We start from the raw sequence: 57,671 nt of genomic DNA on the forward strand, positions 1-57,671 counted from the left end.
GGCGCTCGGCGCTCGGCGCTCGGCGCTCGGCGCTCGGCGCTCGGCGCTCGGCGCTCGGCGCTCGGCGCTCGGCGCTCGGCGCTCGGCGCTCGGCGCTCGGCGCTCGGCGCTCGGCGCTCGGCGCTCGGCGCTCGGCGCTCGGCGAGTATTTACCAAAGTGCGCGGAGGCATGTTCACCACCGGCGGACCGCACCCGTCCACAGCGCACCGGCGGCGTTCCCCACCCTCGCAGGTTGGCGAACGCCGCCGGTTCTACAGCATCGAGGCGGAGGCCGTCAGTTGGCTCTACCTGACGGCGGACGGGTCAGCGGCGGCAGCCCACGATCTCCACGCCAGACTCTCCGATACGGCTGAGTTCCGCAGCCCTCGCGACCGGCGGCACCGGACCGCTTTCCCACAACACCGCGTCCACATCGCCGCACTATTGCGATAGGCGAGGATGGTCAGCGGCGGGGGCGACCCTGCTCGGGGTCGTCGTCGGGAGTGCTCCATCCCTCGCCGCGCTGTGCGGGATCAGCCAAGAATCGGCGGGCCTGTTCAGCCCCCGGTCCGGGGGTCGATACCTTGCGCCGGGCAGCACGCCGACCGCCGACGACAAACGCCGCGATGAGGACGGCGACAACAGCGACACCCGCCGCCGTTAGCCAAAGAGCACCGGCGGAGGAAACGGCCAACATGGTTTGCGCTTCGTCGATCATGTGTGCCGGGTACCCCAAATTGACACAAACCACCCTATCGACCGCACTTCAATGCCCCTACGCTCAGGAGCCGACCAGGGCCTTGTCGACGGCGCCGAGGAAATCATCGAGATCCTTCGGCGTCCGGGACGTGACCAGGGTGCAGCCGTTCGCGGTGTCGCTCACGACAGCTTCGTCGACCCAGGCCTTGGCACCTGCGTTGCGGGCATCGGTACGCACTGAGGGATAGGAGGTCAGCGTCTTGCCGCTCAAGACGTCGGCTTCCACCAGGGCCCAGGGTCCATGGCAGATCGCAGCGATCGGGCGACCCGACGCCGCAAACGCCCTGATCGTCTCGAGGACCTTGGGCCGCAGGCGGAGTTGGTCGGCGTTGATGGTGCCGCCAGGGATCAGCAGCAGCTGGTGTGCGCCAGGATCGAGTGTCTCGAGCGTGGTGGTGGGCTCCACCGTCTCGCCGGGGTCCCGGTCGCCCACCAGCGTCTGAATAGGGTCGGGGTTCACGGCTGCGATGGTGACGTCCGCACCGTCCTCCCGTAGTCGGCGGACCGGTACCAGCAACTCGTCCTGCTCAACTCCGTAGTTGGTAACGAGTACCAACACCCGGTGACCATGGAGCGGCTTGTCAGACATGATCATGCGCCTTTCCCTCGTCCCGAAGTCCGCGTGGCGTGGCTCAGTTGTCACGCGCCGCATCACTCATGGCGACCTGGCGCTCCTGGAACGCGGCCCGCGCCTGTATGGGTGCCCGCAAAGCGCAATCGCGTGCGGGGGCGCTTTGCGTGAGGGCTGTGACGAGCCGATCTGGTCGCCACCATCCACACCGCCCCGCCGATGTCACTGGTCGATGGCCTGCCCGGCGGCTTGCGTCTCGGTGGTGGCGCCGGCCGTAACAAGGGCGCCGCCCGCGGTCTCCAAGTGCGCCCGTACGAACCACTGGAACTGCTCCAGGTCACGCAGTTGCTCGATCAGGAGGTCTTCGGTGGCCGGGTCGATGTCCCCCACTGTCTTGATCGCGGCGCGCAGATCCTCGATCACTCCGGTGTACACGAGGTCGAGCGCACCAAGGTGAGCGATGGCGTCGGCACGGCCCACGCTGTAGTCCTTCCAGGAGCGCTCTTCGACCAACGCGCCCGGAGTGCCTTGGGCGACGCCCCCCAGGGCCGCGAGACGCTCAGCGACGTCATCGGCCATGTCACGAACACGGTCGACCTGCGGGTCGAGCATTTCGTGCACGGAGATGAAGTGCGGGCCCACCACATTCCAATGCACATGCTTGAGCGTCAGGTGGAGATCATTGAGGGCGTGCAGGCGCTGCTGAAGCACCTCGATGAGCGAGCCGGCGTCCTGCACCGTGAGGCCGGGGACGGTGTAGCGGGGGGTGGCTTCGGGAGCCATAGCCATCTCTCCTGATCTCGTCCGGTTTGCCCCCTCCTGGTACCCGTGATGACAGGACACAACCACCGCAGTACCTCCGGACCAGTGGAACGTACGTGAGCCTGCTGCTTCTCCGCGCGGCTCTGCCGCCGGAGACGGTGTCGCCTCACCAGTCCGCCTCGGAAGGACACGCCGGCCGCGCCCAGCCTCACCGAACTGCGCGTCTCCTGTACCCGGACCCGGCGCTAAGCCAGTTTCACGAGGTCCAGTGGTGTGGGGCTCCTGTGGCGGGAGGCTTCCGTGCCGCAGCGGGCGAGGAGGTCCGCGAGGCCACCGGGGGCTCGCCCGCGCAGGCGGGCGGCGGTCTGCACGGGGTGCTGGTCGGTACGGGCGATGCGATGGCCCGCCGCGGACAGCCGGACTGCGAGGTCACGGTCTTCGCCGGTGGGCAGGGGGGCGAAGCCGCCCACCTTCAGGTAGGCCGCAGCGGACACGCCCAGGTTCGCACCGTGAACGTGCGGGTGCTCCCACTCGCTCTGTGCGCCGCTGAGCCGACGGGTGCGGAAGTAGTCGGCGTCGTGCCGGGCCACGAGGACGGCGTTGGCCGCGGTGGGCGCGAGGCGGATGGTGCCCAGGACGGCGTCGTAGTTGCGCCGCGCCCAGGTGGTCTGGTGGGTGAGCCAGACTTCGGGCACGGTGGCGTCGGCATCCGTCATGGCAAGCCACACGTCCGGGCCGGCATCCGCCAGCAGTTCCAGCGCGTGCTCGATGCCGGCAGCCCGTGCAGCTCCGACGTTACGGCTGCGGGTCGTCACGACGTGGGCTCCCGCGCGGGTGGCCAGAATCGCAGTGGCGTCCGTGCAAGCGTCCGCCGCCACCACGACCACGACGGGCATCGGCGCCGCTTGTGCGGCGGCCTCGTGCAGACTGCGCAGACAGGCAGCGATGCAGTCTTCTTCGTTGTGCGCGGGGACGACGACGGCCAAGGCTGAGGGCGTCACGCGAGACCCTCCGCGCGGGCGGGAGAGAGCACCGGGCCCGGACGTGTGCTGAGTTCGTGGACGGTGAGGGTGAAGTCTGGATCGTCGTAGCGGGCCAGTCGGCTCAGGCCCGCCACGGTGTCGAGGTGGTCGGCGACGTCGCGGCCCGTACAGGTGTGCTCGGCCACCGGGTGGTTCCAGTGCACCGTGACCAGATGGCCGGCCTCCCTCAAACTCTCCACGCTCTGGTGGAGCAGCCGTGTACGGGTGCTGGTGTCGAAGTAGTAGAGGAGTTCCGACAGCACGACCAGGTCGAACGAGTCCTCGGGCCACTGGTCGGGCACCCTCATCCGTCGCACCGCGACATGGTCCGAGCCGGTGGTGCGCCGGGCCGTGGCTTCGACGGCCGACGCGACACGGTCGGTGGAGAGCAGGTGGTCGCATCGGGCGGCAAGAAGTTCGGTCAGCACGCCTATCGAGCAGCCGGGCTCGAAGGCCTGCAGGTAGCGGGGTCGAGGCAGAGCCGCGACGGTCAAGGTGTACTTGCGGTGTTCGTACCACCGCTCTCCGAGGTGCCAGGGGTCGGAGGCTTGGGCGTACTGGCTGTCGAAGTAGCTTGCGGGGGTGTTCACCGGATCACCGTCTCGAAGGTGCGGGTGTGGTGGGTGATCTCCTGCGCGGGCAGCACCGGCGCGGTGCCGGAGCCGCGTGGCTCCAGTTGGCTGGTGAACCGTGCCAGGGCGGCCTTCTTGCGGTCGATCACCGCTGCAGACAGAGGGAGGACAGAGGCCCGGTGCCACGGCACGCGAGGGTCGTTCGGTCGGGCCCAGTGCCACATCCACACCGGGTAGGACCACACCGGCGTGGAGCGGTCGCGGCCGGCGCGCTGAGCGGCTCGACCGGCGGCCTCGTGGTCGCTGTGCAGGTCGCCTTCCCACGGTGCCACGCACAAGGCGGCCCCGACGGTATCCAGAAGTTCGCCGATCACGGCTTGCGCGTGGTGCTCGTGCTCGTCGAGGGCCGTATCGGGCAGACCGGCATGCACGGGGGCAGGCAGATCGCCGAGCTCGCCCAGCGCTGCGGCCAGTTCACCGCGGCGCCGGGCAGCCAGCTGCGCCCGGGCCGACGTCGTCGCGGGACCGTGGGAGGCTTCCCCGTCGCTCAAGCACACCGTGTGGACCGCCGTACCGGCATGGAGAAGGGCGGCGACGGTACCGCCGAATCCCAAGACCTCGTCGTCGGGGTGGGCAGCCACCACGACGACGGGACCTGTCGGGAGGACCAGGTGTGGCAGGTGGTCCGGCAGTCGCGCCTGCTGCCACTCGGCCTCGTCGGTGCCCTGCGCATCAATCGCTGCGGCGGCGGCCTGCCTCGCAGCGCCAGTCTCTGGCGTGCTCATCGTGCCGCCTCTGCCGGGCCCGGGGTCGCCAGGCGGCCGAGTTCGGCGAGATTCGCCTCGGCATGGTGCTGGCGCACGTAGACCGTCAAATCTGCGACGGCGCGGGCGTGCCGTTCGTCGTGACACAAGGGCCCGGCACCCGTGGCACGCCCGATGTGGTCCACGACCTCGGTGCACACCTTTTCGGCCAGGGCCCGCACCCGCAGACTACGCACCCGTGCTTCCTCGCGTTTGTCGAGGGGGTCGGCGTCGATGTCCTGGCCCGCTCGGTGCATCACGATGTCGGCCGTGTGCAACAGCGTGTCGACCGCTCCGAGGTGAGCGGCCGCATGCTCGTTCAACCGCCCCGCCGCAGCTCTCTCGTACAGCGGGGCGGCAACGGCGTGGGCGCCGCCGAGCCAGCATGCCGCCACGCCGATTCCCCCGTGCTGGAAACCGGGCCGCGTCAGATAGCCCTCCACCCCACCGACGGCTCGCGCGGGCACCTCCGCGAACGACACGTCCAGGCTGTCGCTGCCGGCCATACCGATCGCCGGCCACGTCCCTTCCACAGGCTCCGCGCCCGGACGCCCGAGCGCGACGGCGAACATACGGTAGCCGTCGTCGGCGTCCGCGGTGACCAGCGCATGGGTGCAGGTGCGGGCACCGGAGCAGTAGGGCTTGACGCCGCTGACCCTCCACCCCTGTCCCGAGCGTGTCGCGTGCACGCCAGGGCCCGGTGGGCGCGCGGCCCAGACTCCCCAGCGCTCCCCTGCGGCGGGCGAGGGGTGGTCCAGTTCGTTCAGGATGGCCGCGGCGTCCAGGTGCCCCTCGGCGAGCCGTGCCAGGGACAGGTCCCGCCGTCCCAGAGCTGTGAGGACGGCAAAACGGCGCGCCGTCGACCGGCCCGGCAGCGGCACGCCAGGGGCCTCGCGCTCGACGAAGTCGGCGAACAGGTCCGCAGTACGTCGCTCCGGGGGACGGAAGTCGTCAGTCACGCGGACCTCCTGCATACATCGTCGCGTCGTCGTGGGCGCCCGCAGGCGTCTGAGTATCCGTAGGCTCATGCCCAAAACCCACAACACGGCCGGTCCTGCAGCTGGCGGCGCACGGCTCGGACCTGGTTGCGCAGGCCCTTTCACCCGGCGCTTGGTGCCACATCCCTTGGCCACGGCGGTGACGCTCACGTCACCAGTGATGGTGCGTTCGCCTCTGACGCGCCGGATTCGACGCTATTGGCGAACCCTTCAAGAGTGCCCCGGTGATCCGTTACCTGCGACCGCGCGGCTGCCGCGCCGGTCGGTCCTGGGTACCAACCGAACATCTCGCGGTCCGCGGTCGAACACGCGACGCCGCCCCGTCCTGTCCGTTCCCGCAACGGTTGTCACGGCCCGCTGGAACGCCGGCGGCGCCTGTTCTCGCGCGTCTCGGGGGCGTGGTGGCCGATGTCGGCGACGCCGTCCGCGAGGTCGGGATGAGCTGGGCGCAGGTAAGGGCCTGCATCGGAGAGGGGGCCAGGGAGCTGGCCCGGTCGCTGTGTCCGGGTGCGGCATGGAGAGCCGTGAGTGCGTTCGTCGCGGTGGCGGGAAGATCCGGCAGAGCGGTGATGGTCCCGGCAGCCAACAAGCCGCCGGGATCAAGGGTGGTGCGCCTACTTGGGCTTGATGGCGTCCTTGGCCTTCTCCTTGGCGGCGCGCAGGTCGCCCTTGGACTCCTCGGCCTGCCCCTTGGCCTTCAAAGACTCGTTGCCGACCGCACCGCCGACGACCTTCTTGACCTTGCCCTCGACCTGCTCGCCCTTGGCCTGACCCTTCTCGTCCGCAGCCACAACACTCACACCCTGTCTCACTCGAAATAGGTTCGCCCCCCGTGTCACCCCAGATTCCACTGTCAAACCGCAAGGCTGCCGCACAGACTTCGTAGCCACGGACACTCCAAAAGCTAAATAGGATCCGCAGGAGTGGAGATCGATCTGCAGGGCACACGACGGCTCGGAGGTTGATAACTATGGTTCCCATTCTTCTTGTTCTTCTGCTCGCCCTGATTCTCTTCGGTGCCGGTTTCGCACTGAAGGCCCTGTGGTGGATCGCCGTCATCGTGCTGGTGGTGTGGGTCCTCGGCTTCGTGATCCGACCCGCGGCAAGCGGCGGCAAGCGTGGCCGCTGGTACCGCTGGTGAGCGGGCCGGAACAGCGCGCCGACACGGGTGGGGCCCGACGCTACGGCGTCGGGCCCCACCCGTGTTCCGTCTCCTTGTCACCGCAGGGATGAAAGTGGTGATTCTTCCGCTACGGGGTACCGGGAGGTCATGACCGGAGGCGGCCGTGACGCCAGGAACCACGGCCTCCAGCACGGCACCTCCGGTCATCCATATCTCTTCTCAGCGTTAATGTCTGAGGTCTGGGAGGCAACGCACCCGGCTTTCTGAAGAATCGTCACGAATTCGATGACGTCTGTACGACTCCGCAGTAACAAAGAAAACGGTGGCCTGGCGCTCGCCGACCTCAACCTTCACCCCTCGCGTGGCTCCGCCTCCGCCCCCGCCGGGGGACGCGTTCGCGCACGGCGCCGAAGGCGCGGGCCGTCCCCGCTCCCAGGCCGTGGATGCCCGGTACCTCACGGGCGGCCGTGCCCGCGATCTTGGCCACCACGCTGTCCGCGATGGTGGTCTTCCCTTTGTCTCGGCCGGAGCTCCGGGCCCGGTGCGGCCCTTGAGTGTGCTGACGCCTGTGTCGGCCCGGCTGCCTCCGCCTCCGAATTGCTCGGAGGTGCGTGGAGCGGCTTCGGCCGCAAGACTGGAGCCAACAGTGGGCGCGTGCGCCCAGGATCGGCGGTGCCCGGATGACAACGTGGGACGGCCCGGTACGTCGAATGCTGGTCGATCTGCTGGAGACCAGCCACCTCGTGTCCCTGGAGTCGCTGCCCGAGTCCCTGGACCGCTGCGCCGCTCCTGCCGGATTCCCGACTGTGCTCGTGTACCTGTCGGACCTGGAGCTGCCGCCTGCGGCTGCTCACCGGCAAAGGACCGGATGCCGGCCAGGATCCCGGGGACGACCCGGCGGAGTTGCGGATCGATGGCACCTTGGCGGGACGTACCCATCAGACTGGGGAGATCCTCCCTGCGGGACCTGTAGATGACGACGGTGTCCGCGCCTGGTGGGTTCCGATGCTGAACGGCATGGAACGCCTCGGGGTGATGAAGGTCTGCACCTCTCGTGAGGACGATATGGTGCGCGAGGACGCCGATGCCTTGGCCGCACTCACCGCCCTGGTCGTCGCGAGCAAGCGGGACCACAACGACTCCTACGCCCGGCTCGCGCGTACCGCGCCCATGTCCGTCGGCGCGGAGATGCAGTGGAATCTCATGCCGCCGCGCACCTACGCCGACGGCCGGGTTGTCATCGCGGCGGCGCTGGAGCCCGCTTATGAAGTCAGTGGCGACGCCTACGACTACGCGACGTCCGGAACCCACGTCCACCTGTCGATCTTCGACGCCATGGGCCACGACACCGCGGCAGGGCTTACCGCGAACCTGGCCATGGCCACCTGCCGCAACTCCCGACGCCAGGGATGCGATCCGGTCGAGACCAGCCAACGGATCGAGGCCGACCTGATCGAGCAGTTCCACCACCAGCGCTACGCCACCGGCATCCTCGCAGAGTTGAACGCCGCCAGCGGTCTGCTCACTTTCGTCAACCGCGGCCACCACCTGCCCCTGATCGTCCGGGCCGGCCGCTGGAACAGTCCGCTACGGTGCGAGCCGGCCCTCCCCATGGGCATCGACCTCGGCCTGCCTGTGCATCTGTGCCGCGAACAGCTGGAACCCGGCGACCGGGTCGTGCTGTACACCGATGGCATCACCGAAGCACGACGAGCGGGAGGTCCGGAATTCGGCCTCGCCCGGTTCGTGGAACTCCTCATCCGGTACCACGCCGACGGGCTACCCGTTCCCGAGACCCTTCGTCGCGTCGTCCACGCCGTCTTCGACCACCACCACGGACAGCTCCAGGACGATGCCACCATCCTGCTCTGCGAGTGGCTGGGAACAGACACCCAGCCCTCCGCCCAGGCCGCGCACCTGGAGAACGTATCGAGTCCGTGATCGATCAGCGCCCCGGCTGAGGGCAGCTTTCGACGGCGCCGGACGCGTCGTCGTCCTCCCGCTCGGGGTCGGCATCGGCGTCCTGCTCTTCGCTGCTGCCCCCCTTGGACTGGCCTTCTCCTCCTCGGCGGCAGCCTTCTCGGACAGAAGGCGCTGAACAGGTCGTTCACGTAGTCGGGGTGCACTCCACGGTCGCTGCGGACAGCACCTCCGGGCTCGCTCCGTGCTTCGAGGACGTCGACGCTCCTCCCCGCATCGGCCAGGAGGTTCGCGGCCACCATGCCGTTCGGGGCCGCTCCGATGACCACGGCGTCCAGCATGCTCAGCTCCTCACGCCCGGCGGGTGAGCGTCCTTCGGCGCCTCTGCGTCGGCGGGGACGACCTGGGGAGTCACGCGCCGGCGCTGCGCACCGCGCGGGCCGCCGAGAACGCGGCAGGACAGTCGGCGCGGTCGGCGCCGGCCTGGTATCCCGCCACCCACGGCCTGCTGCTCGCCACGGCCATGAGCGGCTTCGGACTGGCGCCGGTGTGGCCCCGGTGGCAGGGCTGGGTCCTCGCGGCCGCACTGCTCTGCGCGGGCGCCTTCCTCCTGGTGACCTGGAGGGTGCAGCACGCCTCCGGAGTCGCACCGTGGTTCGCCCGGCGCGAGCGCGGGACCGCGTGGCGCGCGTGGGTCCTGCCCCTGACCCCCTTCGCCGCGGGCCTGGTGGGGGCCCTCCTCTTCGGCACGGCCGGAGCGTTCGCCGGATTCGGCGTGGTGGCCGGCGCGGTGTCCTGGCTGCGGACCGGCCGCGGGCGCGCCGGTGCCCAGGAGGCGTCGTGACCGACGCGGGCCCGCCCGGCCTGGACAAGGAGATCCACCACCCCACCCGGCTGACGGTGGCCGCGTTCCTCTCCGGTTGCGCCGAGGCCGAGTTCAGCGCGGTGCGGGACTACTGCGGGGTCACCGATTCCGTACTGAGCAAGACGGTCGCCGCACTGGAGAAGGCCGACTACGTGAGCGTCCGCAAGGGCTACTTCGGCAAGCGGCCCCGCACCTGGCTCGCTCTCACCCCGACCGGCCGCAAGGCGCTCGCCGCGCACCTGGCCGCCCTGGAGGCGCTGGCCGGAGCCGCCCACCGGGCCGGAGCCGAGACGCCGGGCACCGGTGGTGCCGACGGGCGGCGGACATAGAAATGCCGCCGGGAGAGCAGTACGGCGTCCTCCGCGCGCGGGCACACACCCTTCCCGGTCAATTCAAGATCGACACATGGAATTTTCCTGTGCCCGCCGCCCGAAGGGAAAGTGCGCCCCGATCCGGACATGCCGCACCAGAGAAAGTTTCTCATTCACCTATTGGCGTTTCGATGATGTGTGAGGGGAGTGAACGGGACGCCACCATCAACGAATTGCTCCGAACCCGGCACCTCTTCCGGCGTCCACGGTTGACCGAATCAATGCGCCCGCAGACCGTCCCACTGGTTCAACATTGACCAGTCAGTAACAACAGGGCTACCTTTCAACGCGTTTCGAGCAGGCTTGATAAATCGGTGTTCCCGGGTCGCCGCAGGTCCCGCTGGAATCCGACGCGCCGCCATCGTTGTCGTACCGCATCCCCCACCATGCAGTCTCAGCTTGATTCGGAGAATCATGACGTCTGCTGTGCGTTCCGAGAACATGATCATCGGCATCACTCCGTTCGGCGAACCCGACGCACGGCTCGCCGCGGCGGTGTGCCGGGCCGGCGGGCTCGGCGTTCTCGACCTGGGCGACGGGGACCGAAGATCCCGTGACGCGCTGGAACGCCTGCACCACCTGGCACCGGGCCCGTTCGGGGTGCGGATCGGCGCCCGCTGCCGGCTGGACCCCACCGACCTCGCGCCGGGGACCGGTGACGCCGGCCGGCCGGACACGGTGGTCCTCGCGGTCGACGCGCCGTGGCAGGCCGGCGACCTGACCGCCGACCACCGTGTGCTGGTGGAGGTCACGGACCTCGACGAGGCGCGGGCCGCGGTGCTCGCCGGGGCGTACGGGCTGATCGCCCGCGGCAGCGAATGCGGCGGCCGGGTCGGGAAGTTGAGCACCTTCGTCCTGCTCCAGCGGCTGCTCGCCGCGCCCGACGTGCCGCTCCCGGTCTGGGCCTGTGGCGGAATCGGCCCCCGGACGGCGGCCGCCGCGATGGCCGGCGGGGCGGCCGGGGTGGTGCTGGACAGCCAGCTCGCGCTGCTGGCCGAGTCCTCCCTGCCGGAGGCGGCCGCGGCGCAACTGCGGCCCCTGGACGGTTCGGAGACGACGGTGCTGGCGGGTCACCGGGTGCTGCTCCGGCGGGGCCCGGACGCGCCGCGCATCACCGGGACCGACCCGGAGACGGTGGCGGCGGCACTGGGCGCACAGGATCCGCGTACCCAGTTGCTGCCGGTGGGTCAGGACGGCTTCCTCGCCGCCCGGTTCGCGCGGCGCTGGGGGGACGTGCGTCGGACGGTGCGTGCTCTGACGGACGCGGTGCGCGAGGTCGTACGTGACGACACGGCCGCCGGAGCACTGGGCGCGGGCTCCCCGATGAGCCGGGCGCTCGGCACCCGGCTGCCCGTCGCGCAGGGACCGATGACCCGGGTCAGCGACCGCGCCGAGTTCGCGGTGGCGGTCGCCGAGGACGGCGCGCTGCCGTTTCTCGCGCTGGCGCTGGCGGACGGCGCGCGCACCCGGGCGATGCTGACCGAGACCCGGGCCGCCATGGCCGGGCGGCCCTGGGGAGTCGGCGTGCTCGGCTTCGCGCCGGAGGAGGTGCGTGCCGCCCAGTTGGAGGCGGTACGGGAGCTGCGGCCGACGCACGCCGTCATCGCGGGCGGGCGGCCTTCCCAGGCGCAGGCGCTGGAGCGGGACGGGATCCGCACCTTCCTGCACGTCCCCTCGCCGGGGCTGCTGCGGCAGTTCCTGGAAGCCGGGGCCCGCCGGTTCGTGTTCGAGGGGTCCGAGTGCGGCGGGCACGTCGGTCCGCGCGGCAGTTTCCCGCTCTGGGAGGCGCAACTCGCGGTCCTGGAGGACTTCCTGGACGACGCGGCCGACAAGAGCGGAAGGAACGACAGGGGCGGCAAGGGCGGCAAGGGCGGCAGGAACGACGCGGGCGGCAAGGGGGGCGGCGAGGATGCGGGCGACCCGTACGGCGGGAACACCGCGGAGGCGCTGGAGGTGTTCTTCGCCGGCGGTGTCCACGACGAGCGCTCGGCGGCGATGGTCGCCGCGCTCGCGGCCCCGCTGACCTCGCGCGGGGCCGCCGTCGGGGTCCTCATGGGCACCGCGTACCTGTTCACCGAGGAGGCGGTCGAGCGCGGCGCGATCCAGCCGCTCTTCCAGCGCCAGGTGCGGGCCGCCGAGCGGACCACGCTCCTGGAGACCGCCCCCGGCCACGCCACCCGCTGCGTGCCGAGCTCGTTCACCGAGGGGTACCGCGAGCACGAAGTCCGGCTGCGGTCCGCGGGCGTGGCCGACCGGCGGATCTGGGAGGAACTGGAGCAGCTCAACATCGGGCGGCTGCGCCTCGCGAGCAAGGGCGTGGAACGGGACGGCGGCGGGGCGCTCAGGCCGGTCGGCGAGGCGCGCCAGCTCACCGACGGCATGTTCATGGCCGGGGAGGTGGCCGTGCTGCGCTCGGCCACCACCACCGTCGCGGCGCTGCACGAGTCGGTGACCTCCGGGGCCGCCGGCTTCCTCACGCGGCGGGCGGCGGGGCTGCGCGACCGGCTGGGCGAGCGGCCGGGCGGGTCCGCGACCCGGGAGCCGGTGGTGCCCCCTCCGTTGGACATCGCGGTCGTCGGGATGGCCTGTATGTTCCCGCAGGCGCCCGACCTCCCCACCTTCTGGGCGAACGTCGTCGGCGGCCGGGACGCGGTCGGCGAGGTCCCGCCCGAGCGCTGGGACCCGGCCGTGCACTACGGGCAGGGCGCCGACGGGGCCGCCCCCTCCAGCGGCGGCTCCCCCTCCGGTGCTGCCACCACCACCGGGGCCGTCTCCACCACCGGGGCCGTCCCCTCCAGCAGGGCCGTCCCCTCCAAGTGGGGCGGCTTCCTGCCCCGTATCCCCTTCGACCCGCTGCGCTACGGCATCCCGCCGACGTCGCTCGGCAGCATCGAGCCGGTCCAGTTACTGTCCCTGGAGGCCGCCCGGCGCGCCCTGGAGGACGCCGGATACGGCGACGGGGGAAGGGAGTTCGACCGTTCCCGTACCTCGGTGGTGTTCGGCGCGGAGGCGGGCAGCGACCTGTCCAACGCGGCCACGCTGCGCGCCGTGCTCCCGTCGTACCACGGGCGCGTCCCCGAGGGCCTCGACGGCCAGTTGCCCCGGCTGACCGAGGACTCCTTCCCCGGCATGCTCGCCAACGTGATCTCCGGCCGGATCGCCAACCGGCTGGACCTCGGCGGCGCCAACTTCACCGTCGACGCCGCCTGCGCCTCCTCGTTGGCCGCGGTGGACGTCGCCTGCAAGGAACTCGTCGGCGGCACCAGCGATGTGGTGCTGTGCGGCGGCGCCGACCTGCACAACGGCATCAACGACTACGTCCTGTTCTCCTCGGTGCACGCGCTCTCCCCCACCGGGCGCTCCCGCTCCTTCGACGGCTCGGCGGACGGCATCGCGCTCGGCGAGGGCGTCGCCTGCGTCGTCCTGAAGCGGCTCGCGGACGCCGAGCGGGACGGCGACCGGATCTACGGCGTGATCAAGGGCCTCGGCAGTTCCAGCGACGGCCGCTCACTGGGCCTGACCGCGCCCCGGCCCGAGGGGCAGCGCTCGGCGCTGGAGCGGGCCTACCGCAACGCGGGGGTCTCACCGGCCGACGTCGGTCTCGTCGAGGCGCACGGCACCGGGACCGTGGTCGGGGACCGCACCGAACTGACCGTCCTGGGTGAGGTGTTCGGCAAAGCCGGGGCCAAGCCGGGGAGTTGTGTACTCGGTTCGGTCAAGTCGCAGATCGGGCACACCAAGTGCGCCGCGGGGCTGGCCGGGTTGATCAAGGCGACCCTGGCGCTGTACACCGGCGTCCGGCCGCCCACCTTGCATCTGGAGCACCCCAACGCCGCCTGGGACGAGGAGAGCAGCCCGTTCGTCTTCCACACCCGGGCCCGGCCCTGGCCGGCTCCGGCCCCGCAACGGCTCGCCGGTGTCAGCGCGTTCGGCTTCGGCGGCACCAACTTCCATGTGGTGCTCGGCGCCTACGCGGACGGTGCGGCACCGGCGCAGGCGCTGGACGAATGGCCCGCCGAACTGTTCGTGTTCCGGGGCCGGGACACGGAGGCGGCACTCCGGGCCGTCGAGGAACTGCTCGGGGCCGCCGAGGCCGACGGCCGGCCGTGGCGGCTGCGCGACCTGGCCCTGAGCGCGGCCCGGCGGGCCGATGTCTGTCCGGATCCGGCGCGGGTGGCGGTCGTGGCCGCGGACGTGGTCGAGCTGGCCGGGCGGCTACGGCGGGCGCTGGCCGGGGAGCACGATCCCGCGCACGGCGTCCATCTCGCCCAGGGCCCGGCCGAGGGCAAGGTCGCCTTCCTCTTTCCCGGTCAGGGCAGCCAGCGCCCCGGAATGCTCGCCGACCTGTTCGTCGCCTTCCCCGAGCTGCGCCACTACCTCGAACTCGGCGCCGACCACGCCGGCCTGCTGTACCCGCCCGCCGCCTTCGACGACGGCGCACGCGAGCGGCAGCGGGCGGCGCTCACCGACACCCGGGCCGCACAGCCCGCGCTCGGCATCACCGGACTCGCCGCCCACGCCCTGCTCACCACGGCCGGGGTGCGGCCCGACATGGCCGCCGGGCACAGTTACGGCGAACTGGTCGCCCTGAGCGCGGCGGGCGCCCTGAGCCCCGAGACGCTGCTCGCGCTCAGCTCCGAACGGGCGGCGGCCATCCTCGCGGCCGCCGGGGCGGACCGCGGAGCGGACCCGGGGACCATGGCCGCGGTCACGGCCGGCGCCGCGGAGGTCGCCGGGGCCCTTCGGGCTGTGGAGGCCCCGGCCGCCGTGGTCGTCGCCAACCGCAACGCGCCCCGTCAGACGGTGATATCCGGCCCGTCCGACGACGTCACGGACGCCGTGCGTCTGCTGCGCGAGGCCGGGTACGAGGCCCGGCGCATCCCCGTGGCCTGCGCCTTCCACAGCCCGCTGGTCGCCGGTGCGGGCGCCCGGTTCGCCGAGGCGCTCACGGCCCGTCCGGTGCGCGCGCCGGAGTTCCCGGTATGGGCCAACCGCACCGCGAGGCCGTACGCCGCCGACCCGGACGCGGTACGGGCCGGACTCGCCGCGCAGATCGGCGCCCCGGTCGGGTTCGTCGAGCAGATCGAGGCCATGTACGAGGCGGGCGCGCGGATCTTCGTCGAGGCCGGCCCCGGATCCGTGCTGACCGGGCTGGTCGGACAGATCCTCGGCGACCGGCCGCACCGGACGGTCGCCTGCGAGCCGCGCCCGGACAGCGGCCTGCGCGGCTGGCTGGACGCCCTGGCCCGACTGGCCGTCGCCGGGCTGCCGGTGCGCACCGGCTGGCTGCTGCGGGGCCGCGACGCCGTCGACGCGGTGCGCACGCCGGTGCCGAAGCGGCCCGGCTGGACGGTCGACGGACAGTTGGTACGCACCGTCGCCGGAGACCTCCTTCCCGGTGCGCTCGCACCGGCCCGACGAGTCGTGGAGACGAGTGTGCCGACGAACCCCCCGCACGCGGTCCCGTCCGACCGGGACGGCAGCAACGGCATGCACGGCACGCACGGCGGCAACGGCACGCACGACCAGGACCGCCAGGACGCCCAGGACGCGGTGATCACCGAATTCCTGCGCACCAGCCGCGAGATGGTCGCCGCCCAGCGTGACGTGCTGATGACCTACCTCGGCGCGGGGGGCGGGGAACGGACCGCCGCGCCACCCGCGCCCGTCGCCCCGCCGGCACCGCGGGACGTGACGGCCGCCGCGCCCCAGGCGGAGCCGCCGATGTCACCACCGTTCCGGGGCACGGAGTCGTCGGCCGACCAGGCACCCGCCACCGGGTCGGCACCGGTTCAGGACGTCGACGTCCAGCGGGTGGTCCTGGAGATCATCAGCGAGCGGACCGGCTATCCCCTCGACATGATCGAGCCCGATCTCGACCTGGAGGCCGACCTCAGCATCGACTCCATCAAGCGGGCCGAGATAGCCGGCGAACTGGCCCGGCGCCTCGGCGCCGGGGACGGCGCCGACCTCACCGGTCTCGACGACGCCGAGTTGGAGGATCTCGCGAAGGCACGGACGGCCGCCGCGGTGACCGACTGGCTGACCGCGCGGCTCTCCGGCCCCGCCGAGACGACCACACTTCCCGCCGAGAACGCCGAGGACGCCGAGACGCCCCCGGCGGCCGACACCGCCGAGGCCTCTGCGGCTGCCGAGTCGGCTGAGGCCTTCGAGGTGTTCGAGGCATCGGAGGCGTCCGGGACGGTCGAGACCGTGCGCGCGGCGAACAGCGAAGCTGTGAACGGCCAAGCGGTGAACGGCGATGCGCTGAACGCCGATGCGGTGAACGGCGCGACGGTGAACGGCGAGGCGCCCAAGCGGTACCTGCTGCGGTCGGTGCCCCTCGGGCAGGAGGGTGGCGCCGCGGATCCGGCGGTCGTACTGTCCGGGACGCGGTGGGCCGTCCTCGGCGACGCCCCCGAGATCGGCGCCCGGCTCGCCTCGTACGGCGCCGACGTCGTCGTACGCGACCGGGAGCATCTGCTCACCCCGGAAGACGGCCAGGTGGACGGGGTCCTTTACCTCGTCACGGGTGGCGCGCCGGTGCTTCCGGACGCGTTCCCCGTCCTGAAGGCCGCCCTCGCCCTGGGACCGCACCGGCTGCTGGCCCTGCGGGCCGTGGGCGGGGACGCGCCGGACACGGCGGCCGCGGGGCTGCGCGGCTTCTTCCGCACCGTGGCGCGCGAGTACCCGTCGACGGTCGCGCGGACGGTCGAGGTGGTGACCACGCCGGCCGTCGCGGACACGCCGGTCGTCGCGGACACGCTGACCGCCGCGGACGCGCTGCTGCTCGCGGACGCGCTGGTCGACGAGCTGTGCGCGTCCGACCTCACCCCGGTCGTCCTGCGCCGGCCGGAGGGCCGGTTCGGCCTGGAGCTCGTCGAGTCACCGCTGGGGATCCTCGGCGGCACCGGCGCTGGCCCGGCCGGTGCCGGTGCGGCCGAAGCCGCCGCGCTCGGCCTGGACCGGGACGCGGTGGTCCTGCTGGCCGGCGGCGCACGCGGCATCACCGCGCAGTGCGCCGCGGCCATCGCCGCCGCCGGCCGGTGCCGGCTCGAACTGCTCGGCAGGACGCCCGCCCCGGACGGCCCGGAGGACCCGGACACGGCCGCCGCCCGTACCCCGGCCGAACTGCGCGCGGCGCTCGCCGCCCGCGGCGGGACGAGACCGGCGACGATCAACCAGGCCGCCGAACTCCTCCTCGCCCAGCGGGAGATCACCACGACGCTGGCGGAGCTCGGGGCGCTCGGAAGCGAAGTCCGCTACCACTGCGTCGACTTCCGGGAGCCGGAGGCGGTGCTCCAGGCGGTGAAGGACATCCACGCCGAACACGGCCGTCTCGACGGTGTCGTCTACGCGGCCGGGGTGATCGAGGACCGGATCATCGCCGAGAAGACCCCCGAGTCCTTCGGGCGGGTCTACGGCACCAAGGCGACCGGCGCCGACGCCCTGCTCACCGCGCTGGAGGAACTGCCCGAAGGACCGGCGTTCAGTGTGCTGTTCGGCAGCATCTCCGGCGTCCTCGGCAACCGGGGCCAGGCGGACTACGCGGCGGCCAACGACGCGCTCCAGACCCTCGGCTCGGCCTGGGCCGCCCGCACCGGGCACCGGGCACTGACCGTGCACTGGGGGCCCTGGGCGCCCGCCGCCCGGCACGGCGGCATGGTCGGACCGGAGCTGGCCCGCGCCTACGGGCGCCGGGGCATCGGCCTGATCGACCCCGAGGAAGGCACCGCGGCCCTGCTGCGTGAACTCGCCTGGGGCGACCCGTCGACCACCGCCGTCGTCTACACCGCCTCGGGCTGGTGAGGGGTCCGGTGACGGATCCCGCGGCGGGTCCGGTGACGCACCGGGCGAAGGTTTCCGTGACGGACCAGGAGCGGGAGGAGGATCGGGCGGCGGGTGCGGCGGGAGAGCCGGTGACGCGGCGGCAGGTTCCGGTCGCCATCGTCGGCATGGCGGTGCTGATGCCGGGGGCCCGGGATCTGGAGGCGTACTGGCAGAACCTGCGGGACGGCGTGGACGCGATCGGAGAGGTGCCGCGGGGGCGTTGGGACGCCGGGTACTACCGCCCCGGCACCGCGTCCGCACCGGCCGTCGCCGACCAGGTGTACTGCCGCAGGGGCGGGTTCGTGGACGCACTGGCCGAGGTGGAGGTGACCCAATTCGGGATCATGCCGAACTCGGTGTCCGGTACCGAGCCCGACCAGCTCATCGCGCTGCACGTGGCCGCCGCGGCCCTCGCGGACGCGGGCGGCCCGGACCGGCTTCCCGACCGGCGGCGCGTCGGTGTCGTTCTCGGCCGGGGCGGCTACCTCACCCCGGGCCTGGTCCGGCTCGACCAGCGGGTGCGCACGGCCGGGCAACTGGTGCGCACCCTGGGCGAGTTGTTACCTGAGCTGACGGACAGTCAACTGCACCGTGTCCGAAAGGCGTTCACCGACCGGCTCGGCCCCGACAGCCCCGAGGCGGCGATCGGCCTGGTGCCCAACCTGGCCGCCTCCCGGGTGGCCAACCGGCTCGACCTGCGCGGCCCCGCCTACACCGTGGACGCCGCCTGCGCCTCGTCGCTGGTCGCGGTCGACCAGGCGGTGGGCGAACTCTCCTCGGGGCGCTGCGACCTGATGCTCGCCGGAGGCGTCCACCACTGCCACGACATCACCCTGTGGAGCGTCTTCTCCCAACTGCGCGCCCTCTCCCCCAGCGAGCGCATCCGCCCGTTCCACCGGGACGCCGACGGCCTCCTCGTCGGCGAGGGCACCGGGGTCGTCGTACTGAAGCGGCTGGCCGACGCCCGGCGCGACGGTGACCGGATCTACGCGGTGATCCGGGGCACCGGGGTGGCGAGCGACGGCCGGGCCGCCGGCCTGGTCAACCCCGATCCCGGCGGTCAGGCGAGTGCCGTGCGGCAGGCATGGCTCGCCGCCGGACTCGACCCGGCCGCGCCCGGCTCGGTCGGCCTGCTGGAGGCACACGGCACCGCGACCCCGGCCGGCGACGCGGCCGAACTGGCCACGCTCGGCGCGGTGTTCGGCCCGGCCGAAAGGTCCGGCGGAAAGCGCGCGGTGATCGGCTCGGTGAAGTCGATGATCGGGCACACCATGCCCGCCGCCGGGGTGGCCGGACTGGTCAAGGCCGCCCTCGCGGTGCACCACGCGACGCTGCTGCCGACCCTGCACTGCGACGACCCGCATCCGGCGCTGGCCGCGACCCGCTTCCGTACGCTGGAGAAGGCCGTCCCCTGGGAGATCTCGCCCGGTCACCCGGTGCGCCGGGCCGCCGTGAACGCCTTCGGTTTCGGTGGGATCAACGCGCACGTGGTGCTGGAGGAGGCACCGGCACCCCTCACGACGGCGCCCGCTCCGACAACCGGGCGCCCGGCCGTGCGGGTCGCCGAGCCCGAGCGGGTCCTGCTGCTCGCCGCGGACGGTCCGGAACCGCTCGCCGCCCTGCTGGACACCGACGACGCCGCGATACGCGCCGCCGGACTCGACCCCGCGCTTCCCCATCCGGCCGCGGGCCGGGCCCGGCTCGGCATCGTCGACCCGACCGCGAAACGGCTGGCCCTGGCCCGCCGGGCGGTCGGCCGGGGCCGCGCCTGGCACGGCCGGGGCGACGTCTGGTTCCGGCCCGGCCCCCTGCTCGGTCCCGGGCACGGCAAGCTCGTCTTCGTCTTCCCCGGTCTGGAGAGCGAGTTCTCCGCGCGCGTCGACGACGTGGCCGCGCACTTCGGACTGCCCCGGGCGGCGCACGAGGGCGACCCCGTCGGCGACGTGGGCCGGCACGGCCTCGGCGTGGTGGCCGTCGGACGCCTGCTCGACGCCGCGCTGCGCCGCCTGGGTGTCGTGCCGGACGCGGTCGCCGGGCACAGCGTCGGCGAGTGGACCGCGATGACGGCGGCCGGGCTGTACTCCGGGGACGAGGTCGACGCCTTCATGGCGGGCTTCGATCCGGACACGGTGACGGTGCCGGGTCTCGCGTTCGGTGCCGTCGGCGCGCCCGCGGAGCGCGTACTGGCCGCCCTGGAAGAGGAGTTCAGAGGCGCCGGCCTGGTGCTCTCCCACGACAACGCGCCGGGCCAGTCGATGGTGTGCGGGCCGGACGGCGCGGTCCAGGACGTTATCCGGTCGTTCCGGGCCCGCGGCGTGCTCGGCCAGGTGCTGCCGTTCCGGTCCGGCTTCCACACGCCGATGCTGGCGCCCTACCTCGGGCCGATCAGACAGGCGGCGCAGCGGTTCCGGCTGCATCCGGCGACCGTCCCGGTGTGGTCGGGGACGACCGCGGCGCCGTTCCCCGAACGGGAGGCGGAGGTACGCGATCTGTTCGTCCGGCACCTGCTGGAACCCGTGCGCTTCCGGCAGTTGACCGAGGCCCTGTACGCGGCGGGGCACCGGGCCTTCGTCCAGGTGGGCCCCGGGCACCTCGGGTCGCTCGTGGGCGACACCCTCGGCGACCGCGACCATCTGACCGTGGCCGCCGGCTCACCCCGCCGCACCGGCCTCGCCCAGTTGCGCCGGGTGGCGGCCGCGCTGTGGACGGCGGGGGCGGCCGTCGCCCCCGCCCTGCCCACCGGGCCCCGTACGGACACCACTTCAGGAGCCGGATCCGGATCCGCCGACGGCGGCGCGCTGTCGGCGCGGCCCCCCGTGCGGCTCGACCTGGACGGCGCGCTGATCTCGCTCGAAGGCCCGGAACTGGCGGACCTGCGCGCCGAGTTGGGAGCGGCCGTCCCCGCTCCGGGCGCCACCGCCCGGTACGCGCCGGGTGCGCTGCGTGGGCTCACCGACCGGTTCCCCGGCGCCGCCGAACTGGACGCCCTGCTGCGGGACACCGCGGACACGGCGGCAGCGCTCATCACCGCACGGCCCGCCCGCCGGCCGGCCGCCACGCCCCCTCCCCCCGACCCCGTCCCCGATCCCACCTCTGTCCCCGACCCCGCCCCCGCCTCTGTCCCCCTGCCCGTCTCTGCCCCTGTCTCCGCGCCGGCTTCCAGACCCGTCGCCGTGACGCGAACGGCGGTCGGCGACGCGGCGACGGGCGCCCTCGCACGAACCTCCGTCGTCCGCGTCTCTCCGGAGACCATGCCGTACCTGCTCGACCACTGCTTCTTCCCCCAGCGGGCCGGCTGGCCGGACGTGGCCGACCGCTGGCCGGTCGTCCCGGCGACCACGATCGTCCACCATCTGATGGACGCGGCCCGGCGGGCGGCGCCGGGCAGGGTGCCGGTCGCGGTGCACGGCGCCCGGTTCGAGGAGTGGCTGACGGCCACCCCCGCCGTCGACGTACAGGTCACGGCGGAGCCCGTGGCACCGGACCGCCTGGCCGTGTCCTTCGGTCCCCGGGCCCGCGCCACCGTCGAACTCGCCACCGGCTACCCGGCCCCGCCGCCCGCCCGTTGGCGGACCGACCCCGCGAGCGAACGCGCGCCCCTGCACACCGCGGCGCAACTGTACGGCGAGCGCTGGATGTTCCACGGCCCGGCGTTCCAGGGGGTCACCGAACTCACCGCGCTCGGCGAGCGGCACATCCGCGGGATCATCACCACTCCGGCGGCGCCCGGCGCCCTGCTGGACAACGTCGGCCAGATCCTCGGCTACTGGATCATGGCGACCCGCTCCGAGCGGACGGTCGTGTTCCCGGTCGGGATGCGGGAGATGCGCTTCCACGGCCCGCACCCTGCCCCGGGGACGAGGGTGGCGTGTCTGGTGCGGATCACCTCGCTCACCGACACCGTGCTGGAGGCCGACGTACAGCTATCGGTGGCGGGCACGGTGTGGGCGGAGTTGCGCGGTTGGCAGGACCGCCGGTTCGACAACGATCCGCACACCCGGCCGGTGGAGCGCTTCCCCGAGCGCAACACCCTGTCCGAGGCCCGTCAGGGCGGCTGGTCACTGGTGCACGAACGGTGGCCGGATCTGGCGTCGCGCGACCTGATCATGCGCAACTCGCTGGGCGGACAGGAGCGTTCGGAGTACGCCGGGCACGCGCCGCGCGGCCGGCGGCAGTGGTTGCTGGGCCGGATCGCGGTCAAGGACGCCGTACGGCAATGGCTGTGGGACCACGACGAGGGCCCGGTGTTTCCTGCGGAGCTGCGGGTGCGCAACGACAGCATGGGCCGCCCCTACGTCACCGGGGTGCACGGCCGGGAACTGCCCCCGCTGGACATCTCCCTCGCCCACCGCGCCGAGGCGGGCGTGGCGATCGTACGGCCGCACACGCCCGCTCCCGGTCCTGGCATCGACATCGAGGAGGTCACGGCCCGCGACCCGCAGGCGATGGCGACGGTGCTCGGCGCCGACGAACTGCGGCTGCTGCGCACGCTGTGCGCCATCGGTGCCATCGGTGCCACCGGCGGCACCGAGGCACTGTGGTTCACCCGGTTCTGGGCCGCCAAGGAGGCGGTCGCCAAGGCGGAGGGCACCGGCTTCGGCGGCCGGCCGCGCGACTTCGCCGTGCTAGAGGCGGCACCGGCAGGGGACGAGCTGATCGTCTCGGGGCGCCTGGAGCGCGCCTACGCGGTGCGCTGCGCGCCCGCCGCGAACCCGCCCGGACTGATCGAACGGGCCTATGTCGTGGCCTGGACCACCGGACCGATCGGACCGACGGGACACCCCCACGAGGAGGAGCACGCCGCATGAAAGCCACCCCCCACCCCGCGAAAGCCACCCCCCGCCCTGCCGACGCGGACCTGGTCCTCGCCGACATCACCGGACTGCTCACCCGGCTTCTGGAGGACGAGTACGGCCTCGACGACGTCGAGATCGGCATGGCGACGACGTTCAACCGCGATCTGGAGCTGGAGAGCATCGACCTGGTGACGCTGTCGGGACTGCTGGAGGAGCGGTACGGCGGGCGGGTCAACTTCGCCGAGTTCCTGGCCGGGATGGAGTTCGACGAGATCATCGGGCTCACCGTGGGACAGCTCGTCGAATACGTCGTGACCAGCCTGAAGGCGGCGGAGGCGAGCTGACACATGGCGATGGTCGACACCGGGGGACTCCGGTTGCACGTACAGCGGATCGGCCCCCGGGACGGCCGGGCGGCCACCGCGACCGCGGTACTGGTCCACGGTCTGCTCACCGACAGCCTGGCCAGCTACTACTTCACCGTGGCGCCCGCCTTCGCGGCGGCCGGCCTCGACGTCGTCATGTACGACCTGCGGGGCCACGGCCGCAGCGAACGCCCGCCCGACGGCTACACCCTGGACCACAACATCGACGACCTCCGGGCGCTCCTTGACCGGCTGGCGGTGACCGGGCCGGTGCACCTGGTCGGCAACTCCTACGGCGGGACGATCGCCTTCGGTTTCGCGGCCCGCCACCCGGAGCGGGTGGCCAGCGTGACCCTGATCGAGTCCGAACCGGCCACCGCCGCCTGGGCGTCGAAGCTCGGCGGCATCCTCGACCGGGTGATGGCCCAACTGGCGCACAACGAGCTCGACGCCCTCGCCTGGATCACGGCGAACCGTGGCCACAACACGGCCCGGCTGGCCCGGGGCGCGGCCCGGCTCGCCCGGGACACCACCCTCGGACAGGACATCCCGGCCAGTGGCGTCCTGACGGACGATCAGATCGCCGCGATGCGCCGTCCCGTGCTCGGCGTGTACGGGGGTGACTCCGACCTCGCCGAACTCGCGCCCTGGTTGGGGTCGTTGCTGCCGGACTGCCGGACGGTGGTGATCCCGGGGCACGAGCACTCTGTTCTGGTGGAGGCGGCCGGGACCGTGGGCGGTCACATCCTCGCTCTGATCCAGGGGGCTTCGGCGGCCCGGAGCGTGGGGGCCGAGGCCCGGTGAGCGGATTCCTGTTCGTGGTACCGCCGTTGGTCGGGCACATCAACCCGGCCGTCGGTGTCGCCGACCTGCTGCTCGCGCGCGGGCACCGGGTGGCGTGGGCCTGCGCCGACCCCGGCCTCGTGGGACGCCTCGCGGGTGACCGGGCCCCGGTGTTCCCGTGCGCCGGGCCGGTACCGGGGGTGGGCGAGGTGCGGCGGCCTCCCGACCTGCGGGGGCCGGAGGCGCTGAAGTTCCTGTGGGAGTGGTATCTGCTGCCGCTGGCCGAGGCCATGGCGCCGGGGGTGCGGGCGGCGGTCGAGACGTTCCGTCCGGACGTGGTCGTCGCCGACCAGCAGGCGTTCTCGGGTGGGCTGGTCGCCGAGCGGGCGGGGCTGCCGTGGGCCACCTCGGCGACCACCTCGGCCGAGTTCGCCGACCCGCTGGCCGGGCTGCCGAGGGTCACGGAGTGGCTGGCGGAGCGCCTGGCGGGCCTGCGCGGGTCCGTCGGGGATCCGGCGGGCGACACCGATCCGCGGTTCTCGCCGCATCTGGTGCTGGCGTTCAGCACGGTGGAGCTGGCCGGTCCGCCGACCGCCGCGCGGGGCGGCCCGATCCGCTGGGTCGGCCCCTCGATCACGGCCAGACCGGCCGCGGCCGGCTTCCCCTGGGACTGGCTCGACCCCGGCCGGGCCACGGTGCTGGTGACCCTCGGCACCGCGAACGCGGACGCCGGCGGGCGCTTCCTCGCCGTCTGCCGGGAGGCCCTGCGCGCAAGGGCCGACCGGGTCCAGGGGGTCGTCGTCGACCCGGGGAACACTCTGGGCGCGGACGCCGCCTCGTCACTCGTCGACATCCCGTCCCCGGACGGCAGCGGTGCTCCGTACGGCACCAGGGCTCCGTACGGCGCTCAACCCGCGCCCGGCCACGACAAGGACCTGCTGGTCCTGCCCTCCGTACCCCAACTCGCCCTCCTCGAAAGGGTCGACGCCGTGGTCTGCCACGCCGGTCACAACACCGTGTGCGAAGCGCTGTGGCACGGGGTTCCGCTCGTGGTGGCGCCCATCCGCGACGACCAGCCGGTGGTGGCGGGGCAAGTGGTGGACGCGGGGGCGGGCGTCCGGGTCAGGTTCGGCCGGGTGACCGCCGCCAAGCTGGGCGCCGCGCTCGACGCCGTACTGCACGAACCCGGGCACCGCGCGGCCGCCGAGCGGATCGGTACCGCGTTCCGCGCCGCCGGCGGTGCGACGGCGGCGGCCGACAGCCTCGAACAACTCGCCTGGGAGTACCGATGAGTGAGCGGACGGATCGACCGACCGGACAAGCCGCCGAGCAGCCGCCCGGGCAGAACGCCGCCGGCGAACCGGCAGGACAGGACTCCAGGGAACCGGCCGGACAGACCCCCGAGCGGCCGGCCGGGCAGGAGACCGGGGAGCCGGACGGACAGGACGTCAGGGAACCGGTCAGGGAGCCCGGCCGTGCCGAGCGGGTGGCCGGGCTGCGCCCCGGCTACCTGGCCGATCTGGCGGATCTGGCGGATCTGGCCGAGGGCACGGGCCGCTTCTTCGAACCGCCGCGCACCACCTGCCCCTGGTGCGGCTCCGGCCGGCTGACCACCCGTCTGCGCACGACCGACCTGCTCCAGCACAAGCCGGGCCGGTTCGTACTCGACCGGTGCGACGCCTGCGGGCACGTCTTCCAGAACCCCCGGCTGAGCGAGGCCGGGCTGGAGTTCTACTACCGCGACTTCTACGACGGGCTCGGCGAGAAGAGGCTCGGCGACACCTTCGGCGGCCGCGCCGGGATGTACCGCGACCGCGCCGAGTCGATACTGCCGTACGACTCCGTCCCAAAAACCTGGCTCGACGTCGGCACCGGGCACGGCCACTTCTGCGCGACCGCCCGCGAGGTGCTGCCCGGCACGGCGTTCGACGGTCTCGACTTCACGGACGGCGTCGAACTCGCCGCCCGCGAGGGCCGGGTGGAGCACGGCTACCGCGGCGCCTTCCCCGACCTGGCACCGGAACTCGCCGCCCGCTACGACGTGGTGAGCATGTTCCACTACCTGGAGCACAGCACCGACCCCGACCGTGAACTGAGGGCCGCGTGGCAGGCGGTGCGGCCCGGCGGCCATCTGCTCATCGAGGTCCCGGACCCCGAGAGCCGCTACGGCCGGCTGCTGGGCCGCTGGTGGCTGCCCTGGCTCCAGCCGCAGCACCTGCACTTCGTGCCGGTCGCCAATCTGCGCCACCGACTGGCGGAGCTGGGGTTCACTGTGGTGGCGCAGCAGCATGCCGAGGCGCACGATCCGGTGGACCTGCTCGCCGCCGTCTGGCTGGCGCTGGACCACGCCGCTCCGCGCGAGGACGCGCCCTGGCTGCCGAGGCCGCCGGGCGCGCTGCGGCGGGCCGGGCGTACGGCCCTGCTGATCGCGGGGATCCCGGCCCTGGTCCTGGCCACGCTGCTGGACCGGTTCGCGGTCCGCCCGCTCGCGCACCGGCTCGGCGTGTCCAACGCCTACCGCCTGGTGGCCCGCCGGGACTGACCCGTGTACGGCTCCGAAGGAACAGGCCACCGCCGTGGGCCAGACGTCCTGGACCCCGGCGGCTCACTGCCGGTTGACACGGATGCACCGGGGCCGCCCTCCGTACGGCCGCCCAGCCGCCTCCCCGTTCGATCGTTTCGAACTCGCTCTCCGCCTCATCGGAGACCGCTCCAAGGCCCCGAGGGTCCGAGGAGGGCCGACCTGCCGTAGCGGCTGTGGCGGCTCACGCAGATGCTGCTCCGCTAAATTGGAGCCGAGATCGGACGACCTTCTTCCGCGTCCGCGACGGTTTCCGGTGACGAGCAGCCCTGGCGTCCGTCGGCGGGTACGTACTTCAGTCGCGCGGCGCGGCCCGAACGTCTGGAGTCAGACATGAAGCCGAATCGCTCCATTCCGGCGTCGACGGTCATCCCCGTCCTGATCTATCCCGATGTGCGCGAGGCGGTCGCCTGGCTCGGCGCAGCCTTCGGGTTCGCCGAGCGGGTGCGGATCGGCGAGGACCACCGCGCACAGCTCGGTTTCGGCGATGGGGCCGTGATCGTCGGAGATGTGCGAAATGATCGCCGCCCGCCACGCCCCGGCGAGGTCACCCACTCGACGACGGTGCGCGTGGAAGACGTTGGCGCCCACTACGAGCGGTCCCGGAAGCACGGTGCACGCATCATCATGGAACCGACCGATTTCGAGTACGGCGAACGGCAGTACACCGCAGAGGACCTTGCGGGCCACCAGTGGACGTTCTCGCAGACGCTCGCAGACGTTGCCCCGGAGGAATGGGGTGGGACGTCCGTCACGACTGATTGACGCATGCTCCGACCAGCGCCTGCAGCGTCATGCGGGCAGAGGGGGCAGCGACGACACAGCGCATGGCACCAGCGGGAACTGGCGAACAGGCGGCGTGACAGACGTCATTGACAAGCCGAATCCGCGAAGGTTGTCATGAACACATGCTGCGATGCCTTGCGACCTGCTGCACTCACCGAGCCGACGACTCCGCCCTCGGCGCCGGTCGTAGCCCGTCACCGGACGCGGCATGCGCGAAGACCGCCAGTGCCACCACCATGGCAAAGGGCGGGCGACTGCCATGGACGTACGGTCCTTGACCGGGCGCCGCGAGCTGCTCGGCACCGCCCGGGCCGAGTTGACGGCCCGTCCCGGAGTGCTCTTCCACGGTCCCCCGGGGATCGGCAAGTCGTTGCTCGTGGCCGCCCTCATGACGTCCTTGGCCGCGCACGACCGGCCGGCCGGCACGGTGCTGCACTGCTCGCCCGTACCGGAGGACGCTCGGCTCCCGTTCGTCGGCCTCATCGACTTGTTCGCGCGGGTGCCGGAGAGTCTCCTGGAGACCCTGGCGCCTGTGCCCCGGGCGGCGCTGAGGGCCGCCCTGCTGCGCGGCCGGGAACCGGACGACGACCGGAGCCGTCTCGCGGTGCGCATCGCCGTCCTCGAAGTGCTGCGAACGCTGGCCGCCACCGGCCCCGTTCTGCTGGTCGTCGACGGCCTGCAGTGGCTCGACGAGCCCAGCGCCGAGGTGCTCGCCTTCGCCGCACGCCGTGTCGGGGACCTCGACATACGGATGGTGGCCGCCGAGCGGGTGGCCGACGGCGAGCAGCCCGAACGGCTGCGCTGCTGCCCACCGGGCACCGTCGGACTTCCCGTGCCCCCGCTGGCGGACAGCGAGGTGGCCCACCTCGTGCGCACCGGTTTCGGTGCCGACCTGCCACCGGCGGCGCTGCGGGCCGTCCAGGACACCGCTGCCGGGAACCCCTGGTACGCACTGGAGTTGGGGCGGGAGGCGCTGCGCGACGGAGCGCCCGTCGTCTTCGGCCCGGTGCTGCCCGTACCCCGAAGGCTGCGTACCCTGCTGCTGGACCGGGTGCGCACACTGCCGGAGAGAGCACGGCGCACCCTCCTCCTGACGAGCGCCGCCGCCCACCCCAGCCTCACTCTGCTGCGCGCCGCCGGAATCCATGACCCCGCCGCGGACCTCGCGGAGGCCGATGGCATGGGCGTCGCGACGGTCGACGTCGGCGGGACCATACGTTTCCGGCATCCGATGCTCCGGGCCGCCGTTTATACCGACGCCCCGGAGCACAGCCGCCGCCAGGCACACGCCCTGCTGGCCCGTGCGGTGACCGAGCCCGTGGAACAGGCCCGCCACCTCGCCCTCGCCCACCCGCACGAGGACGAGACCATCGCCCGCACGCTGATGTCCGCGGCCGCGTACGCACGCCGCCACGGCGCACCCGACACCGCCTTCGAACTGGCCCGGTTCGCTGCCCGACGCACTCCCGGCGACAGCCCCGTGGATCGCGCCGAGCGACTGCTGGCCGCGGCCGAGTACGCGTGCGACGCCGGACAGGTGGAGGAGGCGGGGCAGTTGGCCGAGACCGTCCTCGCCGAGTCGGGTTCGCCGCGACAGCGGGTGCGGGCCCGGCTGATCCTGCTGCGCAATGCCGGGCAGGCGCTGGAGGGCGCCCATGAACTGATCGAGGAGGGCCTGCTGGACGCCGACGGCGACCCGGAGGCGGAGGCATGGCTGCACCACTGGGCGGCACTACGGGGCTTGCTGTGCGGGGAGCTGGAGGAGGCGGCCCGGTACGCCCGGCGCGCCGCCCGGCAGGCGGCCCGGGCAGGAGACACGGACACCCGGATCGGGGCACTCGCCACCCTCGCCCGGGTGCGGTCCCTGGCCGGGGAACCGGTCGCCGCCGACGCCGCGCTCGAGGAGGCACTCGCCCTGGCCGGCGACGCCGGCGCCGGCCCGGAAAGCTGGGGACTGATCCGGATGCGGGCGATCCTCGCCCTGGACTCCGACAAGGTGACCGAGGCCCGGACGCAGGTCGCCGGACTCCTGGCGGAAATCGGTGAGTTCGCCGGGGTCGAGGAGGTCATGGCGACGTTGGTGGCACTGACCCGTATTCAGGTCCGCTCGGGGCACTGCCGTGAGGCGCTGCGCACCGCCGCCCGCTGCTCGCGTGCCCTGGCCGAGACGGGCGTACAGGCGGCTCCGACGCTGTACGCGGCGGCGCTCGCGGCCACCGCCGGCGGCACCGCCGACGAGGCGCGGCACCTCGCCGAACAGGCGGTACGGGCTTCGGAGGCGGACGGCGACCGGTTGTTCCTGCTGCGCGCGCTGGCGGTGCTCGGGCAGGCCGAGCTGCTCGGCGGCGACCCACGGGGGGCGGCCGCCGCGGTCGAGGCGCTGCAACGCGTCAAGGAACTCGGCGAATCCATGTCCGCCGCCGACCCGCCCTTGCTGCACTGGTACGGCGACTTGGCCGAAGCCCTGGTCGTCCTGGGCGACTCGGACGCGGCCGGGGCCGTGATCCGCGAGGCCCGCACGCGGGTGTCCGACGATGCGCCCGGGAGCGTACTGGCGGCACTGGAGAGGGCGGAGGGACTGCGTGAGGCGGCGACCGGCCGGGCGAAGGAGGGGGCGGTACGGCTGCGTGCCGCCGTGGACCACCTGCGTCGGCTGCCCTTGCCCGTGGAGCTGGTGCGTACTCTGATCGCGCTCGGTGCGGCCGAACGTCGCGCGCGCCGCAGGAACGCGGCGCGAACGGCCCTCGGCGAGGCGCTGGAGACCGCGACACTCATCGGCGCCGCTCCGCTCGCGGCGCGGGCCGGGGACGAGCTCTCGCGGCTGGAAGCCGGAGACCGGAGTGAGGCAGGTTCGGGCAGACCCGAACTCACCCCCACGGAAGCCAGGATCGCCGGACTGGTCGGCGGCGGGGCCACCAACAGGGAAGTCGCCGCGGAGCTGTTCATCAGCGTCAAGACGGTGGAAGGCGCCCTGTCGCGGGTCTACCGCAAGTTCGGGGTCCGCTCGCGCACCGCGCTCGCGCACGCGATGGCGGTCGCCGTCATCGCGTCGGGGGCGGCCGTCGATTCCGGGGAGGACGACCAAGTAAGGCTCCAGGAACAGACAGTGACGGCGAGTCAGGTCGGCCGCATGCGGATTCTCCGTACATTCGACACACGCCGTTGACGTGACATCAGTAGTTAACACGTGAAGCAAGGGTTCCCCCGCTTATGCGGGTGGGGCTGATGTTCCTACGTTGAAGCAGTTCCGCTTCCGGGACACCACCCCCACCTTCCGGAGAACCTCAGTGATGTCACGTCTGAAACTGGTCGGCCTGGTCGCCGTACCGGCACTGCTCGCCGCCGCAGTCCCCGCCGCCTACGCCGTCGGCGCTCCCCAGCCGCACGCGAGCACGGCCGTGAACGGTGATGTCCTGAAGGGCCTGAACAAGAACGCGACCCGCACCGGCAACGTCGCCGCGGGGAAGCGGATATCGGTGGCGATCAGCCTGACTCCCAGAGACGCCAAGGCACTCGACACCTTCGTGGCGAAGGTCAGCGACCCGCGGTCGAGTTCCTACGGCCACTACCTGACGAAGCACCAGTTCGCCGCGCGCTTCGGCCGGACCGATGCCGAGGTCAAGCACCTCAAGGAGTACCTGCGTTCGCAGGGGGTCACCGTCACCGCCGTCCACTCGGGGAACCTGCTGGTCGACGCCAGCGGCACCGCCGCCCAGCTGGAGAAGGCCTTCGGTACCAAGCTGTCGACCTGGAAGGACGCCTCGTCGGGGCGCTCGTTCTACGCCAACGACACCGCGCCGGCCCTGCCGACCGCCATCGCCTCCCTCGTCAGCGACGTGGCCGGACTCAACAACCGCGTCCAGCTGCACCACCAGGCGCCCTCCACCGTGACCCCCCACAACGGCCCGGGCGGCGGCTACACCCCGGCGCAGCTCAAGGGCGGTTACAACGTCTCCGGTACGTACACCGGCAGCGGCCAGAAGCTCGCGCTGATCGAGTTCGACGGCTTCCAGCAGTCCAACATCACCAAGTACGACACCAACTACAGCCTGGGCTCGCCCACCCCGACGGTGCAGACGGTGGACGGCGGCTCGGGCGCGCTCGGCGACGGCCAGGTCGAGGTCGAGCTGGACATCGAGGTCCTGCACGCGATCGCGCCCAAGGCGAACGTCACGGTCTTCGAGGGCCCCAACTCCGACGCCGGCGAGGTCGACACCTACCAGGCCATCGTCGACAGCGGCATCCCGACCACCTCGATCAGCTGGGGCGCCGCCGAGAGCGCGCGCACCACCTCCAACATCAACGCCGTGGACGCCGTCTTCAAGGCGGGCGCCGCCCAGGGCCTCGGCTTCTACGCGGCCTCCGGGGACAGCGGCTCCGACGACGCCGGCAACGGCGGCACCTCCGTCGACTACCCGGCCAGCGACCCGTACGTCACCGGCGTCGGCGGCACCAAGCTGACGGTCACCTCGTCCAACGTCTGGAGCAAGGAGGTGGCCTGGTCCGGAGGCGGCGGCGGAAAGTCCTCCGTCTTCAAGATCCCCAGCTGGCAGACCGCGGTACAGAAGAGCGCCGGTGGCGGCTACCGCCAGGTGCCGGACGTCTCGGCCCACGCCAACCCCAGCCCCGGCGTCTCGGTCTACTCGCAGGGCTCCTGGACCGCGGTCGGTGGCACCAGCGCCGCCGCGCCCGAATGGGCGGCGTTCGCCGCGCTGTACAACCAGCAGGCGGCAGCGGCCGGCAAGGCCAACCTCGGCTTCGCCAACCCCGCCCTCTACACGGCGAACGGCACCGGCTTCCACGACATCACCAGCGGCAGCAACGGCGCCTACTCCGCCGCCACCGGCTGGGACTTCACCAGCGGATGGGGCTCGTACAACGCGGCGACACTGGCGAGCAAGCTGCTCGGCTGACCCCCGCCGAACGAAGACCGACCAATGAGGCGCGGGCCGGGATCACTCCCGGCCCGCGCTACGGGTCCGTTCCCTCAAGGCACCCACGGGCTTCGTGCTCACGAGCTGGCTCTCGTGTGCCTACGAGGGCTGACCGCCACTGACCGATCGGCCGGCAAAGGGCCGGCCTGGGAGGAAATCCCTCCTGAGCCGGCCCTTCTGCCTGTGCCGCGGTCGCGGCCCTCTGTTCATCAGACGCCGAAGACCTGGAACTCCGAGACCTGCCCGGCCGGCCAGCCGTTGTTGGCGGTGAAGGTGAGGCGTACGTAGCGGGTGGTGACGGTGGAGGGGACCGTGAGGGTCGCGGTGTTGCCGGTTGCCGGGTCGAAGGTGTAGCCCGCCGGGGCGAGGAACTGGGCGAAGGTGCCGCCGTCCGTGCTGCCCTGGACGGAGATGGTCTGGGTACGGGTGGCCCAGGCGGTGGCCGGGGGAAGGTGGAGGACGATCCGTCTGACGCCGGTCGTGGCGCCCAGATCGACCTGGACCCACTGCGGGAAGGCGTTGTTGGCGGACTCCCAGTAGGTGTTGGTGTCGCCGTCGGTCGCGTTGCCCGAGGCGTAGGTCTGGGTGTGGCTGCTCTCCGAGGCGGGGCGGTGGAGGGCGAGGTTGGTCGTGCTGGAAGGGGGGTCGGTGGTGACGGTGACCTGGTTGGAGGGCCCCGACACGTTTCCCGCCGCGTCGAGGGCGACGACGTCGAAGGTGTACGCGGTGGACGCACCGAGTCCGGTCACCGTGAACGAGGTGGCGCCGGTGGTGCCCACCTGGGTGCTGGTCGAGCCGGACACCCGCAGGACGCGGTAGCCGGTCACGCCGACGTTGTCCGTCGACGCGTTCCAGGCCAGCGAGACGGCGTCGCTGGTGTGCCCGGTGGCGGTCAGGGCAGTCGGCGCGGCGGGCGGTGTGGTGTCACCGCCGGTGGGAACGACCGGCTGGGTGGGGCGGGTGTCGGTCAGCGCGATCTGGCCCTTGAGCATGCGACCGCCGTCGCCGGTCAGGCGAAGGTAGTAGTCGGCGGAGCAGGCGGTGCCGTCCTCGTCGAGGGCGAGGAACCCGGAGTCGGTGGGCACCCATGCCTGTGTCTCGGCGGTCTTGGCGATCTGGTTGCCCTCGTTGTACTCGTCGAACATCGAGATGTAGATGCCCTGCACTCCGGCCCGGACCATGTTGTAGAACTGCCGCCACATGAAGTCGCCGTGCGCGCGTTGCCGGCCGGAGACGTCGCCGGGCAGGACGCAGGGCTGGTAGTCGATGCCGTTGGCGTTGCAGTCGGCCTGGTCGGGGACGGTGTAGGTGTTGTAGGCGTTGTCGGCCTCGGTCACATTGCCGATGGCGCCGACCATCCACGGCGAGATCATGTTGAAGGCGTGGTAGACACCCAGGAAGCCGGGCTGTGAGCCCCCGGTCCCCGTCCGCCATTCGCGCGGGACGCCACCGATGACGTAACACCCCTGGCCCTTGAACCAGTTGACGACGTCGAGGCAGGCGTCGGCGGTGAAGGGGTGGTTGGGGTCGTTGAAGCCGAAGCCCCAGACGCAGACGACCGGCTTGCCGTTCTGTTTCGCGTAGGCCGAGGACGCGGTGTGTGCGGACATCTTGTTCGTCCAGTCCGTCTTGATCTCGGACTGCATGTTCGTCCAGTTGGAGACGTCGTACATGATGTAGAACTTCCGGCCGTACGACTCGGCGGCGCCGCGCACCTTGGTCGCCATGGCGTCGCGGGTGGGGCCCTCGCCGCCGGTGGGGTTGAAGCGTTGCAGGGCGGCGGTGTCGATGTTGTTCTGCTGCATCCACAGGAAGTGGGTGTTCACCGTCTGCTGGTCGTACGAGGAGAACAGCGTGGCGGGCCGGCCGTTGCCGAGGGCGGCGTACGACGTCTGGTACGTCCTGGTGTAGTCGCGCGTATCGGGCCAGCATTTGATGCCGGTGTTGGACGGGGACGGCGGCTGGCCCCAGTTCTGGGTCCAGTGCCACCAGCCGTTGATGGGCGCGCCGTCGCCGACGCAGGCGAACCAGCCCTGGTAGCCGACGCTGATTTTGCCGACCACGTCGCCCGGCTGGCCGGCCGCCGACACGGTCGGGGCGAGTACGGTCTCGACGGCACCCACCGTTCCCACCGCGGTGGCCGTGATCGCGGCCCGTAAGAAGACTCTGCGTGTGACACCCATCTGGACTCCTTCCGGTGGTCGGTGCCGCCGAGCACGCCCGCGCTCGGCGGCACCGTCAAGGCAGGTCGGTCAGGTGTTCCAGACCTGGAACTCGGAGAGCTGACCGGCCGGCCAGCCGTTGTTCGCCGTGATGTTCACCCGGACGTATCGCTGGGTGGCCGCGGTGAACGTGATGGTGACCGTGTTGTTGGTGGCGGGGTCGAAGGTGTACGCGGCCGACGACTTGATGGTGGTGAAGGAGGCGCCGTCGGTGCTCCCCGACAGGGACAGCGTCTGGTTGCGGGCGCCCCAGCCGGCCGGGAGCTGGAGGACGACGCGGCCGGCGCTCTGCGCGGAGCCGAGGTCGACCTGGACCCACTGCGGGAAAGCGTTGTTGGCGCTCTCCCAGTAGGAGCCCTGGTTGCCGTCCGTGACGTTCGAGGACGCGTACACGTCGGTGTGGCTGGACTCGGTGGTGGCCGCGCCGGCTGCCAGGTTCCTGCTCACCGTGCCGGCGCCGGTGCCGGTCAGCGCGACCGTGGTCGTGCCGTTCGACGCGTTGCTGGCGATGCTGAGATCGCCGGTGCGGGTGCCGGACGCGGTGGGCCTGAAGGTGACGTTCACCGTGCAGGAGGCGTTCGCCGCGATCGACGTCCCGCAGTTGTCGGTCCCCGAGAAGTCACCCGTGACGGTGATGCCCGAAACGGCCGCGGCCGCGGTTCCTGTGTTGGTCACCGTGACCGTCTGCGCACCGCTGGAGGTGTTGAGCGCCTGGGTGGGATACGTCAGCGATGTCGGGTCGGCCGACAGGGTCGCCGGCGAGGAGCCGCCGCCGCTGGGGAACACCTCGAAGTCCGACAACTGGGCCGCGTTCCAGCCTGTGTTGGCGGTGATGTTCACCCGCACGTATCTCGCCGTGGCGGCGCTGAACGTGATGGTCACCGTGTTGCTGTTGGCGTTCGGGTCGAAGGTGTACCCGGCCGATGCCTTGATCGTGGAGAAGCTCGAACCGTCCGTGGACCCCTGCACCGACAGCGTCTGCGTGCGAGCCGACCACGCCGTCGCCGGCGGGAGCTTGAGCACGACCTTGCCGACGCCGTAGTTCTGGCCGAGGTCGACCTGGGCCCATTGCGGGAACGAACCGTTCGTGCCCTCCCAGTACGTCGACGCGTCCGGGTCGGTGAGGTTCGAGGCGACGTACGGGCTGTTGCCCGAACTCGCCGTCGCCGGCCGCCCGGCGGCGACATTGGTGGTGCTGTCGATGCCGCTGCCGGTCAGGGAGACGACGGTCGGGCTGTTGTTGGCGTTGCTGGTGACGGTCAGCTTGCCGGTACGGGATCCGCCCGCGGTGGGCTTGAACCCGACGTTCACCGTGCAGGACGCACCGACCGCGAGGGTGGAGCAGTTGTTGGTCTGACTGAAGTCACCGGTCGCCGCGACGGCCGAGACGGTCGCAGACGCGGTGCCCGAATTCGTCACCTTCACCGCTTGCGCGGTGGCCGACGAGCCGACCACCGTGGCGTCGAAGGTCAGGCTCGCCGGGTCGGTGTTCAGGACCGGGCCGGGCGCGGTGCCGGTACCGGAGAGGCTGACCGTGTTGGTGATCCCGCCCGCGTTGACGGTCAGAGATCCGCTACGGGTGCCGGTCGCCGTCGGCGCGAACTTCACACTGACGGTGCACGAGCCGTTCGCCGCGATCGACGAGCCGCACGTGTTGGTCTGGGAGTAGTCGCCGCCGGCGGAGATCGAAGAGACGGACGCCGCGGTGTTGGTCGGGTTGGAGACCGTCACGGTCTGTGCGTCGCTCGTCGAACCGGTCGGGACCGAACCGAAGTTCAGCGCGCCGGGGGTGGCCGTCACGCCTTCGGACGGGTAGGGCGGGTAGACCGGCGCCGGCCAACCGCCGCAGTACGGCGTGCCGCTGATGCCGGAGTTGCCGCCGCCGTCGGTGACGACGAAGTTGCCGCCCGAGCAGTTGTACACCGGGGACGAGTAACCGACGCCGGTCGCCGTGACGTTGGTGAACTTCGCCGCGCCGCCGGTCTGTTCCTGGAGGGCGAAGGTTCCGGTGCCGGCGATGGTCACGTTGTTGAGGTTGACCCCGCTGATGGTGCCCTCGACCCACTGGACGGCTTCGTACGGGCTCTGCTGGATCAGCGCGTTGGTCACGTTGACCGGGCCGGTGATCGCGCCCTGGCTGCCGTCGAACCACAGGGCGCCGACGCCGAACTGCCAGTTCGGGTCGAGGCTGCCGGCCCGGATCATGGTGTTGTCGGAGATCGTGGTGGTACCGACCGGCGTCGAGGTGAAGCGCTGCCCCACGTGGATGCCGCCGCCCTGGGCGAGGCCGGTGTCCACCACCCGGTTGCCGCTGACGGTGTTGTCGTGGCCGCCGTAGATCGCGATGGCGTTGGCGAGGATCTGCAGTGACACCGTGTTGTTGGAGATCGTGTCGTTGGCGTCGGCACCGATACCGGAGTCCGCCCAGGTGGCGATGCCGTCGTCACCGGTGTTGCGGATGTCGCTGTTGGTCACCTTCGAATTGGTGACGGCGCCGTGGAAGTTGATGCCGTCCGCGGTGGTGTCGCGGATGCGCATGCCGCTGAACGTCAGCCCGTCCATCGGCCCGTCCATCCAGGCGCCGACCTTCATGTGGTCGATCCACAGGTTGGAGACGGTCGAGTTGCTCATCGCGCCACCGATGCCGTTGACCTGGGCGCTGTCGTCGCGCTCCTGCACATTGCCGAAGATCGCGAAGTTCTGGAGGTGCACGCCGGTGCCGGCCGAGGGTGCGGAGCCGCCGTAGAAGCCGGGGGCCGTGCCGGTGACGGTCGAGTACCACATGCCGGCGCCGGCGATCGTGACGTTGTTGACGCTGATGTGGCCGGGGATGTTGTAGGTGCCCGGCGGGATCCACACGGTGCCACCGGGGCCGGCCGCGCTGATCGCGGCGTTGAACGCGCTGGTCGCGTCGCCCACACCGGTGGAGTCGGCGCCCTTGCTGGTCACCGACACCGCCCCCGAGGGTGCGGTCAGGGCGGCGCCGACCTGCTCGAAGTCGGCGAAGTCGATCGTGTACGAGGAGGCGGTGTCCCCCGAATCGACCTGCAGCTTGAAGGTCGTTCCCGCCGGATAGGTGGTGGAGAACAGACGGTGGGCCTCGTCGAAGAAGTGGTGCGGGTTGCTGCCGGGCGAATTGGTGAAGGGGTAGCTGCCGTAGTACCAGCTGTAGGCGTTCGTCAGGGTGAAGTCGGGCTGCTTGACGCCGTTGATGTACAGAGACAGCGCGGCGGTGTAGACCGAGCCGCCCGAGGTGTCGGGAATGCTGTACCGGAAGTTGATCGAGTTGGTCGCCACCGGCGTGGTGAACGTGACGTACTTGCCGGTGCCCTGGAGCGTCGTCGCCTTGCGGTACGACGCCTCGTCGGCCAACTGGCCCTGGGTGTAACTCGGGCCGATGGACGTGCCGTTGGTGGCGGAATTCTCTGCCTGCACCTCGACGTACGGCAGGCTCGCGCCGTTGCCGCCGGTGGCAGCGGCCGCCGCCCAAGCAGGTGGGACGGCCAGAGCGAAGACGCCGAGGGCGGCCAGCATCGCGGTGCTGACCGCCCAGACGAGGGCTCGTCTCAGATCTCGGATGGAATGGAACACGTGCCACTCCTTTCAGAAATGCCGGAACTGTGCCGCTGACACCGCCAGAGAGGGAGGAACGGGGCTCAAGGGGTGACGGGAGGCAAGGGAAGGCAGGGGGAAGACAGGGGGGTGCTGACGACGCGAGGGGGACCGTAATATCCTCGACATGGACACGCAAGAACTAGACAGAACATTGCAACAATAAAAATTTGGTCTGCAAGATCTAATGTCGCGCCTCGAGGCTGCATCCAGCACCGGACCCCGCACATGGCGGTGCCACCGGACGGGGTGTCCGGCGGCACCGTGGGGGGTGGTGGGGTCAGGAGGTCCAGATCTGGAACTCGGACACCTGGCCCGCGGGCCAGCCGCTGTCGGCGGTGACGGTGACGCGGAAGTAGCGCTGGGTGGCGGTGGGGAAAATGAGCGTGACAGTGTTCTCGGTGCTCGGGTCGAAGGTGTGGGCGGCCGAGGACTTCAGGGTGTTGAAGGTGGTGCCGTCGGTACTGCCACCGAGGGTCAGGGGTCCAGGTCCACGCCGTCGGCGCGGTAGGAGTTGGCGGCGCCGTTGACGGAGGTGACGTTGCAGGCCACTTCCTGGCCGCCGGTGTCGTAGTCCTCCGCCTGCACCGTGCCGGGCACGGCGGCAGAAGTGCCGCCGAGTTGTCGCAAATTTCTTACTGAAGTACGCAAATAATCGAAAAGGACGTCGCGGGCACCTTCAGCGTGACGCCCGCCTCGCGGCTCTCCGCCACTCGGGGCGCGGACGGGGTGCCCGGCGTCGACGATCGCCTCCTTCGAGCAGGGGAGACGGATTCCGCCACCCAAGTTCATCGACCGAGCCGATGAACCGCTCGACGCGGGCGGGCACACCGTCCGAGCCGAAGCGCGGCCTTCTCGCGCCCCGTGACCGTCCACGATCGGTTCCGGGGCGCGAAGCGGCAGGGCGGGGCCTTCCGTCGACCTCCCCCTCAGTGAGACGCGACCACTCGGAGCTCCAGCTCGTGTCTCGCCTCACTCCGCAGGGCCGCCTCCAGGTGGTACAACTCCGTGACGAGCCGGTCCTCGTGGCCGAGCACACGGCCGGCCAGGCCGATCAGCGAGTCGTCCTCATGAGGGGAAGACCACTCGAACAGAAGGTCGCACAGGGCGTCACCGCTCTCGTCCGGTTCCGGCGCCGTGCGCAGACCGGTCCAGCTGCGCTCCACCCGATGACTCAGAAGCGCGCTGAACGTCTCGACGCAGTGCCGTTTGCCGTCGGTGCTCTCGTCGGAGTTCAATCGGGCGACCAGCTCGGCGTACAGCTCCGGCATACCGAGTCCCAGCAGGCGTGCGCCCGCATACGCCCAGCGGTCCGATCCCGTTCCGCCGCCGTAGGCCTGCCAGCGCGGATTCCACAGCAGCCGGTTGAATTCGGCGCGTGCGGCGTCGCCGTGAGCCGCGATGCCCAGGATCAGTCCGCCGTTGCAGTCCGTGGACGCACCGCTCTCGCCCCACTCGACGAGCCTTCCCAACCATGACGGATCACCCGTCTTCGTGGCGAGGATCGGCAAGAACTCAGGGAACAGGCCGGAGCCGACGTGCCGCTCCAGAGCCTCCGCGATCTCGGTCCGCAGGCCCTGGCACGGCAGGTGCAGCAAGCCCAGGCACGCGTCCATCGCCTCGTGGTGATCGTAGTGAGGACGCTCGACGTGCTCCCACAACATCCGCTCGGCCGACTCGCACCCCAGGTAACCGACAGCGTGCAGCACACCGGTCGGCACACCGTCACGCAACCTGCCCGCCTCGACGCCCGCTTCCAGCAGGCGTTCAGCCACACCGACATCTCCGTGCCGGGCGAAAATCGGAACCAGCTTCTCGCGCGCTCCGGGATCGTCGAGGAACACCGGGAGAAGCGCCTCCACGTCGGATCGGGACCCGTACCGCAGCACCACGTCCACGACCATCGACTCCCACCGCCAGGTCACCGTCTTCGGATCGCCGGCGTACCTGTCGAGCAACTCACGCGTCGCCCACGAAATCCCCACCCCGACTACCACCCTGCCTAGACAACGCCGTTCATCATGGCCGAGGACGCGGCCCAGGGCCACGGAGATTCGACCCACCTTCCCGGCCCTTCGCCGCCCGGCGTGGCCGTGGGCGGTCGGGACTGCGGCCGTCAGGCGCGCGACAGCGTGCCGGGACCGGGCGGGGACCACTCCACTCATGAATTGAAACCGTTCAATCCACAGGTGGGGGAACCAGCCAGATCTCCGCGATGACACGGATCAGCAGAGTCGAATCCCGGAAATTACCTGCACCCTCATTGACCCTCACCCCCCACGCCCCTACCTTCACCGCTGTGAATCGATTCACAACTCCTAGGTGAGGGGCCGCAGTTGATCAGCAGGAGGAACATTCTGGCGGGCGCGGCGGGCGCCGTCGCCGCGACGGCCACAGGAGCGGGACCGGCCGTGGCCGCCTCCGTACCGGCGCCCATGTCCGCACCGGTGTCCGCGACGGCCGGGCCGCGTACCGGGCGCGGAGCTCCGCGCGTCACCGCTCCGACCGTCGAGTACGTCAAGCACCCCTTGGGACTCGACGCGCAACGCCCCCGGCTGAGCTGGCCGTTGGTCTCGGACAAGCCGGAGACGCTCCAGAGCGCCTACCGACTCCGCGTCGCCTCCAGCGCGTCGGGGCTGTCCCGTCCGGACGTCTGGGACAGCGGGAAGGTGACGTCCGGCCAGTCCGTCCTCGTCCCGTACGCCGGTCCTCAACTCGCCCCCCGGACCCGCTACTTCTGGTCCGTACGGGTCTGGGACACCGACGGCGCGGCCTCCGGCTGGAGCGCGCCGTCCTGGTGGGAGACCGGACTCATGGACGCTTCGTGGTCGGCGGACTGGGTCTCGGCTCCCGCCGTCCTCACGGACGCGCCCTCCCTCGAAGGCTGCAGCTGGATCTGGTTCCCCGAAGGTGATCCGGCGAGCAGCGCTCCGGCGGCCACACGGTGGTTCCGGCGGGTCGTCGACCTCCCCGACGGCGTCACGGCGGCGAAGATGGCCATCACCGCTGACAACGTTTTCTCCCTGTCCGTGAACGGCGCCGAAGTGGCCCGCACCGACCTGGAGACGGACAACGAGGACTGGCGCCATCCGGCCGTCGTCGACGTCCTCGCGCGGCTGCGCCCCGGCCGGAACGTCCTCGCGGTCGCGGCGACCAACGCGACGGTGGGCCCCGCCGGTCTGGTCGCGGTCCTCACCCTGAGCACGGTGTCCGGCGAACAGCGGATCGTGACCGACGCCTCCTGGCGGACGACGAACTCGGAGCCCGCGGGCGACTGGCGCGGGGACGGCTTCGACGACAGCGGCTGGCCGGCGGCGAAGCAGGCCGCCACCTGGGGGGCGGGCCCCTGGGGCAGGGTCGTCCCGGCGTCGTTCGCCGCCAACCAGCTGCGGCACGAGTTCACGCTCCCCCGCAAGAAGGTGGCCCGCGCCCGCCTGTACGCCACGGCTCTCGGCCTGTACGAGGCGCACCTCAACGGCCGCCGGGTGGGGCGCGACCAGCTCGCCCCCGGCTGGACCGACTACCGCGAACGCGTCCAGTACCAGACGTACGACGTCACCTCCCTTGTCCGGCCCGGCGCGAACGCCATCGGCGCGTACGTGGCGCCGGGCTGGTACGCCGGCAACGTCGGCATGTTCGGGCCTCACCAGTACGGTGAACGCCCCGCCCTGCTGGCCCAGTTGGAGATCGACTACGCCGACGGGACCAGCGAACGCGTCACTTCGGGCACCAACTGGCGGGCCGCGGCCGGGCCGATCGTCGCCGCCGACCTGCTGGGCGGCGAGACGTACGACGCGCGCATGGAGACCCCCGGCTGGACCTCACCCGGCTTCGACGACCGCGCCTGGCTCGCCGTCCGCACGGCGGGCGACGGCGCGCCCGGCCGGATCGTCGCGCAGGTCGACGGCCCGGTCCGCGTGGCCGGTGAACGTCCGGCGGAGACGGTGACCGAACCCGCGCCCGGCGTCTTCGTCCTCGACCTGGGCCAGAACATGGTCGGCTCGGTGCGGCTGCGTGTCTCGGGCGACGCCGGGACGACCGTGCGGATACGTCACGCCGAGGTCCTCAACCCGGACGGCACCCTCTACACCGCGAACCTGCGCTCGGCCGCCGCGACCGACACGTACACCCTCAAGGGGGGCGGCGAGGAGACGTACGAACCGCGTTTCACCTTCCACGGATTCCGTTACGTCGAACTCACCGGATTCCCCGGCACTCCCTCCGCGCGGGCCGTGACCGGTCGCGTGATGCATACGTCGGCGCCCTTCACCCTCGATTTCGAGACCGACGTCCCGATGCTCAACCAGCTCCACAGCAACATCACTTGGGGACAGCGCGGCAACTTCCTCTCCGTTCCGACGGACACCCCCGCCCGCGACGAGCGGCTGGGCTGGACCGGCGACATCAACGTCTTCGCGCCCACGGCCGCGTACACGATGGAGTCGGCCCGTTTCCTCGCCAAGTGGCTCGTGGACCTGCGCGACGGCCAGACCGCGGAGGGCGCGTTCACGGACGTGGCACCCATGGTCGGGACGGTCGGCAACGGCGTCGCGGGCTGGGGCGACGCGGGTGTCACGGTCCCCTGGTCGCTGTACGAGGCCTACGGGGACCGGCAGGTCCTGGCCGACGCCTGGCCGTCCGTCCAGTCCTGGCTGAGCTACCTGGAGCGCCACAGCGACCACCTGCTGCGACCGGCGGACGGATACGGGGACTGGCTGAACGTCTCCGACGAGACCCCCAAGGACGTCATCGCCACCGCGTACTTCGCGCACAGCGCCGACCTCGCGGGCCGGATGGCCACCGCGCTCGGCAAGGATCCCGCACCCTACGCCGGTCTCTTCGAACGCATTCGCGAGGCGTTCCGGAACGCCTACGTCGGCGCGGACGGGAAGGTGAAGGGCGACACACAGACGGCGTACGTCCTCGCCCTGTCCATGAACCTGCTGCCGGACGCCCTGCGCACCGCGGCGGCCGGCCGTCTCGTCGACCTGATCCGCGCGAAGGACTGGCACCTGTCGACGGGCTTCCTCGGCACGCCCCGGCTGCTGCCCGTCCTCACCGACACCGGGCACACCGACGTCGCCTACCGGCTGCTCCAGCAGCGCTCCTTCCCGAGCTGGGGCTACCAGATCGACAAGGGCTCCACCACGATGTGGGAACGCTGGGACTCCGTCCGGCCCGACGGCAGCTTCCAGACCCCGGACATGAACTCCTTCGACCACTACGCGTACGGCTCGGTGGGCGAGTGGATGTACGCCAACATCGCCGGCATCTCGCCGGGCCGCCCCGGCTACCGGGAGATCGTCGTGCGTCCCAGGCCGGGCGGCGACGTCACCTCCGCGCGCGCCACGTTCACCTCCGTGTACGGACCGGTCTCGACGCGGTGGCACCTGCGCTCCGGCGGCTTCGACCTCAGCTGCGCCGTGCCCGCCAACACCACGGCCGAGGTGTGGATCCCCGCGACCGGACCGGACGCGGTCTCCCACACCCGCGCGACCTTCCTGCGTACGGAGGACGGCTGCGCGGTGTACCGGGTCGGCTCCGGCAGCCACCGGTTCACCGCCTGACCGAGGTCCCGAAGGGCAGCCGGGCCCGCGGATCCCGAAGGTGGACACGAGTGGACGCCCGCCGGTGCGGTACGGCGGGCGTCCACGCGTGCGGCTCCGTGCTCCCCCGGGCCCTACGGCGCCACGTCCACCGCGACCGGGATCTCCCCCGCGTCCTCCCGGCCGGTCCTGAACTGCGTCCGGTAGAGCTCCGCGTAGCGCCCGTCCACCGCCAGCAGATCCTCATGGGTGCCCCGCTCGACGATCCGGCCCGCCTCGACGACGAGGATCAGGTCGGCGGCCCGCACGGTCGACAGCCGGTGCGCGATCACGACGGCGGTGCGGCCCTCCAGTGCCTCGGCGAGCGCCTCCTGCACGGCCGCCTCCGAGGTGTTGTCGAGGTGGGCGGTGGCCTCGTCGAGGATGACGACCCGCTGGCGGGCCAGCAGCAGCCGGGCGATGGTCATGCGCTGGCGCTCGCCGCCGGAGAGCCGGTAGCCGCGCTCGCCGACCACGGTGTCGAGGCCGTCGGGCAGGGACCGTACGAGCTCTTCGAGGCGGGCGCGGCGCAGCACGTCCCACAGTTCGTCCTCGGTCGCGCCGGGCCGGGCGAGGAGCAGGTTCTCGCGGACCGATTCGTGGAAGAGGTGTCCGTCCTGCGTGACCATGCCGAGGGTCGCGCGCATCGACGCGGCGCTGAGCTCGCGGACGTCGACCCCGCCGATGCGCACGGCGCCCGCGTCGGTGTCGTACAGGCGCGGCAGCAGTTGGGCGATGGTCGACTTGCCGGCGCCGGAGGAACCGACGAGCGCGACGGTCTGGCCGGGTTCGGCACGGAAGGAGATGCCGTGCAGGACCTCGGCACCGCCCCGGGTATCGAGGGCGGCGACCTCCTCCAGGGAGGCCAGGGAGACCTTGTCGGCGGAGGGGTAGGCGAAACGGACGTCGTCGAACTCGACGGCGACGGGCCCGTCCGGGACCGCGCGGGCGTCCGGCTTCTCGTCGATGAGCGGCTTCAGGTCGAGCACCTCGAAGACGCGCTCGAAGCTGACCAGGGCGCTCATCACCTCGACGCGTGCCCCGGCGAGCGAGGTGAGCGGCGCGTACAGGCGGGTGAGCAGCAGCGCCAGCGAGACGACGGCGCCCGGCTGCAGCGTGCCCTCCAGCGCGAACCAGCCGCCGAGGCCGTAGACGAGGGCGAGCGCCAGGGCCGAGACGAGGGTGAGGGCGGTGATGAAGGCGGACTGGGCCATCGCCGTACGCACCCCGATGTCCCGCACCCGCCGGGCGCGCGCCGCGAACTCGACGGACTCCTGCCCGGGCCGCCCGAAGAGCTTGACGAGGGTGGCGCCGGGCGCGGAGAAGCGCTCGGTCATGCGGGTGCCCATGGAGGCGTTGAGGTCGGCGGCCTCCCGCTGGAGCTTGGCCATCCGGCTGCCCATCCGCCGGGCGGGAAGCACGAACACCGGCAGCAGGACCAGCGCGAGCAGGGTGATCTGCCAGGACAGGGTGAGCATCACGGCCAGGGTGAGCAGCAGGGTCACCACATTGCTGACGACTCCGGACAGGGTGTTGCTGAAGGCTCGCTGGGCGCCGATGACGTCGTTGTTGAGTCGGCTGACGAGCGCGCCCGTACGTGTACGTGTGAAGAACGCGACCGGCATGCGCTGCACATGATCGAAGACAGCCGTCCGCAGATCGAGGATGAGTCCCTCGCCGAGCGTCGACGAAAGCCAGCGGCTCAGTATCCCCAGGGCCGCCTCGGCGAGCGCGATGACGGCGATGAGCACGGCAAGACGGATGACGGTGCTCTCGTTGCCGTGGGTCACGATGGCGTCCACGACGCGCCCCGCGAGCACCGGCGTCGCGACGGCCAGCAGCGCGGTCAGCACACTGAGGAGGACGAACTGCCAGATACGACGGCGATGCGGACGGGCGAAGGCGGCGATGCGGCGAAGCGTCGCACGGTCGAAGGGACGACGCTCCTGTTGGGCGTTCATGACACTGTGGAGCTGTGTCCAGGCTGTGGTCTCCATGCTCATGAGAGAGACAGTAGGACCTCAAGCTTTGTTGAGGTCAACAGCTCCGGGCGGGAACACTCGCACGGGCTGCCCCTCCGCATCGCCGGGGGCAGCACCGCGGTCGACACCGAGGTGAACACCAGGGTCGGCACCGCGCCCCCGAGGGCCGCCGCTCCCACGGCTTGCCCGGCGTGTCAGCCGCCGTCTCCGCACCCGCAACCTCACGTTGGTGCGGTGTGGAAAACCTCTCCCGATGTGACATCCGTACGACTTCCCCGGGCGCTGCCCCGGCTCCCCCGCCGCCTCGCCCTGCGGCCTGCCGTCCGTCCGGTCCTGTGCCTGCTGCCGCTCGCCCTGGTCCTGGTGGTGGCCGTGCGCCACCGGTCCGTGCTCGTCGAGGGCTTCGGTCATCTGAGGTCGGCCCAGTGGCCCTGGCTCGTGGCCGCGGCCGCCGCCACCTGTCTGACGTGGGTGGCCGCGGCCGTGACCCGCCAGGGCGCGGTCGTGCAACGGCTGCCGGCGCGCCGGCTGCTCGCCACGCAGTTCGCCGCGGGCGCGGCGAACCATCTGCTGCCGACGGGTCTCGGCGCCGGTGCGGTCAATCTGCGGTTCATGACCGTGTGCGGGGTACCGCTGGCCCGGTCGTCGGCCGCGCTCGCGCTGTATCTGCTCGCCGAGTCGGTCGCCCGGCTGACCCTGCTCTCCGGCCTGCTGATCGCGTTCCCCGGAGCGCTCCAGCTCGGCGGCCTGCTTCCGGAAGGGGCGGTGGGCCCGCTGCTGCTGCTCGGCATCGGCGCGGTCCTGTGCGCCGCGGTGGCCGTGCTCGCTCTCGTACGACGGCTGCGCGCGGCCGTCTTCTCCTTCCTGCGCACCGCGTTCGGCGAGGCCCGCTCGGTGCACACCCGTCCGTCCCGGGCCCTGGCCCTGTGGGGCGGCTCGCTCGCCTTCCCGCTGCTCCAGGCGGCCGGACTCGCCGCGGTGGGGCGGGCGCTGGGTCTCCCGGTGTCGCCCACGCACATGATGATCGCCTATCTGGCGGCGACGGTCGCGGTCGCGATGGTGCCGACGCCCGGCGGACTCGGTTCGGTCGAGGCGGCGCTGATCGTGACGCTGGTCGCCGCGGGCGGCCCGGTGGCCGTGGCGACCGCGGTGGTACTGGCGTACCGGATCATCACCGTGTGGCTGCCGCTCCTCCCGGGAGCGCTGACGCTGGGCGCGTTGGTCCGCTACAAGGTGATCTGAACCTGAGCCGGGCCTGTCGGCTCGCTCCGGCTCGCGCGGTGTGCCCGGACCGGGTCCGGGCGTCGGAGGGGGTCCGGGCGTGGGAGGGGGGCCGGGCGTCGGAGGGCCGGGGCATCTGGGCATCAGGGCCCTTCCGCTCCAGGCCGTGCGTTCCGTCGCGTGCTGTGATACCGAGGAGTAACACGGCGTGCGGTGTGGCGCGCCGGCCGGAGAAAGGGACAGCGCGATGCCGGTCCGGATCGAACGTCAGGGTCACGTCACCACCGTCGTCCTCTCCAGGCCCACGGCCCGCAACGCGGTGGACGGGCCGACCGCCGCCGAACTCGCGGACGCCTTCCGGAAGTTCGAGGCCGACGAGACGGCGCGCGTCGCCGTGCTCTGGGGCGAGGGCGGCACCTTCTGCGCGGGCGCGGACCTCAAGGCCATCGGCACCGAGCGCGGCAACGAGGTCACCGAGGACGGTGACGGCCCGATGGGTCCCACCCGGCTGCGCCTGACCAAGCCGGTGATCGCGGCGGTCGCGGGACACGCCGTGGCCGGTGGCCTGGAACTGGCGCTCTGGTGCGATCTGCGGGTCGCCGAGGAGGACGCCGTCTTCGGGGTGTTCTGCCGCCGGTGGGGGGTGCCGCTGATCGACGGGGGCACGGTACGGCTCCCCCGGCTGATCGGCACGAGCCGCGCGATGGACATGATCCTCACCGGTCGCGCGGTCGCCGCTCCGGAAGCGTACGAGATGGGGCTCGCCAACCGCGTCGTCCCGGTGGGCCGGGCCCGCGCCGAGGCCGAGCTACTGGCCGCCGAGATCGCCGACTTCCCGCAGTCCTGTCTGCGCAGCGACCGCGCCTCGGTCCTCGACCAGGAGGGCCTGATCGAGAAGGAGGCCATGCGCACCGAACTCCGTTACGGCATGGGCGTGCTGGACGAGAGCATGGAGGGCGCGGCCCGCTTCGCCTCCGGCGCGGGGCGGCACGGTTCGTTCGGCTAGCTCCGGCACCAGGGCCGGAGCCAGTGCTCCGACCGCATAGGTTCGCCGGGTGGTTCAGGCTGCGGCGGCGAGCGGGCGTCCGCCCCAGCGGATGCCCTTCTCGCTGCGGATACGGGCGCGTTCTTCGCGTTCGACGGCCAGGACGTCGCGGTGGCGGGCGTTCGCGTTGCGTCGGCGCAGGTAGGCGTGCAGGGCCCGGGTCTGAGCCGTGGAAGCGAGGTCTGACGCCCGGGCTCGTACAACCTTCGTACGGCGATCTTGGTCTCAGGGTGCGAGCACACCGTCCGGTGGGCCGGCTCCAAGGGGTCGGCCCACCGGCGTTCCACGACAGAGGGAGGGCTTTTGCCCCGTCGAGAGAGTCGCACGCTCGGGCAGCCGTCCGGTCGTGCCTGGTCACTGTCCCTGGTGGCCGGTCTGCTGATGGTCCTGGGGACACCGCACCTCGCCGCCGCCGAGGAGGACAAGCCCCGCTTCGACCGGGCGATCGAGAAGGTCACCACGACCCCGGGGGCGACGTTCGACCTGCCCGGAGGATTCACCAACAGCACGGGACGAACGCTCGACACCCTTTATCTGGAGGTCCAACTCGACCGCTACCTCTCCTTCGCCGACGAGTTCGGCAACTGCTGGTACCAGGAGAGCCATGAGACCTTGCTGGCCAACAGCATGATCTGCCGACTCGAAGGCACGATGCGACCCGGCCGGTCCTACGACCTGGACTTCGGCAAGGTGAACGTCGACAACGCGGCGAGCTTCGGGAACATCTACTACAGCGTGCCCACCGAGGCCAAGCCGCCGGAAGGCGCACGCCGGGGCACAGGCCGCCCGCTGGCCTTCGGCGAGCGCGACCACGCAGACCGGTACGTCCGGTCGGCTTCGGCTTCGGCTTCGGCTTCGGCTTCGGCTTCGGCTTCGGCTTCGGCTTCGGCTTCGGCTTCGGCTTCGTACGACGTGGTGTCGACCCGTCTGGACGTCGACAACCCCGTCGACCTCGCGCTCAACGAGGTGACCCTGCGCGGCAAGCGGGGAGACAAGGTCAAGGCCGACTTCTTCTTCGTCAACAACGGTCCCGGGGGCGTGTGGGCCGTATTCGACGACGAGGAGGACAACGAGACGGCGGTCGTGGTCAACCTGACGGTGCCGCCCGGACTGACGGCCGTCGAGGTCCCCGACTTCTGCCGGGGCGAGGAGCGAGGACACGGGGACAAGGGTGCCCCGGGCGCGTCCCACTACTACTGCTGGCAGCACCGTCTCGACAAGAGCCGGACCATGTCCCCGGGGCAGTTCGAGTACTTCCCCTTCGTGTTCCGCATCGACCGGGCCGACAACAGGCCCGGCGGAATCAGGATGGCGGGGGCCATCGGCCACGGCGACAGCGACCCGTCGAACAACTCGGCCGCCATCAAGGTCGACATCGCCGGCGCCCCGGCCACCCCGTCGGCATCAAGCACGGGCGCCTCCCTCTCCCCTGTCCTCATCGGCGGCGGCATCGCCGCGGCGCTGGCCCTGGGCGGCGCCGCCCTGTGGCTGCGGCGCCGGTCCGAGGCCTCCCACACCCCCCGGGAGGAGTCCTGATGAATCGCACCCCCCTGCGCCCCCGTCGCCTCACGCTCGCCGGCATGGCTCTGACGGCCGGCGCCCTGCTGATCACCGCACCCGCCACCGCGGACACCACGCGGCCGGACGCCACCACACACCCCCTGGTCGTGGTCGTCGACACACCGTGGGAGGAGATAGTCCCCATGGACAAGGCCGCCCACTCCAACGGCATCTGGGTGTCCGACGTGGGACAAACCGACCTCACCGACGTCACCGTGACGATCGACGCCTCCGCCCTGAAGACCGTCTCGGACGACGTGGACGTGCCCTGCGACCCCGACGGCGACCTGATCGGCGTCTGCCACGGCATCGGCCCGGTCCGGCGGGGCGTTCCCGTCCGGGTCGGCGCTGTACGCGTCGGCCGCCCGAAGACCTCGGCCGCGGGCCTGTCCCGCCAAGTACGGATCACGGCTTCCGGCGGGGACGGCTCGCACGGCATGCAGCGATACACGGTCACGGTCCGGGAGGCCGGGCAAGTGTTCGACCGGGCGGCGAACGCCCGCGAACGGCTCGCCCCCGGCGGGACGCTGCCGCTGCCGGGCGGCTTCACCAACTTCACCCGCACCGCTCTCCCCGCGGTCGAGGTCCGGCTGACGCTCTCACCGGGCCTGTCGCTGACCGAGCGGTTCCGCAACTGCGTGTGGGAACGCGAACAGACCCGTTGGACGACGGTGAGCTGCAAGGTGCGGGGCCCCTTCGACCCGTTGTCCTCGTACGACCTCGATCTCGGGACGGTACGGGCGGATACCGACGCCATGCGGGAAAGCATCGGGTACGAAGTGGGGTTGTGGTCGTCCGGCAACGCCCACTCGTCGCCCATGGGCAACCAACGGGCGGGCGACGGACCCGACGAGCTGACGGCCGTCCCCCGGTCCTCCGCCGCCACGCACCTGCGCACGGACGCGAAGGTGCAGCATCCGCTGCGCACCGCCGTCGACGTGGCCAACACGGCGGACTTCGCCGTCACCGGGACCACCCTGCGGGGCAGGCCCGGCGACGTGGTGCGGGCCGAGTTCACCGTGCGCAACCTCGGACCCGGGAGCAGGAGCGCTACGCCGAAGGAGGAGTCGGGCAACTACGATTCGCTGTGGCTGTCCGTGCCTCCGGGGGTGACCGTCGTGCACGCTCCGTCCACCTGCTACGGGCACAAGACCGACCGGCCCTCCGCGCGCCCCCCCTTGAGGGAGCCGGGCCTCGGCGGACCCAAGGGGCGGGGTTACGGCTGTGGGAGCCCCAGCCCCTTGGGGAATTACCTCGCGGCCGGAAAGGAGCTGCGGTACGTGTTCGAGTTCCGCGTCGAGGCGTCAGGGGACCTGCGGCCCGGTTTCGTCACCACGCTGTACCGGGAGGGAGACCCCCGCCCGAAGAACAACACAGCACGCGTCGAGGTCAAGGAGCGGTAGGGACGGCACTGGCCGGGCAAGGGCCGTGGCGGCGACACCTGAGCCCGCGCGACGGCCACCCGCACCCGCGCCCCCGCAGGCAAGGGCAGTTGGCCGGGTGAGCCGTCAAGAGGGGCCGCACACGGGGTTGGTGACGGAGGGGCACGCGGATGCGGCAGGATGAGCGGTCCCCCCGGACGATGACGAAAACACGTCCGGGCATGATCGTGCGTTCCCGGATTCGAGCAGGTGGCAAGTGACGACACAGCACATTCGGCCCGCGGGCCCTCACCCCGGTCGCGGCTTCCGAGGAGGTCATCGATGAAGCGCTCCGTCACCGTGGACGACCTGATGATCGCCGGAATAGCCGTGGCAGCGGGGCTGCTGGCGGCGTTCCTGCTGCGGATGCTGCTGCGCTGGCTGGGCAAGCACGCCGAACGCACCCGCTGGAGCGGTGACGACATCATGGTGGACGCGCTGCGCACCGTGGTGCCGTGGTCGGCCGTCGCCGGGGGCATCGCCGCGGCGGCCGCGGTGCTTCCGCTGACCGCGCCGATCGGCCGTACCGTCAACCGGTCGCTGACCGTTCTGCTCATCCTGGTCACGACCGTCACCGCGGCCCGGCTGATCACCGGCCTGGTGCGGTCGGTGACCCAGTCCCGTTCGGGCGTCGCCGGGTCGGCCACCATCTTCGTCAACATCACCCGGGTCGTGGTGCTGGCGATCGGCTTCCTGATCGTCCTGCAGACCCTCGGTATCTCGATCGCGCCCCTGCTGACGGCCTTGGGTGTGGGCGGCCTGGCCGTCGCCCTCGCCCTCCAGGACACCCTCGCCAACCTCTTCGCGGGCGTGCACATCCTCGCGTCGAAGACGATCCAGCCAGGCGACTACATCCAGCTGAGCAGCGGCGAGGAGGGGTACGTCGTCGACATCAACTGGCGCAACACCACGGTCCGTCAGCTCTCCAACAACCTGGTCATCATCCCCAACGCCCAGCTCTCGGGCACGAACATGACCAACTTCACCCGGCCCGAGCAGCGGATGACGCTCACCGTCCAGGTCGGCGTCGGCTACGACAGCGACCTGGACCACGTCGAGCGGGTCACCAACGAGGTCGTCGCCCAGGTGATGACCGGGATCGACGGCGCCGTACCGGAGCACGAACCCGCGGTGCGTTTCCACACCTTCGGAGACTCCCGCATCGGTCTCACCGTGATCCTCGGTGTGGGCGAGTTCAGCGACCAGTACCGGATCAAGCACGAGTTCATCAAGCGCCTGCACAAGCGCTACCGGGACGAGGGCATCCGGATTCCGTCGCCCGCCCGGACCGTCGCGCTCCAGCCGGGCGGCGCGGGGTTCCTGGAAACCGCCATCCCCCATCAGCGCGAGGCCGCGAAGCGGCCTTGAGAACAGGCCCGAGGACCAGTCCTGAGAACGGGTCCTCAGAACGGGTCCTCAGAACGGTCCGGGGGCCGGGCGGAGCACTCCGCCCGGCCCCCGCCGCTCGCCGGCCCCCGCCCCCGCCCCCGCCGGTGGCCGGTCGCCTGCGCGATCAGAGCGTGGCGGTCGAGTCCGGGTAGTGGCCGGGCACGCGGTGGCGCGGTGCGACCAGGCTGGTCACCACCGGGGTGACCGTCCAGTCCGGGTGGTTGGGCATGCGCGGCGTCTTGGTCCCGTACAGCCAATCGTTGAGGAAACCGGACTGGTCCTGTCCGGAGATCTCGGACGCGACCGCGATGTAGTCGGCGGTGGTCGTCGCGGAGTTGCGGTACCGCTCCAGGAAGGTGCGCTCGACGCGGTTGAAGACGTCCTCGCCGAGGGCCTCGCGCAGCGCGTAGAGGACCAGGACACCGCCCAGATAGCGCTGGTTGTCGAAGAGGTCGGCCTCGTTCGGCGCGGCGACGGGCCCGGAGTCGTTGCGCCACTGGTCGCCCCTGGCGTACGTGTCCTTCATCCGGGCTTCCATGGTGGTCATGCCGAGCGAGTCGGCCCAGCCGCGCTCGTAGCGGTAGAGCAGCCCGTAGAAGTCCGCGTGGCCCTCGTTCAGCCACAGATCGGCCCAGTTGGCCGGGCTGACGCTGTTGCCGAACCAGGAGTGGACCAGCTCGTGCATCATGTGCGAGCCGATCTTCTTCTCCTCCTGGAGCAGGAAGTTCGGCTTGTAGAGCGTCAGGGTCTGGGTCTCCAGGCCCGTGAAGTCGAAGGCGTTCGCGTCGTCGGAGTTGCAGGGCAGCAGCCCGTACGTCTCGAACGGGTAGGCGCCGAGGCGCTGTTCCAGCCAGTCGAGAAGGCCGGGGGTGAGCGCGAGCGCCGGCTCCAGCGCGGTGGCGCGCGCCGCCGGGACGACGTCGCGCAGCCCCAGCCCGTTCGGCCCCTGCCGCTCCTTGACGACGTAGTCGCCGACCGTGATCTGCACCAGCTCGGTGGCCATCGGGGAACCCGAGCGGTACGTGTACGCGGTGCGGTCGCCGTCCAGGTTCTCCGTGCAGACCAGCGTGCCGTTCGCGACACCGCGCAGCCCGCTCGGCACGGTGACACGGAAGCTGAAGTCCGCCTTGTCCATCGGATGGTCGTTACAAGGGAAAACGGTGTGCGCGGAATTGGGCTGAGGACATATCGCGAAGCCGTCGGGGGTGGGAACCCAGGCGGTGTGCGTGAGTGCCTTGGCGGGGTCGGCGCCGTACTCGACACAGACCGCGACGGCGCGGGACCTCGGCAGGGTGCGGACAGGGGTGACCCGAAGCTTCTCGTCCGCCTGCTCGAAGGCTGCCGCGACACCCCCGACCCGCACCGTGCGCACATCCAGGCCGAGCGCGTCGAGCGAGAAGCGGGAGAGGTCCTGGGTCGCCCTGATCATCAGGGTCGCCTTGGCGTCGACCAGCCGGGTCGTGGCGTCGTACGAGAAGTCGAGGTGGTAGGCCTCGACACGGTAGCCGCCGTTGCCGAGGGCCGGGAAGACGGAATCGCCGAGGGTCTCCGCGCCCGGGGTGCCCTCGTCCGGTCTTGAGGCGAGGGGCCGCGCCGAGGCCGCGGGGGCGGCGACGAGCGCTGCGGCCGTGCCGAGCAGCGCGGCCGCGGGGGCCGTCACTCTGGTGCGATATCTCATGGTCCGCTTTCTTTTCGGGCGACGGAGAGCCTGGAGACCCGCCGCGAGATCAAGTGGGCGATCACCTGGAATACGCCTGGGCGGAGCGCCCGGTTGCCTCGATCCGGCGATTCCCGCGTTCACTCCGGCACGCGTTTTCACTTCCGCCCGGCCCGGCCCGAACGCGGCACCGGCGGTGGCCGTCGCGGTCCGCGCGGTCCGACGCGGACGGCGGAATCCCGCGCCTCCGGGCCGACCCGGGACGGACCCCTGTCGAGCCGGGGCCGCTCACGAGATATCTTGATGTCGAGCAATGTTGCAGACGTGGAGCGGAGCACCCGGTGACTGACTCGACCATCATTTACACGCACACTGACGAGGCCCCGGCCCTGGCGACGTATTCGTTCCTGCCGGTGGTCCAGGCGTACGCCTCGCAGGCGGGTGTCACTGTGGAGACCCGTGACATCTCGCTGGCCGGGCGCATCATCGCCCTCTTCCCGGAGTTCCTCCAGGAGGACCAGCGCATCGCGGACGCCCTGTCCGAGCTCGGTGAGCTGGCCAAGACGCCCGGCGCGAACATCATCAAGCTGCCGAACATCTCGGCCTCGATCCCCCAGCTCAAGGCGGCCGTCGCCGAGCTGCAGGCGCAGGGCTACGCGCTCCCGGACTACCCGGACGACCCGAAGTCGGACGAGGAGCGCGACATCCGCGCCCGTTACGACAAGGTCAAGGGCAGCGCCGTGAACCCGGTCCTGCGCGAGGGCAACTCCGACCGCCGCGCCCCCGCGTCGGTCAAGAACTACGCCAAGACCCACCCGCACCGCATGGGCAAGTGGACGTCCGACTCGAAGACGAACGTCGCCACCATGGGCGTCGACGACTTCCGCTCCACCGAGAAGTCCGCGGTGATCACCGAGGCCGGCGCGCTGCGGATCGAGCTGGTCGGCGACGACGGCTCCACCACCGTCCTGCGCGAGTCCGTACCCGTCCTCGCGGACGAGGTCGTGGACGCGTCCGTCCTGCACGTGGCGCCGCTGCGCGAGTTCCTCACCGAGCAGATCGCCCGCGCCAAGGCCGAGGACGTGCTGTTCTCGGTGCACCTCAAGGCCACGATGATGAAGGTCTCCGACCCGATCGTCTTCGGTCACGTGGTGCGCGCCTTCTTCCCGAAGACGTTCGCGGCGCACGGCGCGACCCTCGCCGCCGCCGGCCTGTCCCCGAACGACGGTCTCGGCGGCATCTACAAGGGCCTGGAGGCGCTGCCCGAGGGTGCCGAGATCAAGGCGTCCTTCGACGCCGAGCTCGCCGAGGGCCCGGCCCTCGCGATGGTCGACTCCGACAAGGGCATCACCAACCTGCACGTGCCGTCCGACGTCATCGTCGACGCCTCGATGCCGGCCATGATCCGCACCTCCGGGCACATGTGGGGCCCGGACGGCCAGGAGGCCGACACCCTCGCGGTCCTGCCCGACAGCAGCTACTCCGGTGTCTACCAGGTCGTCATCGACGACTGCCGCGCCAACGGCGCCTTCGACCCGTCGACCATGGGCACCGTCCCGAACGTCGGTCTGATGGCGCAGAAGGCCGAGGAGTACGGCAGCCACGACAAGACCTTCGAGATCCCGGCCACCGGCACGGTCCGCCTAATCGACCAGGCCGGCAACGTCGTCCTGGAGCAGGCCGTCTCCGCCGGCGACATCTTCCGCGCCTGCCAGACCAAGGACGCCCCGATCCGCGACTGGGTGAAGCTGGCCGTCACCCGCGCCCGCGCCACCGGCGACCCGACCGTGTTCTGGCTGGACGAGGACCGCGCGCACGACGCCGTGCTCATCGAGAAGATCAAGCGGTACCTGCCCGAGCACGACACCGAGGGCCTGGACATCCGCATCCTGTCCCCCGTCGAGGCGACCAAGCTGTCCGTGGAGCGCATCCGCCGCGGCGAGAACACGATCTCGGTCACCGGCAACGTGCTGCGCGACTACCTGACCGACCTGTTCCCGATCCTGGAGCTGGGCACCAGCGCCAAGATGCTGTCCATCGTCCCGCTGATGGCGGGCGGCGGCCTCTTCGAGACGGGCGCCGGCGGCTCCGCCCCGAAGCACGTGCAGCAGCTGGTCAAGGAGAACTACCTGCGCTGGGACAGCCTCGGTGAGTTCCTCGCGCTGGCCTCCAGCTTCGAGCACCTCGCGACCACCACGGGCAACGCGCGCGCCCAGGTGCTCGCCGACACCCTCGACCGCGCGACGGCGACCTTCCTCAACGAGGACAAGTCGCCGACCCGTCGCGTCGGCGGCATCGACAACCGCGGCAGCCACTTCTTCCTGTCCCTGTACTGGGCGGACGAGCTGGCGCGGCAGAGCGACGACGCGGACCTCGCCAAGTCGTTCGCCCAGCTCGCCGAGACGCTCACCGCGCAGGAGTCGACGATCGTCGGCGAGCTGAACGCGGTCCAGGGCGACCCGGCCGACATCGGCGGCTACTACCAGCCCGACCCGGCCAAGGCCGCGAAGGTCATGCGTCCGTCCGCCACCTGGAACGAGGCGCTGGCGATCCTCGCCTGACCCACGCACCACACCGGCGCCACCCCCCGCGGGTTCTGTTCCGCGCACGCCGCCCCGGCCGGATCCTCCGGCCGGGGCGGCGTCGTCGTGAGGTCCTCCCGGCGCGTCACGGTGACAGCAGCGGCCCACCTGGGGGATCACCGGTGGCGGCCCGGAACACCCGTTCATAGCTTCGGCACATGACCAAACAACAGCTGGCCCACCTCGCGTGCACCGCGGTGGTCGTGGCCTCGGGCATGGGCGCCGCCCTGCCGGCCGACCACCCGTCAGTGCACCTGGTACGCGCGGGTGAATCCATCCAGAAGGCCGTGGACTCGGCGCGAGCGGGCGACACCGTCGTCGTCGCCCCCGGCACTTATCACGAGAGCGTCACCATCACGGTGGCGGACCTGACCCTGCGGGGCGCGAGCGCCCGTGCCACCGTCATCGTGCCGGGTACGGCCACAACCGACGCGTGCGCCAAGGCGGGCAACGGCATTTGTGTGACGGGCACGGACAGCAAACGCGTCCGGGGCGTCACGGTCGCCTCACTGACCCTGAGGGGCTTCTCCAAACAGGGTCTGTGGGCGTCGGGAACCGACGGGCTGACGGTCCGCGGGGTGACCGCGGAGAAGAACGGCCAGTGGGGCCTCGCCGAGGAGAGGTCCGTCCGCACGAAGTTCGTGGGCGACACCGCGAAGGACAACGGCGACGCCGGCGTCTTCCTTTCCAACACGGTCGCCACCGAGGAGGGAGCCCGCGACACCCTGGGAACGGTGGTCGCCCACAACCAGCTGAGCGGCAACCGGATCGGCATCACGGTGCGGCGGCTGCGCAACCTGACCGTCGCCCGCAACGAGGCCACCGGCAACTGCACGGCCGTGTTCATCGTGGGCGACGAGAACAAGCCGCGCGTCGGGGACCTGTCCGTACGCCGGAACTACATCCACGCCAACAACAAGTCCTGCCCCAAGACCGCCCGGCTGCCCGCCCTCCAGGGCTCGGGGATCGTCCTCACCGGAGCGGAGGACGTGCGCGTGACGCACAACAGGGTCGAGGACAACGTGGGCACCTCCCCGCTGTCGGGCGGCATCGTGCTGTTCAAGAGCTTCGTGGGCGCGCTCAGCGAGCGCAACGTCGTGCGCGACAACGTGGTCCTGCGCAACGGCCCGTCCGACCTGGCCAACCGCGACACCGGCAAGGGCAACACGTTCCCCGGCAACACCTGCAAGGTCTCCGAGCCCGCCGGAATGTGCTGACGTCCCGGCCCGACCGCGGAACCGGGTCCGCACCCCGGCAGGGCCCGGTCCGCGCCCCCGTACCCCCGGGTTCTCCCCACGCACCGGCCCGGTCCGCCCGCCCCCCGTTCGGCCCGGTCCGCTCCCCCGTAGGTCACGACATCAGGAACGAGGCATTGAATGACGACTGTCGATCAGAGTCCCCCGCCGTCCATGCGGCTGAGGGAACTCGTCTTCGGGGCGGCCTGCGCCGCCGCCGTGCGCGCCGCGGCCCGCCTCGGTGTGGCGGACGCCCTGGACGACACACCCATGAGCGCGGAGGACCTGGCGGCGGCGGTGAAGACCCAGCCGAAGACACTGCGCCGGCTGCTGCGCGCC

At 71.6% G+C, this 57,671-nt stretch carries 37 protein-coding genes and 4 pseudogenes (1 of these 41 running past the window's edge); 24 read left to right on the top strand and 17 right to left on the bottom strand.

All coding sequences use genetic code 11. The features are described 5' to 3' along the window. The coding region (locus tag ACFYW8_RS39035) for a hypothetical protein (protein WP_389090173.1) at positions 1-433 on the top strand (433 nt) is incomplete at its 5' end. A 10-nt stretch (positions 434-443) separates the two neighbouring features. On the opposite strand, the gene ACFYW8_RS39040 is transcribed toward ACFYW8_RS39035, so the two are convergent. The 8 genes from ACFYW8_RS39040 to ACFYW8_RS39075 all read right to left on the bottom strand — a co-directional run bounded on the left by ACFYW8_RS39040 (position 444) and on the right by ACFYW8_RS39075 (position 6,258). Beyond that, positions 444-698 carry a DUF6479 family protein gene (locus ACFYW8_RS39040; protein WP_389090176.1) on the bottom strand — a complete coding sequence of 85 codons (255 nt, stop codon included), beginning with the start codon at positions 696-698 and terminating at the stop codon, positions 444-446. Positions 699-761: 63 nt separating this feature from the next. Beyond that, entirely contained in the window at positions 762-1,328 is a 567-nt protein-coding gene (locus ACFYW8_RS39045) for a DJ-1/PfpI family protein (protein WP_389090314.1), read from the bottom strand. A gap of 204 nt (positions 1,329-1,532) precedes the next feature. Beyond that, positions 1,533-2,093: a DNA starvation/stationary phase protection protein Dps gene (gene dps / locus ACFYW8_RS39050; protein ID WP_389090179.1), complete on the bottom strand. Its 561-nt coding sequence runs from the start codon at positions 2,091-2,093 to the stop codon at positions 1,533-1,535. Positions 2,094-2,317: 224 nt separating this feature from the next. Then, positions 2,318-3,073 carry a glycosyltransferase gene (locus ACFYW8_RS39055; RefSeq protein ID WP_389090182.1) on the bottom strand — a complete coding sequence of 252 codons (756 nt, stop codon included), beginning with the start codon at positions 3,071-3,073 and terminating at the stop codon, positions 2,318-2,320. Beyond that, positions 3,070-3,684, bottom strand: coding sequence for an SAM-dependent methyltransferase (locus ACFYW8_RS39060; protein WP_389090185.1), 615 nt, complete (start codon positions 3,682-3,684; stop codon positions 3,070-3,072). Before ACFYW8_RS39060 ends, ACFYW8_RS39055 begins: the two co-directional genes overlap by 4 nt. Next, positions 3,681-4,451 (bottom strand): PIG-L deacetylase family protein, encoded by a 771-nt coding sequence (locus tag ACFYW8_RS39065; protein ID WP_389090188.1) that lies wholly within the window; start codon positions 4,449-4,451, stop codon positions 3,681-3,683. The genes ACFYW8_RS39060 and ACFYW8_RS39065 overlap by 4 nt, the downstream gene beginning before the upstream one ends. After that, positions 4,448-5,443: an acyl-CoA dehydrogenase gene (locus ACFYW8_RS39070; protein ID WP_389090191.1), complete on the bottom strand. Its 996-nt coding sequence runs from the start codon at positions 5,441-5,443 to the stop codon at positions 4,448-4,450. Before ACFYW8_RS39070 ends, ACFYW8_RS39065 begins: the two co-directional genes overlap by 4 nt. A 638-nt stretch (positions 5,444-6,081) precedes the next feature. Beyond that, positions 6,082-6,258 (bottom strand): CsbD family protein, encoded by a 177-nt coding sequence (locus ACFYW8_RS39075; protein ID WP_365869965.1) that lies wholly within the window; start codon positions 6,256-6,258, stop codon positions 6,082-6,084. A 179-nt stretch (positions 6,259-6,437) separates the two neighbouring features. On the opposite strand from ACFYW8_RS39075, the gene ACFYW8_RS39080 reads away from it, so the two are divergent. Then, on the top strand, positions 6,438-6,608 hold the full coding sequence (locus ACFYW8_RS39080) for a hypothetical protein (RefSeq protein WP_033279275.1): 171 nt from the start codon (positions 6,438-6,440) through the stop codon (positions 6,606-6,608). Positions 6,609-6,908: 300 nt separating this feature from the next. Here ACFYW8_RS39080 and ACFYW8_RS39085 read toward each other — a convergent pair. After that, positions 6,909-7,181, bottom strand: a pseudogene (locus ACFYW8_RS39085) (Asp23/Gls24 family envelope stress response protein); the annotation flags it as partial. A 426-nt stretch (positions 7,182-7,607) separates the two neighbouring features. On the opposite strand from ACFYW8_RS39085, the gene ACFYW8_RS39090 reads away from it, so the two are divergent. Next, entirely contained in the window at positions 7,608-8,531 is a 924-nt protein-coding gene (locus ACFYW8_RS39090; protein WP_389090195.1) for a PP2C family protein-serine/threonine phosphatase, read from the top strand. 140 nt (positions 8,532-8,671) lie between these two features. Here the strand turns inward: ACFYW8_RS39090 and ACFYW8_RS39095 are convergent. Then, positions 8,672-8,851 (bottom strand): annotated as a pseudogene (locus ACFYW8_RS39095) (NAD(P)-binding protein); the annotation flags it as partial. Between the two features lie 23 nt (positions 8,852-8,874). On the opposite strand from ACFYW8_RS39095, the gene ACFYW8_RS39100 reads away from it, so the two are divergent. From ACFYW8_RS39100 to ACFYW8_RS39150, 11 genes are all read left to right on the top strand, one after another. Next, entirely contained in the window at positions 8,875-9,354 is a 480-nt protein-coding gene (locus ACFYW8_RS39100) for a hypothetical protein (protein ID WP_389090198.1), read from the top strand. Next, on the top strand, positions 9,351-9,704 hold the full coding sequence (locus ACFYW8_RS39105) for a transcriptional regulator (protein WP_389090201.1): 354 nt from the start codon (positions 9,351-9,353) through the stop codon (positions 9,702-9,704). Before ACFYW8_RS39100 ends, ACFYW8_RS39105 begins: the two co-directional genes overlap by 4 nt. Before the next feature lie 456 nt (positions 9,705-10,160). Beyond that, complete coding sequence (locus ACFYW8_RS39110) at positions 10,161-17,555, top strand: SDR family oxidoreductase (protein WP_389090204.1); 7,395 nt, start codon at positions 10,161-10,163, stop codon at positions 17,553-17,555. 146 nt (positions 17,556-17,701) lie between these two features. Then, positions 17,702-22,384: a beta-ketoacyl synthase N-terminal-like domain-containing protein gene (locus ACFYW8_RS39115; RefSeq protein WP_389090318.1), complete on the top strand. Its 4,683-nt coding sequence runs from the start codon at positions 17,702-17,704 to the stop codon at positions 22,382-22,384. Beyond that, positions 22,381-22,716, top strand: coding sequence for an acyl carrier protein (locus ACFYW8_RS39120; RefSeq protein ID WP_389090207.1), 336 nt, complete (start codon positions 22,381-22,383; stop codon positions 22,714-22,716). Before ACFYW8_RS39115 ends, ACFYW8_RS39120 begins: the two co-directional genes overlap by 4 nt. Before the next feature lie 3 nt (positions 22,717-22,719). Continuing rightward, entirely contained in the window at positions 22,720-23,541 is an 822-nt protein-coding gene (locus ACFYW8_RS39125; RefSeq protein WP_389090210.1) for an alpha/beta fold hydrolase, read from the top strand. Further along, positions 23,538-24,812: a glycosyltransferase gene (locus ACFYW8_RS39130; protein ID WP_389090213.1), complete on the top strand. Its 1,275-nt coding sequence runs from the start codon at positions 23,538-23,540 to the stop codon at positions 24,810-24,812. The genes ACFYW8_RS39125 and ACFYW8_RS39130 overlap by 4 nt, the downstream gene beginning before the upstream one ends. Before the next feature lie 194 nt (positions 24,813-25,006). Beyond that, a complete protein-coding gene (locus tag ACFYW8_RS39135; protein WP_389090321.1) occupies positions 25,007-26,062 on the top strand; it encodes a class I SAM-dependent methyltransferase in 1,056 nt (351 codons plus the stop codon). Between the two features lie 372 nt (positions 26,063-26,434). Next, a complete protein-coding gene (locus tag ACFYW8_RS39140; RefSeq protein ID WP_389090217.1) occupies positions 26,435-26,866 on the top strand; it encodes a VOC family protein in 432 nt (143 codons plus the stop codon). Between the two features lie 280 nt (positions 26,867-27,146). Beyond that, on the top strand, positions 27,147-30,053 hold the full coding sequence (locus ACFYW8_RS39145; RefSeq protein ID WP_389090220.1) for an AAA family ATPase: 2,907 nt from the start codon (positions 27,147-27,149) through the stop codon (positions 30,051-30,053). Positions 30,054-30,177: 124 nt separating this feature from the next. Further along, complete coding sequence (locus tag ACFYW8_RS39150) at positions 30,178-31,800, top strand: protease pro-enzyme activation domain-containing protein (protein WP_389090224.1); 1,623 nt, start codon at positions 30,178-30,180, stop codon at positions 31,798-31,800. A 230-nt stretch (positions 31,801-32,030) separates the two neighbouring features. On the opposite strand, the gene ACFYW8_RS39155 is transcribed toward ACFYW8_RS39150, so the two are convergent. The 3 genes from ACFYW8_RS39155 to ACFYW8_RS39165 form a co-directional block, all read right to left on the bottom strand. Continuing rightward, positions 32,031-34,004 (bottom strand): discoidin domain-containing protein, encoded by a 1,974-nt coding sequence (locus ACFYW8_RS39155; protein ID WP_389090227.1) that lies wholly within the window; start codon positions 34,002-34,004, stop codon positions 32,031-32,033. A 69-nt stretch (positions 34,005-34,073) separates the two neighbouring features. After that, positions 34,074-37,634: a choice-of-anchor D domain-containing protein gene (locus ACFYW8_RS39160; protein ID WP_389090230.1), complete on the bottom strand. Its 3,561-nt coding sequence runs from the start codon at positions 37,632-37,634 to the stop codon at positions 34,074-34,076. Between the two features lie 498 nt (positions 37,635-38,132). Beyond that, positions 38,133-38,285, bottom strand: coding sequence for a hypothetical protein (locus tag ACFYW8_RS39165; RefSeq protein WP_389090233.1), 153 nt, complete (start codon positions 38,283-38,285; stop codon positions 38,133-38,135). A 94-nt stretch (positions 38,286-38,379) separates the two neighbouring features. Here ACFYW8_RS39165 and ACFYW8_RS39170 point away from each other — a divergent pair. After that, positions 38,380-38,523 (top strand): annotated as a pseudogene (locus ACFYW8_RS39170) (transcriptional regulator); the annotation flags it as partial. A 61-nt stretch (positions 38,524-38,584) separates the two neighbouring features. Here the strand turns inward: ACFYW8_RS39170 and ACFYW8_RS39175 are convergent. Further along, positions 38,585-39,640, bottom strand: a complete 1,056-nt coding sequence (locus tag ACFYW8_RS39175; protein ID WP_389090236.1) for a hypothetical protein — start codon at positions 39,638-39,640, stop codon at positions 38,585-38,587. 351 nt (positions 39,641-39,991) lie between these two features. Between ACFYW8_RS39175 and ACFYW8_RS39180 the strand changes: the two genes are divergently transcribed. Then, positions 39,992-43,222: an alpha-L-rhamnosidase gene (locus ACFYW8_RS39180; RefSeq protein ID WP_389090239.1), complete on the top strand. Its 3,231-nt coding sequence runs from the start codon at positions 39,992-39,994 to the stop codon at positions 43,220-43,222. A gap of 113 nt (positions 43,223-43,335) precedes the next feature. On the opposite strand, the gene ACFYW8_RS39185 is transcribed toward ACFYW8_RS39180, so the two are convergent. Beyond that, complete coding sequence (locus ACFYW8_RS39185) at positions 43,336-45,237, bottom strand: ABC transporter ATP-binding protein (protein ID WP_389090325.1); 1,902 nt, start codon at positions 45,235-45,237, stop codon at positions 43,336-43,338. A 240-nt stretch (positions 45,238-45,477) separates the two neighbouring features. On the opposite strand from ACFYW8_RS39185, the gene ACFYW8_RS39190 reads away from it, so the two are divergent. Next, a complete protein-coding gene (locus ACFYW8_RS39190; protein WP_365869821.1) occupies positions 45,478-46,464 on the top strand; it encodes a lysylphosphatidylglycerol synthase transmembrane domain-containing protein in 987 nt (328 codons plus the stop codon). 226 nt (positions 46,465-46,690) lie between these two features. After that, positions 46,691-47,449, top strand: a complete 759-nt coding sequence (locus tag ACFYW8_RS39195; RefSeq protein ID WP_365869820.1) for a crotonase/enoyl-CoA hydratase family protein — start codon at positions 46,691-46,693, stop codon at positions 47,447-47,449. 54 nt (positions 47,450-47,503) lie between these two features. Here the strand turns inward: ACFYW8_RS39195 and ACFYW8_RS39200 are convergent. Continuing rightward, a pseudogene (locus ACFYW8_RS39200) lies at positions 47,504-47,659 on the bottom strand (IS630 family transposase); the annotation flags it as partial. Positions 47,660-47,791: 132 nt separating this feature from the next. Here ACFYW8_RS39200 and ACFYW8_RS39205 point away from each other — a divergent pair. The 3 genes from ACFYW8_RS39205 (at position 47,792) to ACFYW8_RS39215 (ending at position 51,837) form a co-directional block, all read left to right on the top strand. Continuing rightward, positions 47,792-49,024, top strand: a complete 1,233-nt coding sequence (locus ACFYW8_RS39205; RefSeq protein WP_389090244.1) for a hypothetical protein — start codon at positions 47,792-47,794, stop codon at positions 49,022-49,024. Next, positions 49,024-50,451, top strand: coding sequence for a hypothetical protein (locus ACFYW8_RS39210; protein ID WP_389090247.1), 1,428 nt, complete (start codon positions 49,024-49,026; stop codon positions 50,449-50,451). Before ACFYW8_RS39205 ends, ACFYW8_RS39210 begins: the two co-directional genes overlap by 1 nt. 300 nt (positions 50,452-50,751) lie before the next feature. Continuing rightward, positions 50,752-51,837: a mechanosensitive ion channel family protein gene (locus ACFYW8_RS39215; protein ID WP_365869817.1), complete on the top strand. Its 1,086-nt coding sequence runs from the start codon at positions 50,752-50,754 to the stop codon at positions 51,835-51,837. A gap of 145 nt (positions 51,838-51,982) precedes the next feature. Here the strand turns inward: ACFYW8_RS39215 and ACFYW8_RS39220 are convergent, their stop codons facing one another. Continuing rightward, positions 51,983-53,536 (bottom strand): M1 family metallopeptidase, encoded by a 1,554-nt coding sequence (locus tag ACFYW8_RS39220; protein ID WP_389090251.1) that lies wholly within the window; start codon positions 53,534-53,536, stop codon positions 51,983-51,985. A 320-nt stretch (positions 53,537-53,856) separates the two neighbouring features. Here ACFYW8_RS39220 and ACFYW8_RS39225 point away from each other — a divergent pair, with 320 nt between their 5' ends. The 3 genes from ACFYW8_RS39225 to ACFYW8_RS39235 form a co-directional block, all read left to right on the top strand. Continuing rightward, the gene (locus ACFYW8_RS39225) at positions 53,857-56,076 is read left to right on the top strand and encodes an NADP-dependent isocitrate dehydrogenase (RefSeq protein ID WP_389090254.1); all 2,220 of its coding nucleotides are present in this window, start codon (positions 53,857-53,859) and stop codon (positions 56,074-56,076) included. A gap of 179 nt (positions 56,077-56,255) precedes the next feature. After that, positions 56,256-57,314, top strand: coding sequence for a nitrous oxide reductase family maturation protein NosD (locus tag ACFYW8_RS39230; RefSeq protein WP_389090257.1), 1,059 nt, complete (start codon positions 56,256-56,258; stop codon positions 57,312-57,314). Positions 57,315-57,473: 159 nt separating this feature from the next. Beyond that, positions 57,474-57,671: the beginning of a methyltransferase gene (locus ACFYW8_RS39235; RefSeq protein ID WP_365869813.1), read on the top strand. The gene runs 831 nt beyond the window's last position; the window shows 198 of its 1,029 coding nt (coding positions 1-198); the start codon lies at positions 57,474-57,476; the stop codon falls past the right edge of the window.

The sequence above is a fragment of the Streptomyces sp. NPDC002742 genome (genome assembly GCF_042888885.1).
In the GTDB taxonomy this organism is placed as follows: domain Bacteria; phylum Actinomycetota; class Actinomycetes; order Streptomycetales; family Streptomycetaceae; genus Streptomyces.

Excerpts from the sequence above, each read along its gene's own strand:
- ACFYW8_RS39145 (WP_389090220.1), top strand. The coding sequence starts at position 27,147 with ATGGACGTACGGTCCTTGACCGGGCGCCGCGAGCTGCTCGGCACCGCC.
- ACFYW8_RS39110 (WP_389090204.1), top strand. The coding sequence starts at position 10,161 with ATGACGTCTGCTGTGCGTTCCGAGAACATGATCATCGGCATCACTCCG.
- ACFYW8_RS39150 (WP_389090224.1), top strand. The coding sequence starts at position 30,178 with ATGTCACGTCTGAAACTGGTCGGCCTGGTCGCCGTACCGGCACTGCTC.
- ACFYW8_RS39155 (WP_389090227.1), bottom strand. The coding sequence starts at position 34,004 with ATGGGTGTCACACGCAGAGTCTTCTTACGGGCCGCGATCACGGCCACC.
- ACFYW8_RS39045 (WP_389090314.1), bottom strand. The coding sequence starts at position 1,328 with ATGTCTGACAAGCCGCTCCATGGTCACCGGGTGTTGGTACTCGTTACC.
- ACFYW8_RS39140 (WP_389090217.1), top strand. The coding sequence starts at position 26,435 with ATGAAGCCGAATCGCTCCATTCCGGCGTCGACGGTCATCCCCGTCCTG.
- ACFYW8_RS39210 (WP_389090247.1), top strand. The coding sequence starts at position 49,024 with ATGAATCGCACCCCCCTGCGCCCCCGTCGCCTCACGCTCGCCGGCATG.
- ACFYW8_RS39215 (WP_365869817.1), top strand. The coding sequence starts at position 50,752 with ATGAAGCGCTCCGTCACCGTGGACGACCTGATGATCGCCGGAATAGCC.
- ACFYW8_RS39070 (WP_389090191.1), bottom strand. The coding sequence starts at position 5,443 with ATGCAGGAGGTCCGCGTGACTGACGACTTCCGTCCCCCGGAGCGACGT.
- ACFYW8_RS39185 (WP_389090325.1), bottom strand. The coding sequence starts at position 45,237 with ATGGAGACCACAGCCTGGACACAGCTCCACAGTGTCATGAACGCCCAA.
- ACFYW8_RS39125 (WP_389090210.1), top strand. The coding sequence starts at position 22,720 with ATGGCGATGGTCGACACCGGGGGACTCCGGTTGCACGTACAGCGGATC.
- ACFYW8_RS39220 (WP_389090251.1), bottom strand. The coding sequence starts at position 53,536 with ATGAGATATCGCACCAGAGTGACGGCCCCCGCGGCCGCGCTGCTCGGC.
- ACFYW8_RS39040 (WP_389090176.1), bottom strand. The coding sequence starts at position 698 with ATGATCGACGAAGCGCAAACCATGTTGGCCGTTTCCTCCGCCGGTGCT.
- ACFYW8_RS39090 (WP_389090195.1), top strand. The coding sequence starts at position 7,608 with ATGGAACGCCTCGGGGTGATGAAGGTCTGCACCTCTCGTGAGGACGAT.
- ACFYW8_RS39195 (WP_365869820.1), top strand. The coding sequence starts at position 46,691 with ATGCCGGTCCGGATCGAACGTCAGGGTCACGTCACCACCGTCGTCCTC.
- ACFYW8_RS39080 (WP_033279275.1), top strand. The coding sequence starts at position 6,438 with ATGGTTCCCATTCTTCTTGTTCTTCTGCTCGCCCTGATTCTCTTCGGT.
- ACFYW8_RS39230 (WP_389090257.1), top strand. The coding sequence starts at position 56,256 with ATGACCAAACAACAGCTGGCCCACCTCGCGTGCACCGCGGTGGTCGTG.
- dps (WP_389090179.1), bottom strand. The coding sequence starts at position 2,093 with ATGGCTCCCGAAGCCACCCCCCGCTACACCGTCCCCGGCCTCACGGTG.
- ACFYW8_RS39115 (WP_389090318.1), top strand. The coding sequence starts at position 17,702 with ATGGCGGTGCTGATGCCGGGGGCCCGGGATCTGGAGGCGTACTGGCAG.
- ACFYW8_RS39065 (WP_389090188.1), bottom strand. The coding sequence starts at position 4,451 with ATGAGCACGCCAGAGACTGGCGCTGCGAGGCAGGCCGCCGCCGCAGCG.
- ACFYW8_RS39120 (WP_389090207.1), top strand. The coding sequence starts at position 22,381 with ATGAAAGCCACCCCCCACCCCGCGAAAGCCACCCCCCGCCCTGCCGAC.